The 54,768-nt window shown below is 71.4% G+C and carries 57 protein-coding genes (1 of these 57 only partly in view); 22 read left to right on the top strand and 35 right to left on the bottom strand.

The window, feature by feature from the left end; translation table 11 throughout:
• The 6 genes from ACWDX9_RS18315 to pqqA form a co-directional block, all read right to left on the bottom strand.
• Nucleotides 1-246 carry the 5' portion of a hypothetical protein gene (locus ACWDX9_RS18315; RefSeq protein ID WP_449955089.1) on the bottom strand. It extends 141 nt beyond the left edge of the window, so 246 of the gene's 387 nt are visible here — the first part of the coding sequence; it begins with the start codon at nt 244-246; its stop codon lies off the left edge, out of view.
• Nucleotides 247-341: 95 nt separating this feature from the next.
• Complete coding sequence (pqqE, locus tag ACWDX9_RS18310) at nt 342-1,391, bottom strand: pyrroloquinoline quinone biosynthesis protein PqqE (RefSeq protein ID WP_449955086.1); 1,050 nt, start codon at nt 1,389-1,391, stop codon at nt 342-344.
• Complete coding sequence (gene pqqD / locus ACWDX9_RS18305) at nt 1,388-1,627, bottom strand: pyrroloquinoline quinone biosynthesis peptide chaperone PqqD (RefSeq protein WP_364244944.1); 240 nt, start codon at nt 1,625-1,627, stop codon at nt 1,388-1,390. The genes pqqE and pqqD overlap by 4 nt, the downstream gene beginning before the upstream one ends.
• Nucleotides 1,624-2,295, bottom strand: coding sequence for a pyrroloquinoline-quinone synthase PqqC (pqqC, locus tag ACWDX9_RS18300; protein WP_449955083.1), 672 nt, complete (start codon nt 2,293-2,295; stop codon nt 1,624-1,626). The genes pqqD and pqqC overlap by 4 nt, the downstream gene beginning before the upstream one ends.
• A complete protein-coding gene (pqqB, locus tag ACWDX9_RS18295; RefSeq protein WP_449955081.1) occupies nt 2,292-3,101 on the bottom strand; it encodes a pyrroloquinoline quinone biosynthesis protein PqqB in 810 nt (269 codons plus the stop codon). Before pqqB ends, pqqC begins: the two co-directional genes overlap by 4 nt.
• Nucleotides 3,102-3,113: 12 nt before the next feature.
• Complete coding sequence (pqqA, locus tag ACWDX9_RS18290) at nt 3,114-3,269, bottom strand: pyrroloquinoline quinone precursor peptide PqqA (protein ID WP_225963807.1); 156 nt, start codon at nt 3,267-3,269, stop codon at nt 3,114-3,116.
• Between the two features lie 305 nt (nt 3,270-3,574).
• Between pqqA and ACWDX9_RS18285 the strand changes: the two genes are divergently transcribed.
• Nucleotides 3,575-4,630, top strand: coding sequence for a Glu/Leu/Phe/Val dehydrogenase dimerization domain-containing protein (locus ACWDX9_RS18285; RefSeq protein WP_449955078.1), 1,056 nt, complete (start codon nt 3,575-3,577; stop codon nt 4,628-4,630).
• A 40-nt stretch (nt 4,631-4,670) separates the two neighbouring features.
• On the opposite strand, the gene ACWDX9_RS18280 is transcribed toward ACWDX9_RS18285, so the two are convergent.
• Genes ACWDX9_RS18280 through ACWDX9_RS18270 form a run of 3 tightly spaced genes read right to left on the bottom strand, consistent with a single transcriptional unit; the run spans nt 4,671 to nt 8,396 of the window.
• Nucleotides 4,671-5,654 carry an aldo/keto reductase gene (locus ACWDX9_RS18280; RefSeq protein ID WP_449955074.1) on the bottom strand — a complete coding sequence of 328 codons (984 nt, stop codon included), beginning with the start codon at nt 5,652-5,654 and terminating at the stop codon, nt 4,671-4,673.
• A 49-nt stretch (nt 5,655-5,703) separates the two neighbouring features.
• Complete coding sequence (locus ACWDX9_RS18275; RefSeq protein WP_350723338.1) at nt 5,704-6,363, bottom strand: response regulator transcription factor; 660 nt, start codon at nt 6,361-6,363, stop codon at nt 5,704-5,706.
• Entirely contained in the window at nt 6,360-8,396 is a 2,037-nt protein-coding gene (locus tag ACWDX9_RS18270; protein WP_449955071.1) for a sensor histidine kinase, read from the bottom strand. Before ACWDX9_RS18270 ends, ACWDX9_RS18275 begins: the two co-directional genes overlap by 4 nt.
• Before the next feature lie 168 nt (nt 8,397-8,564).
• Between ACWDX9_RS18270 and ACWDX9_RS18265 the strand changes: the two genes are divergently transcribed.
• Nucleotides 8,565-8,951, top strand: a complete 387-nt coding sequence (locus ACWDX9_RS18265; protein WP_449955068.1) for a hypothetical protein — start codon at nt 8,565-8,567, stop codon at nt 8,949-8,951.
• Between the two features lie 66 nt (nt 8,952-9,017).
• On the opposite strand, the gene ACWDX9_RS18260 is transcribed toward ACWDX9_RS18265, so the two are convergent.
• Nucleotides 9,018-9,683, bottom strand: coding sequence for a sensor domain-containing protein (locus tag ACWDX9_RS18260; RefSeq protein ID WP_449955066.1), 666 nt, complete (start codon nt 9,681-9,683; stop codon nt 9,018-9,020).
• Between the two features lie 133 nt (nt 9,684-9,816).
• Between ACWDX9_RS18260 and ACWDX9_RS18255 the strand changes: the two genes are divergently transcribed.
• The 4 genes from ACWDX9_RS18255 (at nt 9,817) to ACWDX9_RS18240 (ending at nt 16,309) form a co-directional block, all read left to right on the top strand.
• Complete coding sequence (locus tag ACWDX9_RS18255; protein WP_350723331.1) at nt 9,817-11,238, top strand: PI-PLC domain-containing protein; 1,422 nt, start codon at nt 9,817-9,819, stop codon at nt 11,236-11,238.
• A 164-nt stretch (nt 11,239-11,402) separates the two neighbouring features.
• Nucleotides 11,403-13,178, top strand: coding sequence for an ABC transporter ATP-binding protein (locus ACWDX9_RS18250; protein WP_449955063.1), 1,776 nt, complete (start codon nt 11,403-11,405; stop codon nt 13,176-13,178).
• A gap of 71 nt (nt 13,179-13,249) precedes the next feature.
• Nucleotides 13,250-15,094, top strand: a complete 1,845-nt coding sequence (locus ACWDX9_RS18245; RefSeq protein ID WP_449955060.1) for a hypothetical protein — start codon at nt 13,250-13,252, stop codon at nt 15,092-15,094.
• A 75-nt stretch (nt 15,095-15,169) separates the two neighbouring features.
• A complete protein-coding gene (locus tag ACWDX9_RS18240; RefSeq protein ID WP_449955057.1) occupies nt 15,170-16,309 on the top strand; it encodes an alpha/beta hydrolase family protein in 1,140 nt (379 codons plus the stop codon).
• 57 nt (nt 16,310-16,366) lie between these two features.
• Here ACWDX9_RS18240 and ACWDX9_RS18235 read toward each other — a convergent pair whose 3' ends face one another.
• Both ACWDX9_RS18235 and ACWDX9_RS18230 read right to left on the bottom strand, forming a co-directional pair.
• The gene (locus ACWDX9_RS18235) at nt 16,367-16,573 is read right to left on the bottom strand and encodes a cold-shock protein (RefSeq protein ID WP_192788611.1); all 207 of its coding nucleotides are present in this window, start codon (nt 16,571-16,573) and stop codon (nt 16,367-16,369) included.
• Between the two features lie 170 nt (nt 16,574-16,743).
• Complete coding sequence (locus ACWDX9_RS18230; RefSeq protein WP_449955054.1) at nt 16,744-17,361, bottom strand: TetR/AcrR family transcriptional regulator; 618 nt, start codon at nt 17,359-17,361, stop codon at nt 16,744-16,746.
• 59 nt (nt 17,362-17,420) lie between these two features.
• Between ACWDX9_RS18230 and ACWDX9_RS18225 the strand changes: the two genes are divergently transcribed.
• From ACWDX9_RS18225 to ACWDX9_RS18195, 7 genes are all read left to right on the top strand, one after another.
• Nucleotides 17,421-18,575 carry an FAD-dependent oxidoreductase gene (locus ACWDX9_RS18225; protein ID WP_449955052.1) on the top strand — a complete coding sequence of 385 codons (1,155 nt, stop codon included), beginning with the start codon at nt 17,421-17,423 and terminating at the stop codon, nt 18,573-18,575.
• A gap of 217 nt (nt 18,576-18,792) precedes the next feature.
• Nucleotides 18,793-20,022 (top strand): ABC transporter substrate-binding protein, encoded by a 1,230-nt coding sequence (locus ACWDX9_RS18220; RefSeq protein WP_449955049.1) that lies wholly within the window; start codon nt 18,793-18,795, stop codon nt 20,020-20,022.
• A 1-nt stretch (nt 20,023) separates the two neighbouring features.
• The gene (locus ACWDX9_RS18215; RefSeq protein ID WP_449955045.1) at nt 20,024-20,956 is read left to right on the top strand and encodes a carbohydrate ABC transporter permease; all 933 of its coding nucleotides are present in this window, start codon (nt 20,024-20,026) and stop codon (nt 20,954-20,956) included.
• Nucleotides 20,953-21,762, top strand: coding sequence for a carbohydrate ABC transporter permease (locus ACWDX9_RS18210; RefSeq protein WP_350723315.1), 810 nt, complete (start codon nt 20,953-20,955; stop codon nt 21,760-21,762). The genes ACWDX9_RS18215 and ACWDX9_RS18210 overlap by 4 nt, the downstream gene beginning before the upstream one ends.
• A gap of 37 nt (nt 21,763-21,799) precedes the next feature.
• Nucleotides 21,800-22,816: a LacI family DNA-binding transcriptional regulator gene (locus ACWDX9_RS18205; RefSeq protein WP_449955042.1), complete on the top strand. Its 1,017-nt coding sequence runs from the start codon at nt 21,800-21,802 to the stop codon at nt 22,814-22,816.
• A 235-nt stretch (nt 22,817-23,051) separates the two neighbouring features.
• Complete coding sequence (locus ACWDX9_RS18200; RefSeq protein ID WP_449955040.1) at nt 23,052-23,162, top strand: hypothetical protein; 111 nt, start codon at nt 23,052-23,054, stop codon at nt 23,160-23,162.
• 138 nt (nt 23,163-23,300) lie between these two features.
• The gene (locus ACWDX9_RS18195; RefSeq protein ID WP_449955037.1) at nt 23,301-24,677 is read left to right on the top strand and encodes a serine hydrolase domain-containing protein; all 1,377 of its coding nucleotides are present in this window, start codon (nt 23,301-23,303) and stop codon (nt 24,675-24,677) included.
• Between the two features lie 21 nt (nt 24,678-24,698).
• Here ACWDX9_RS18195 and ACWDX9_RS18190 read toward each other — a convergent pair whose 3' ends face one another.
• From ACWDX9_RS18190 to ACWDX9_RS18170, 5 genes are all read right to left on the bottom strand, one after another.
• On the bottom strand, nt 24,699-25,955 hold the full coding sequence (locus ACWDX9_RS18190) for an RNA polymerase sigma factor (protein WP_449955034.1): 1,257 nt from the start codon (nt 25,953-25,955) through the stop codon (nt 24,699-24,701).
• A gap of 57 nt (nt 25,956-26,012) precedes the next feature.
• On the bottom strand, nt 26,013-26,387 hold the full coding sequence (locus ACWDX9_RS18185) for a YciI family protein (RefSeq protein ID WP_357754384.1): 375 nt from the start codon (nt 26,385-26,387) through the stop codon (nt 26,013-26,015).
• A 28-nt stretch (nt 26,388-26,415) separates the two neighbouring features.
• Nucleotides 26,416-27,075, bottom strand: a complete 660-nt coding sequence (locus ACWDX9_RS18180) for a DUF998 domain-containing protein (RefSeq protein WP_449955031.1) — start codon at nt 27,073-27,075, stop codon at nt 26,416-26,418.
• Between the two features lie 103 nt (nt 27,076-27,178).
• The gene (locus ACWDX9_RS18175) at nt 27,179-28,495 is read right to left on the bottom strand and encodes an FAD-binding protein (protein WP_449955028.1); all 1,317 of its coding nucleotides are present in this window, start codon (nt 28,493-28,495) and stop codon (nt 27,179-27,181) included.
• A 33-nt stretch (nt 28,496-28,528) separates the two neighbouring features.
• Nucleotides 28,529-30,016, bottom strand: a complete 1,488-nt coding sequence (locus ACWDX9_RS18170; RefSeq protein ID WP_449955026.1) for an aromatic amino acid ammonia-lyase — start codon at nt 30,014-30,016, stop codon at nt 28,529-28,531.
• Between the two features lie 62 nt (nt 30,017-30,078).
• Between ACWDX9_RS18170 and ACWDX9_RS18165 the strand changes: the two genes are divergently transcribed.
• Together ACWDX9_RS18165 and ACWDX9_RS18160 are read left to right on the top strand one after the other, a co-directional pair.
• On the top strand, nt 30,079-31,632 hold the full coding sequence (locus ACWDX9_RS18165; protein ID WP_449955024.1) for an NAD(P)-binding domain-containing protein: 1,554 nt from the start codon (nt 30,079-30,081) through the stop codon (nt 31,630-31,632).
• On the top strand, nt 31,616-33,091 hold the full coding sequence (locus ACWDX9_RS18160) for a class I adenylate-forming enzyme family protein (protein ID WP_449955021.1): 1,476 nt from the start codon (nt 31,616-31,618) through the stop codon (nt 33,089-33,091). The genes ACWDX9_RS18165 and ACWDX9_RS18160 overlap by 17 nt, the downstream gene beginning before the upstream one ends.
• A 21-nt stretch (nt 33,092-33,112) precedes the next feature.
• Here the strand turns inward: ACWDX9_RS18160 and ACWDX9_RS18155 are convergent, their stop codons facing one another.
• From ACWDX9_RS18155 to ACWDX9_RS18135, 5 genes are read right to left on the bottom strand one after another with little or no spacing between them, the layout of a single operon-like run.
• Nucleotides 33,113-33,781, bottom strand: coding sequence for a nucleoside/nucleotide kinase family protein (locus ACWDX9_RS18155; RefSeq protein ID WP_449955018.1), 669 nt, complete (start codon nt 33,779-33,781; stop codon nt 33,113-33,115).
• Nucleotides 33,778-34,647: a sugar phosphate isomerase/epimerase family protein gene (locus tag ACWDX9_RS18150; protein WP_449955015.1), complete on the bottom strand. Its 870-nt coding sequence runs from the start codon at nt 34,645-34,647 to the stop codon at nt 33,778-33,780. Before ACWDX9_RS18150 ends, ACWDX9_RS18155 begins: the two co-directional genes overlap by 4 nt.
• 25 nt (nt 34,648-34,672) lie before the next feature.
• Nucleotides 34,673-35,428: an ATP-binding cassette domain-containing protein gene (locus tag ACWDX9_RS18145; RefSeq protein ID WP_350723294.1), complete on the bottom strand. Its 756-nt coding sequence runs from the start codon at nt 35,426-35,428 to the stop codon at nt 34,673-34,675.
• Nucleotides 35,425-36,399, bottom strand: a complete 975-nt coding sequence (locus ACWDX9_RS18140; protein WP_350723292.1) for an ABC transporter permease — start codon at nt 36,397-36,399, stop codon at nt 35,425-35,427. Before ACWDX9_RS18140 ends, ACWDX9_RS18145 begins: the two co-directional genes overlap by 4 nt.
• A 54-nt stretch (nt 36,400-36,453) precedes the next feature.
• On the bottom strand, nt 36,454-37,506 hold the full coding sequence (locus ACWDX9_RS18135) for a sugar ABC transporter substrate-binding protein (protein ID WP_449955010.1): 1,053 nt from the start codon (nt 37,504-37,506) through the stop codon (nt 36,454-36,456).
• 132 nt (nt 37,507-37,638) lie between these two features.
• On the opposite strand from ACWDX9_RS18135, the gene ACWDX9_RS18130 reads away from it, so the two are divergent.
• On the top strand, nt 37,639-38,847 hold the full coding sequence (locus ACWDX9_RS18130) for an ROK family protein (RefSeq protein WP_449955006.1): 1,209 nt from the start codon (nt 37,639-37,641) through the stop codon (nt 38,845-38,847).
• A gap of 119 nt (nt 38,848-38,966) precedes the next feature.
• Nucleotides 38,967-40,301, top strand: a complete 1,335-nt coding sequence (locus tag ACWDX9_RS18125) for a cellulose binding domain-containing protein (protein ID WP_449955004.1) — start codon at nt 38,967-38,969, stop codon at nt 40,299-40,301.
• 42 nt (nt 40,302-40,343) lie between these two features.
• Here the strand turns inward: ACWDX9_RS18125 and ACWDX9_RS18120 are convergent, their stop codons facing one another.
• Nucleotides 40,344-41,333 (bottom strand): LacI family DNA-binding transcriptional regulator, encoded by a 990-nt coding sequence (locus ACWDX9_RS18120; RefSeq protein ID WP_449955002.1) that lies wholly within the window; start codon nt 41,331-41,333, stop codon nt 40,344-40,346.
• A gap of 265 nt (nt 41,334-41,598) precedes the next feature.
• A complete protein-coding gene (locus ACWDX9_RS18115; RefSeq protein ID WP_449954998.1) occupies nt 41,599-41,943 on the bottom strand; it encodes a DUF6223 family protein in 345 nt (114 codons plus the stop codon).
• Nucleotides 41,944-42,154: 211 nt separating this feature from the next.
• On the opposite strand from ACWDX9_RS18115, the gene ACWDX9_RS18110 reads away from it, so the two are divergent.
• Together ACWDX9_RS18110 and ACWDX9_RS18105 are read left to right on the top strand one after the other, a co-directional pair.
• Nucleotides 42,155-43,282 (top strand): sensor histidine kinase, encoded by a 1,128-nt coding sequence (locus tag ACWDX9_RS18110; RefSeq protein WP_449954995.1) that lies wholly within the window; start codon nt 42,155-42,157, stop codon nt 43,280-43,282.
• The gene (locus ACWDX9_RS18105) at nt 43,279-43,941 is read left to right on the top strand and encodes a response regulator transcription factor (RefSeq protein WP_350723278.1); all 663 of its coding nucleotides are present in this window, start codon (nt 43,279-43,281) and stop codon (nt 43,939-43,941) included. Before ACWDX9_RS18110 ends, ACWDX9_RS18105 begins: the two co-directional genes overlap by 4 nt.
• On the opposite strand, the gene ACWDX9_RS18100 is transcribed toward ACWDX9_RS18105, so the two are convergent.
• The 8 genes from ACWDX9_RS18100 to rplK all read right to left on the bottom strand — a co-directional run bounded on the left by ACWDX9_RS18100 (nt 43,905) and on the right by rplK (nt 48,471).
• Nucleotides 43,905-44,360, bottom strand: a complete 456-nt coding sequence (locus ACWDX9_RS18100; RefSeq protein WP_449954992.1) for a lasso peptide biosynthesis B2 protein — start codon at nt 44,358-44,360, stop codon at nt 43,905-43,907. The two genes, ACWDX9_RS18105 and ACWDX9_RS18100, sit on opposite strands and share 37 nt — an antisense overlap.
• A complete protein-coding gene (locus tag ACWDX9_RS18095) occupies nt 44,357-44,614 on the bottom strand; it encodes a lasso peptide biosynthesis PqqD family chaperone (RefSeq protein WP_449954990.1) in 258 nt (85 codons plus the stop codon). Before ACWDX9_RS18095 ends, ACWDX9_RS18100 begins: the two co-directional genes overlap by 4 nt.
• Entirely contained in the window at nt 44,611-46,461 is a 1,851-nt protein-coding gene (locus tag ACWDX9_RS18090) for a lasso peptide isopeptide bond-forming cyclase (RefSeq protein ID WP_449954988.1), read from the bottom strand. Before ACWDX9_RS18090 ends, ACWDX9_RS18095 begins: the two co-directional genes overlap by 4 nt.
• A gap of 13 nt (nt 46,462-46,474) precedes the next feature.
• A complete protein-coding gene (locus tag ACWDX9_RS18085) occupies nt 46,475-46,582 on the bottom strand; it encodes a keywimysin-related RiPP (RefSeq protein ID WP_350723271.1) in 108 nt (35 codons plus the stop codon).
• A gap of 28 nt (nt 46,583-46,610) precedes the next feature.
• On the bottom strand, nt 46,611-46,820 hold the full coding sequence (locus ACWDX9_RS18080) for a hypothetical protein (protein WP_449954986.1): 210 nt from the start codon (nt 46,818-46,820) through the stop codon (nt 46,611-46,613).
• 16 nt (nt 46,821-46,836) lie between these two features.
• Nucleotides 46,837-47,244, bottom strand: a complete 408-nt coding sequence (locus ACWDX9_RS18075; protein ID WP_449954983.1) for a hypothetical protein — start codon at nt 47,242-47,244, stop codon at nt 46,837-46,839.
• A 351-nt stretch (nt 47,245-47,595) separates the two neighbouring features.
• Nucleotides 47,596-48,012 carry an HIT family protein gene (locus ACWDX9_RS18070; protein ID WP_449954981.1) on the bottom strand — a complete coding sequence of 139 codons (417 nt, stop codon included), beginning with the start codon at nt 48,010-48,012 and terminating at the stop codon, nt 47,596-47,598.
• 33 nt (nt 48,013-48,045) lie between these two features.
• On the bottom strand, nt 48,046-48,471 hold the full coding sequence (gene rplK, locus ACWDX9_RS18065) for a 50S ribosomal protein L11 (protein WP_449954978.1): 426 nt from the start codon (nt 48,469-48,471) through the stop codon (nt 48,046-48,048).
• A 45-nt stretch (nt 48,472-48,516) separates the two neighbouring features.
• Between rplK and ACWDX9_RS18060 the strand changes: the two genes are divergently transcribed.
• The 3 genes from ACWDX9_RS18060 to ACWDX9_RS18050 all read left to right on the top strand — a co-directional run bounded on the left by ACWDX9_RS18060 (nt 48,517) and on the right by ACWDX9_RS18050 (nt 50,951).
• Entirely contained in the window at nt 48,517-49,410 is an 894-nt protein-coding gene (locus ACWDX9_RS18060; RefSeq protein ID WP_449954976.1) for a MerR family transcriptional regulator, read from the top strand.
• Nucleotides 49,411-49,630: 220 nt separating this feature from the next.
• Nucleotides 49,631-50,125: a hypothetical protein gene (locus ACWDX9_RS18055; RefSeq protein ID WP_449954974.1), complete on the top strand. Its 495-nt coding sequence runs from the start codon at nt 49,631-49,633 to the stop codon at nt 50,123-50,125.
• A 145-nt stretch (nt 50,126-50,270) separates the two neighbouring features.
• On the top strand, nt 50,271-50,951 hold the full coding sequence (locus tag ACWDX9_RS18050; RefSeq protein ID WP_449954971.1) for a hypothetical protein: 681 nt from the start codon (nt 50,271-50,273) through the stop codon (nt 50,949-50,951).
• Here the strand turns inward: ACWDX9_RS18050 and ACWDX9_RS18045 are convergent.
• From ACWDX9_RS18045 to ACWDX9_RS18035, 3 genes are all read right to left on the bottom strand, one after another.
• Nucleotides 50,863-52,815, bottom strand: a complete 1,953-nt coding sequence (locus ACWDX9_RS18045) for an NACHT domain-containing protein (protein ID WP_449954968.1) — start codon at nt 52,813-52,815, stop codon at nt 50,863-50,865. The two genes, ACWDX9_RS18050 and ACWDX9_RS18045, sit on opposite strands and share 89 nt — an antisense overlap.
• Nucleotides 52,816-53,760 (bottom strand): class 1 isoprenoid biosynthesis enzyme, encoded by a 945-nt coding sequence (locus ACWDX9_RS18040; protein ID WP_449954965.1) that lies wholly within the window; start codon nt 53,758-53,760, stop codon nt 52,816-52,818.
• A gap of 291 nt (nt 53,761-54,051) precedes the next feature.
• A partial coding sequence (locus tag ACWDX9_RS18035) for an N-acetylmuramoyl-L-alanine amidase (protein WP_449954962.1) occupies nt 54,052-54,768 on the bottom strand: 717 nt, incomplete at its 5' end.

Here is a 54,768-nt window from a genome sequence, read left to right as displayed (position 1 = left end):
CGCGAGCTCGCCTTCGGCCTTCCCCGCGAGTTCCTTGACCTTGGCGCCGATGTCGGCGTTCAGCTTGTTCATGCTCGCGGCGTCGCCGGCCGCGGATTGCGCCTGCGTCGTGTAGTCCTCATAGAGCTTGAACGTCTCGGTGCACACTTCGGCGTTCCCGCCGCCACCGCAGGCGCTCGCGGCCCCGGAGAGGGCGATGCAGGCCGCGGCGGCGGCGAGACCTCGGCGGAGAGGGGTGCGGAACATGGGTGCCTTCCTCGGTCGGCGGCAAAGGTGAATGACGCCGACCGTAGGGCGCGGTCGTCCACGGCGGATTGACGCCGCGCATACGCGGAGGGCTCCTAGCGCGCCGGCCGCCTGTAGGTGAACGTGCCCTCCGCCGTCAGCTCCGTGACGAGGTGGTGGTCGGGGGAGAGCCCGCAGGCCGGATCGGTACGGCTCGCGTCGCCGGTCAGCGCGTACGCCTGGCAGCGGCAGCCGCCGAAGTCGAGCGTCTTGCGCGGGCAGCTCGCGCACGGCTCGCGCATCCAGCCGGTGCCCCGGTAGGCGTTGAAGGCGGGCGAGTGCTCCCAGATCCAGTCGAGCGAGTGATCGCGGGCGTTGGGGAGGTCCAGCGGCAGGTCGTACGCCGCCGGGCAGGGCAGCACGCGGCCGTCGGGCGCGACGGTGATCGAGATCGCGCCCCAGCCGCCCATGCAGGGTTTGGGCACGCCGTCGAAATAGTCAGGGATCACCCAGATCAGCTCAACACCTGTTTTTTCCCGATATTTCTGGACTACTGCCTCGGCGCGGGCGAGCTGCTCCCTGGTCGGCAGCAGCGCGGACCTGTTGAGCAGCCCCCACCCGTAGAACTGGGTGTTGGCCAGCTCGATGCGCTCCACGCCCCACGCCAGCCCGAGCTCGATGATCTCGCCGACGGCGTCCAGGTTGGCCCGGTGCAGGACCACGTTGAGCCCGAGCGGCAGCCCGCTCGCGACCACCGCCGCGGCGGCCCGCTCCTTCTTCGCGAACGACGCGACCCCGGCGATCCGGTCCGACTCCGGCGCCGTGGCCGACTGGACCGACAGCTGCACGCTGCGCAACCCCGCCGCCGCGAGCTCGCCCGTCCTGCGCCCGCTCAGCCCGACGCCGCTGGTGACCAGCTGCGTGTAGACGCCCGCGCGGTCGGCCGCCGCCACGATCTCCGCCAGGTCGGGTCTGAGCAGCGGCTCGCCGCCGGACAGATGCGCGTGCACGACGCCCAGCGCCGCCGCCTCGCCGAATATCCGCCGCCACTCGCCGGTGTCCAGCTCGCTCGACCTGGTCGCCAGCTCGGTCGGGTTCGAGCAGTACGGGCAGCGCAGCGGGCACGCGTGCGTGAGCTCGGCCAGCATGGCCCAGGGGGCGCTCACCGGAGCCAGCCCTCGGCCCGGACCCGTTCGAGGAACTCCACGACGTCGGGCTCCGCGCCCTCGGGCAGTTCGGCGACGATGTCCGCCACGGTCCGCGCGCCGTCGCACAGGGCGACGATGGCCGCGGCCTCCGCGTTGAGCACGACGATCCGCTCGGGCACGATCAGCAGGTCCGCCCCGCGTACGGGGTCGTGGCGGAGCATGGCCGCGCGGGACAGCACCGGACGCCAGGTCATCGGTACGCCCCGTCCACGGCGTCGAGCAAGGACCACAGGAGGTCGCACTTGTAGGCGAGCGCCGCGACGGCCTTCTCCTGATCGGCGCGCGTCCGCGCCCAGTCGAGCACCAGGGCCAGGGCCTCGCCGCTGTCCTGGCGGCCCTGGGAGACGCGTACCTGGAAATATCGCAGTCCGTCCGGATCTATCCACTGGTAGTGCCGTTCGAAGGCGGCGATCCTCGTACGCATGAGGTCCGGGGCGAACAGCTCGGTCAGCGACGCCGCGACGGCCTCCAGCGCAGAGCCGTTGCGGCACAGGTTCACGTAGCCGTCGACGGCCAGCCGCACGCCGGGCAGCACGCCCTCGCCCGACAGCAGCAGCGACCGCTCCAGCCCGGCCGCCTCGCCCAGGCGCAGCCACCGCTCGATGCCGCCCTCGCCGGGCGCGGCGCCGTCGTGGTCCTGGATCCTGCGCAACCACATCCTGCGCAGCTCGGGCGTGGTCAGCTTGGCGAGCACGAACGCGTCCTTGACCGGGATGTGCCGCTGGTAGTGGAAGCGGTTGAGTATCCAGCCCCGCAGCTCGTCCCGGCTCAGCTCACCCGCGTGCATGCGCTGGTTGAACGGGTGCAGGTGGTGGTAACGCTTCTCCGGTACGGCGCGCAGCTCGGCCTCGAAGCCGTTCAAAGGTCGATCACCATCCCGTCGGCGGCCACCTCGATCCCCAGCTCGCCGAGCACCTCGTGCTGCTCGGCCGCCGGGTCCACGAGGGGGTTGGTGTTGTTGAGGTGGGTGTACAGGCGGCGGCCGGGCAGCTTGGAGAGCCGTTCCATGGTCGCCTCGATCGGCAGGTGGCCCATCTGGGTGGCGGTCCTGGCGGAGATCCCGGTACGGCGGGGCTCCTCGTCGTCCCAGAACGTGCCGTCCACGATCACGCACGCGGCCTGCCGGAACGCCTCGTCCAGCTCGTCCGGCCACACTCCCATGGCGGGGGCGTACACCAGCGGCCCGAGGCGCAGCGCCGACACCCAGCCCGTGGCCTCGGGGGAGCCCGCGGCGTACCGGGGGCGCTTGCCCGACACCGGGATGGTGGCGGCGTCGGCCCAGGTCAGCTGGAGGTAGGGGCGCAGGAGCTCGGCGAAGGGCCGCAGCGCGTCCCGTACGACCGGGGTGGAGCGCACCTCCAGCGTGTCGGCCTCCCTGAGCCTGAGCAGGCCGATCGTGTGGTCGAGCTCGGCGTCGGTGAGGATCACGCCCTTCAGTGGCGACTCGCGGGGGCCCGGCCCCGGGCGCAGCCACGCGCACGACTCGATCTGCTCGGCGATGTCGGGCGTGGCGTTGACCACGTAAGCGCCGTCGTCGAGCTGGACGGCCAGGCTGGCGTGACGTCGGCGGCGGCCCGGATGGGCGCGCGCCCCGGAGCAGCCGGGGCACGCGCAGTTCCACTGGGGCACGCCGCCACCGGCCGCGGTGCCGAGCACCTGCAGTCGCATGGCGGCGCCCGGTTACCGGGTGGCCAGGAAGTACGCGGTCATCTCCATCGATGCCTCGACGACCTGGTAGTCGGGCTTGTGCCAGGTCGTCTCCTCGCCGCGGGTCCTGACCTTCTTCTCGTGGATCCTGCGAGGCTGCTTCTTGCCCTGCTCTTTCGGCTGGGACATATGCGTACCTGCCTTCCGTAGGGTGTTACAACCGATATGACCCTGTGAGATGGCGGACGTCAATGCCTTAGATCGGAGCTATATCGCCGATTTCCGGAAACTTTCCGGGCATGGGCGTGTCCGACGGGATCGTTCATCCGATGTCTCGCCATTCGGTCGGTGAAGCCGCCCGATCGCCAAACGAAGTTCGTCTCGTTCGCGCGGTCGCGCCGATTTCCGGCCGTTCGTTCGGGCCGAGGGGCATGCGCCCCGGCGGATGGCGGACGCTTGAGCCCTGATGCCGCTCGACCGGAGGGACCGGAGCCGTGCCCGAACTCGACCACGAACACGTCACCATCCGCACCGGCCCGCGCTCCGGACTGCCGGTGATCGTCGCCGTCCACTCGACGGCGCTCGGCCAGGCGGTCGGCGGATGCCGCGTCTGGCGCTACGCCGACTGGCGCGACGGGCTCGCCGACGCGCTGCGCCTGTCGGCCGGCATGACCGCCAAGTGCGCCGTGGCCGGGCTGGCCAACGGCGGCGGCAAGACCGTCGTCGCCGTGCCCGAGGGCACCGAGCTGGATCCGGTGCTGCGCCGCAAGGTGCTGGAGGACGTGGCGGACGCCGTCGCGTCCCTGGACGGCACGTACGCGACCGGCCCCGACGTCGGGACGAGCCCCGAGGACATGGCGGTCATCGGCGAACGTACCGCCCATGTCTTCTGCCGGCCGGTGGAGCGGGGCGGCAGCGGCGACTCCTCGCCGGCCACCGCGCTCGGCACGCTGGCGGCCCTGCGCGCCGTGCGCCACCGCCTCCACGGCACCTCAGCCCTCAAGGGCGCGCGCGTGTCGCTGGTGGGACTCGGCAGCGTGGGCCTCCGCGTGGCCGGCCTGCTCGCCGAGGAGGGAACCGAACTCCTGGTCAGCGACATCGACCCCGCCAAGCGGGCCCCGGCCCGCGAGCTCGGCGCGACCTGGACCTCGCCCGGGGAGGCCCTCACCGCCGAGGTCGACATCCTCGTCCCGGCCGCGCTCGGCGGCATCCTCACCGGGGACGTCGTACCGGAGCTGCGCTGCGCCGCCATCGCCGGGCCCGCCAACAACCAGCTCGCCGCCGAGCCCGTCGCCGACCTGCTACACGAGCGCGGCATCGTCTGGGTGCCGGACTACGTCGTCAGCGCGGGCGGCGCCGTCAACGCGCTCGCCGTGGAACTGCGTCACGAGAGCCCCGAGGAGGCCCGCGTACGCGTCGAGGCCATCGAGCACACCGTCACCGAGCTGCTCCACGAGGCCGAACACCGGAACGTCACCCCCGCCCGGGCCGCGACGGACCTGGCCCGCCGCCGCCTCGACGCCGCGCGGGCGGGACGGCCTGCCGGATGAGCCGAGGGCCGGCGAGCCCTGAGCGACCGGCCGCGTGGGGTCACTGCCAGGTCAGCGAGCCCCGGGTCGCCCAGTAGGTCTCGGGTTTCTCGGCCAGGGCAGCGAGCCGTTCGTCCAGGTCCGGGTCCCAGGCGACGTGGACCGCGGCGAGATTGCTGTGGAGCTGCTCCACCGACGCGGCCCCGCTCAGCACCACGCCGGCCCACGGCCTGGCCAGGATCGCGGCCAGGGCCAGAGCGTCCGGGGTGAGGCCGCGCTCCCGGGCGGCGCGGGCGAGCGCGTCCGGGGCGGCGTGGGAGGTCAGGCGGCCGTTGGCCACGCCCTCCTTGACGATCACCCCCAGACCGGCGCGATGGGCCCGGTCCAGGGCCGGGCCGGCGGACGGTTCGAGCAGGTTCCAGGTCGCCTGGACCGTGTCGAACACGCCGAGCCCGACCGCCCGGTCGATGGTGTCCGCCTGACGCGGCCCGGTCGTGGACAGGCCGACCGACACGCCGGAGGCGCGCAGCTCGCGCAACCCGGCGAGGACGTCCCGGTCGTCGAGCACGCCGCTCTCCAGGGTGGCCGAGTGGATCTGGTACAGCGACAGGTGCTCGCCCAGCAGCTCCCGCGTCTCGTCGAGCTGCCGTCGCAGCTGCCCGGCGGACAGCTCTTTCACCTCGTGCCGGTCGGCCTGCATCCGCCAGTCGCCGACGTAGGCGTACCCCCACTTCGACCCCACGGTCACCGCCCCGGGTGCGATGGCGCGCTCGCGCAGCCAGCCGCCGAGGAACTCCTCCGCCCGGCCGTAGGAGCGGGCCACGTCGAAGTACCGCACCCCGGCCGCCAGCGCAGCGTCCAGGACCGCCCAGCTCCGGGCCCGCATCGCGCCGACGCTGCGATCATCGCCGAGGTCCTCCTCCCGGCCGAGCGTGATGTACGCCGGCCGGCCCAGCGCGGCCAGCCCGATCCCCACGGGTGTCACCCGCAGCCCCGTGTGGCCCAGCTCACGCACACCCATCCCGTCCCAGCTCTCCGCAGTCATGCCGCCAGTTGACCACACGCCCGGGATCGGCTGCCGACGGGCGGGGTGATCAGCCGCCCGTGCCCAGGCCCGCGTCCCTGGCCCGGGCGACGGCTTCGGCGCGGTCGGCGACCTGCAGCTTGGTGAAGACGTTGGACACGTGGTTGCGGACCGTCTTGTCCGACAGGAACAGCCGCTTGGCGATGGCGGCGTTCGTCAGCCCGCGGGCCACGAGATCGAGCACCTCGCGCTCGCGTTCGGTCAGCTCGGGGAAGGGCATGGTCGCGGCCCGGCCGCCGGAGGCGAACCACGACAGCACCCGCCCCGCGATCGCCGCGCTGAAGACCACCTCGCCGCTGCCGACGGCCCGCAGCGCCCGCGCGATCTCCTGCCGGTCGGCGCCCTTGACGAGATAGCCGCGCGCGCCCGCCCGCATCGCCGCGAACACCGAGTCGTCGCCGTCCAGCATCGTCAGGACCAGCACCGCGATCTCCGGGCGGTGCCGGACGATCTCACGGGTGGCGTCGATGCCGTTGAGCGCCGGGCCGCCGTCGCGCGCGGGCAGGTTGAGGTCCATCACCACGATGTCCGGCGTCAGCTCGGCGGCGAGCCGGACGGCTTCGTGCCCGTCGGGCGCCTCCCCGACCACCTCGACGTCCGGCAGCGCCTCCAGGGCGGTGATGAGTCCCTCCCGGTAGAGCGGATGGTCATCGACGACGAGCACCCTCACGCGGGCACCTCCTCGGTCAGCTCGATCTCGCCGCGCGTATGCAGCGGCAGGCGGGCCTCGACGCGGGTTCCGGCGCCGCCGGTCCCGGCGCCGATGGTCAGGTCACCGCCGAGTTCGCGCGCCCTGGCCCGCATGGACGCCACCCCCATGCCCGGCACGGGCGCCGGCGGCATGCCGCGGCCGTCGTCCTCGACCACGACCCGCAGGTCGTCCGCCTCGCGCCGCAGCTCGACCCGGGCCGTGGCCGCGCCCGCGTGGCGGGTGGTGTTGGTCAGGGCCTCGGCCACCATGCGGTACGCGGCGACCTCGACGGCGGCCGGCGCCGGCTCCAGGGGTTCGGCGATCTCGACGTCGATCCGCAGGCGCGCGCCGGCGAACCGGCCGGCCAGCTCGCGCACGGCCGACGGCAGGCCGAGATCGTCGAGGGCGGGCGGGCGCAGGCCGTGCACGATCCCGCGGACGTCGTCCACCGCCCCGCGCAGCCGCGGCACCACCTTGTCCAGCAGCCGCGTCGCCGCCGCCCGGTCCTCGCCGATCAGGTCGCGGGCGGTCTCGGCCTGCAGCGCCGCCGCGGCCAGCAGGGGGCCGAAGCCGTCGTGCAGCTCCCGGTAGAGCCGCCGCCGCTCCTCCTCCCGCGCGGTGACGAGCTGCTTGCGCGAGCGCACCAGGTCCCGCGTCAGGGCGACCGTGTGCACGGCCACCCCGGCGGACGCGGCGAGGGAGGCCAGCAGCCTGCGCTCGGCCCGGCTCAGCCCGTCGGCGCGGTGGCCGACCAGCATGGTGCCGACGTCGGCACCGCCGTAACGCAGGGGGAGGCGTTCGGTCTCCGCCACGGGGCTCCCGTGCGCGACGCGCTCGCCGTCCGCCAGCTCGATCGCCACGTACGGCAGGCGCATCGTCGAGGCCACCGTGCGGGTCATCTCGGGCAGCAGCTCGGCGCCGACCACGTCCGCGTCGCGGGCGGCGTCCAGGCGCCGGGCGATGCCGGCCAGCACCGCGTACGGGTCCTCGCTCCGGCCGTGCACCAGCCGGTTGACCCGGCCCCGCAGCAGCCCCTCCAGCGGGCGGCCGGCCAGCGCCACCACCGCCACGGCGACCAGCGGCGCGCCGGTCGAGCGCCCGAGCAGGCCGCTCAGGACGTCCACCAGCGCGGTGTAACCGACCAGGGCGCACAGCAGGAGCAGGGTGTAGCGCAGCGACCGGCTGACGACCACGTCGACGTCCCACAGCCCGTACCGCATGGCCGCCACCAGGCACCCGAGCGGCAGCGGCAGCATCGCCGCCGCGGTCACCACCGGGCCGAGCGGGAACCCCAGCCCGAACAGCACCACCGTGGCCGCGAACCCGAGCCCGATCCACTTGAGCTGCTGCCGCTGCGACAGGCCGCCCTCGCTCCACCTGAGCCACAGGCACACGAGCGCGAACGCCAGCGCGGCCGCCGGAACCGCGTTCACCGCCAGCCCCAGCCACGGCGGCAGCCGGTCCACGCCGACGGGGTTGCGCAGGTAGGTGCCGATCAGGCTGGGCGCGTCCACGGTGTAGCCGGTTCTCGCCGCGTCCACGCTCGCCGCCAGCACGCCGGCCGCCGCCAGCCACATCGCCGGGCGCCAGCCACGTCCCAGAAGGCGCCCGTCGGGCAGCAGCAGCGGCAGCACCAGGGCGATGAGGGCGAACCCGGTGCGCCACGTCCAGTTTCCGACCCACAGCGCGGCCTCGGCGCCCGGCAGCGGGTGCCCGATCGCCAGCGCGTGCACGGCGTACTGGGGGCCGGCGAAGCTGATCGCCTGGAGGAGGCCGATCGCCAGCAGCAGCCAGCCGATGACGAGCCGCGGGCGCGCGCCGGCGAGCCAGGCGCCCATCAGGCCGTACGAGCAGGCGGCCGTCGCGCTCATCGGCCACCACGCCATGAGATCCGGGTTGCCGGGCGTCTGCCCGTCGGCGACGTGCAGCACGATGCCGGCCGCGGTGAGGCCCAGCGTGAGGGCCGCGCCGGCGGCGGCGCCCGCTTTGGCCTGCCTGTCGCGTGGTGACACGGCGCCATTGTGCCCGCCGCGCGTGCGCAGGTCACGGGACAGAATGTCCCGACTGTCACGTCCCGCCCGGCCGGGACCGGAGGTCCCGTCGCGATCATGACCGTGGCCTCGTGAAACGCGGACGGCCGGGCGCCCATGGTTGCTCCATCGACACACGGAGGAACCACCATGAACCGCCCCGTCCCAGCCCTGGTCGCCCTGCTGCTCGTCATGGACGTCACGGGCGCCCTGATCTCCATCGGCACCGGCCTCAGCCCGACCCTGCTCGACGCGCTCGGCTCCGAGGCGCGCCTGTCCGCGCCGCTCCCCATGATGATCGTCCAGGCCGTCCTGGCCTTCGGGACCACTCGCAGCCACCGCGGCGTGGCCGCGGTCTCCGCCGGGTTGCTCACGGTCGCGGGCGTTCTCGCGTTCGTCTCCGGCTTCTACGACGGCGGCTACGACGACCCGCGGCTCACCGTGTCCCTACGGCTCTTCCAGGTCGCCCTCGTCGGGGCGCACCTGGCGATGGGGGTCTTCAGCGGCGTACGCGTGGTCCAGGTGCTGCGTGCCTGACCTGTCCTGAAAATGACGATGGCCGCCTCTGCCCGGCTCACGCGGGGCAGAGGCGGCCAAGCTGGGTCATCGGGCGATCACCCAGGTGGGCTCGCGGGTCGCGGCGGGCTCCGGGTGGACGGCGCGGGTGAGCATGGTCTGCGCCACGCCCGCCTTGAGCAGGGCGGCCATCCGGACCACCGGCACCAGCGTCAGCGCGAACAGGGCGCCCACCGCCGTGGTGACGAGCACGAACGTGGTGGGGGTGGGGGCGAGTCCCAGCCACTCGGGCAGGCTGTTCTCGAGGGCGCCGGGGATCCGGGCGATGGTCCAGCCGTAGATGGGGAAGGTGAGGCCGGCGATGGCCCCGGCCCACCAGACGGCGCTGAGGACGAAGGCGGCCAGCGCGAACGGCAGCGCGATGATCCCGTGCAGCAGGTCCATCATCGCCTGTCCGCTGGTCAGCGGGTTCATCACACGGCGGAACCAGCCCGCGCCCTCGGGGACGGGGGTGTACGCCGGGCGGCCGACGGGGTGGCCGAGCACGTCGGGGAGCGCGACGCGTTCGAGGTCGGCGAGGTGCTTGGCCGCGGCGGCCGTCGCGGCCAGCACCGGCAGGCCGACGAAGGCGACCGCGCTGCCCAGGCCCGCCGAGACACCGATGACGGTGGTGGCGAAGGAGGCGACGGAGAGCGGGAGGCCGAGCAGGGTGTAGCGGGTGTCGGTGGCAAGGCGGCGCTGGAGGGTTCTCATGGGAAAGACGCTACGAGCCGGGACCATGACGCATCGACCCTGCGCACGGGCGTGTCCATGGTAGGGACAGCCCTACCTGAACGGCCTCGGCAGCAGTATTGTCGGGAAAGATCTCCGACGTGATGATCAGAGCATGCTCCGATCACGAACCGTCCTGTCCGCGCTCGCGCTCGCCGCGTCCGCGCTGCTGATCAGCGGACCCGCCGAGGCGCAGGCGGACCCGCCGTTACCCTCGGCGATCTTCCGCGCCACGCACAACAGCTACTCGGGCAACGTCGCCGGCGCCAAGAACTCGATCGCCTACCAGCTCGACCACGGCATCCGCTTCATCGAACTCGACATACACGACAACGGCTACGCCACCTCGAACGACTACTCCATCGGCCACGACTCCCCGGGCAACCAGGTCGACCACACCGGCAACCCCGCCTCCAACCTCCTGCGCGACTGGCTCAAGGTGATCAACACCTGGTCCGCGCAGCATCCCACCGCCGCCCCGATCGTCGTCGCCCTCGACATCAAGGACGACCTGACCGACAACACCTCGTACGCGGCCGGCAACCTGGCGGCGCTCAACCAGGAGTTCGTCTCCGTCTTCGGCTCGCGGCTGCTCTGGGCCAAGGACTACCCGGCGACCCCGCCGACGGTGGACGCGCTGCGCGGCCGGGTGCTGCCCCTGATCTCCGGCAACGGGACGACCCGCACCCAGTACAAGCGCGACGTCGGCTCCAACCCGGCCGTCGCGATCAACGGCCGCGGCCAGGTCGTGGAGGTGCACGACTCGGGTGCGGGCGCGCTCTGGTACTGGTCCGGCACGTACGGCGCCGACGGCCGCGTGACCTGGCTGCGCCACGGCAAGTACGACAACGGCGTGACGCCGGCCGTCGCCCTCAACGACAACGGCGACCTGGTCGAGGTCCACCAGTCCCAGACCGCGACCACGCTGTGGTACCGCGTGGGCCGCCTCGGCGCCGACGGCGAGATCACCTGGTCGGCCAGCCACAAGTACGACGACGGCGTCCTGCCGACGATCAGGTTCACCGATCCGGCGGGCACGCGGCTGCGCGAGATCCACCGCAGCCAGAGCAGCAGCCAGAACTGGGACTGGGACGGCGTGCTCGACGCCGGCGCGATGACGGTCTCGTGGAGCGGCAACGCCAAGACCTCCGACGCCCGCTACGACAAGACCACCTCGGCCAGCGGCACCTCACGCGTGCGCGTGTGGACCGGCGCCGACGGCCCGACCCCGTCGCAGACCCTGCGCATCGACACCGACAGGTACACCGGCGACCGCATCCGCTACCAGCAGGTCGCCTTCGACGAGTTCCAGCAGGGCGACAGCGCGGAGCTCCAGCAGGGCGCGCTGTTCTACGCCGCGCCCGCCACGCAGTCCTCGTTCATCACCGCGGCGCGGCAGGCGGGACGGCTCGTACGGGGCTGGGACTTCGACTCGACCGGCGACGCGACCAGCCCGCTCGCCAACTACCCGGCGACCAACCACCCGTACGACACCTGGTATCAGGACCTTCTCTCCCAATCCGGCGCAATCCAGTAGGCCCGCGTCGTACGAGGGGGTGGCAGCCGGAAAATCGTTCGCTCCCTCGTACCCCCGGACGGCAGCATTTAGCGGGGCGGTGTCTGCGTTCGGGAGGGCGGATGGCTGTGCTCGGAACACTTCAGGATTCCCCAGGCAATCCATCTGCGCGGAGGTCGGCGATCATGCTGGCACTGCGCTACTACTGCGGTGAGCTGATCCGCCAGCGGTGGGTCGCGCTGCCCGCGCTCACCATGCCGGCACTGGGCAACATCTGCCTGTCCTACCTGGCGCCGCTGGCGGTGGCCGGGCTGGTGGGGCAGCTGGCCGGGGGCGGGGACGGCAGCGTCGCCACGCTCCTGCCGTACGTGCTCGCCTTCGGCGCGCTGCTGCTGGCGGGCGAGGTGCTGTGGCGGATCGGGCTGCACTTCCTCAACCGCACGGACGCCCGGGGCATCGAACGGCTCGGCGTGGTGGGCATGGAGGAGCTGCTGACCAAGGACGCCGCGTTCTTCCACAACAACTTCGCCGGCTCGCTGACCAAGCGGGTGCTGGGATTCTCCTCCCGGTTCGAGGACTTCGCCGACACGCTCACCTTCTCGATCATGGCCAAGCTGATGCCGCTGGCCTTCGCCTCGGTGGTGCTGTGGCAGTATCACCCGCTGCTGGTCCTCGTTCTCATCGGTCTCATCGTCGTCACCGGCGTGCTCGTCGCCCCGTTGATCCGCCGTCGCCAGGCGCTGGTCGACGAGCGCGAGGCCGCCAAGGTGCTGGTGTCGGGCCACGTCGCCGACGTGCTGGCCAACATGGAGACGGTCCGCGCGTTCGCCGCCGAAGACCGCGAAGCCACCGAGCACCGGGCCAGGATCGCCGAGCAGCAGCGGCTGGCGCTGCGGTCCTGGGACTACGGCAACCTGCGGGTGGACACGGTCGTCGCCCCGATCTCGGTCCTCACCAGTGCCGTCGGACTGCTCCTCGCCGTGGTGCTGCGGGGCGGTCTCGGCGTGGAGGCCATCGTGGTGACGTTCTCCTACTACACGAGCGCGATCAGCATCATGTTCGAGTTCAACCAGATCTACCGGCGGATCGAGAGCGTGCTCACCGAGGCCGCCCAGTTCACCGAACTCCTCCTCGTGCCGCCGACCGTGCTGGACTCCGCCGACCCGCAGTCGCTGCGCCCGGCCGACTCGAGCGTCCGCTTCGAGCGGGTGAGGTTCGCGCACGAGGGTGCCACGCCCCTGTTCGAGGGCCTGGACCTGGACGTTCCCAGCGGCACCAAGATCGGGCTGGTCGGCCAGTCCGGCGGCGGCAAGACCACCCTCACCCGGCTGCTGCTGCGCCTCATGGACGTCGACGCGGGCCGGATCCTGATAGGCGGCCAGGACATCTCCCGGCTGCGCCAGGCCGACCTGCGCAGCCTCATCGCGTACGTCCCCCAGGAACCCGCCATGTTCCACCGGTCGGTGCGTGACAACATCGCGTTCGCCCGGCCGGGCGCCACCGACGCCGAGATCCTCGCGGCGGCGCGGGCGGCGCACGTCACGGAGTTCGCCGAGTCCCTGCCGAACGGCTTCGACACCCTGGTCGGCGAGCGCGGCGTCAAGCTCTCCGGCGGCCAGCGGCAGCGCCTCGCGCTCGCGCGCGCCATCCTGCGCGACGCCCCGATCCTGCTGCTGGACGAGGCCACCAGCGCTCTCGACTCCGAGAGCGAGATCCTCGTCCAGGAAGCCCTGTGGCACCTGATGCGCGACCGCACCGCGCTCGTGGTCGCGCACCGCCTGAGCACCGTCGTCCGGATGGACCGGCTGGTCGTGCTCAACCGGGGCTGCATCGTGGAGCAGGGCTCCCACGCCGAGCTGCTGCAGACCGAAGGCCCGTACGCCCGGCTCTGGCGGCACCAGTCCGGCGGCTTCCTGATGGACGACGACAGCTCCATCGTCGCCGAGGCGGTGGTTGAGTAGGGGATACTCATGCGATCCCGGCCTGTCGTGCCCCATCGTTGGAACGGTGCAATCGACATCGAGGAGATCCCATGATCAGGGACGGACGCTACGAGGGGCAGAGCGGCGGCATCTCGGTCACGCTGCGGGTGGACGCGGACGGCTCGGGGGTGATCAGCGCGGACGTGTTCCAGGTCGCGGCGGACGGCCGGAAGGCGTACCTGGCGTCGGCGCGCACCGCGCCCGGCACCAAGGTCGTGCTCGACGACGGCAAGTGGCCGGCGATCTGGCAGGCCGGTCCCACCAATAAGACGACGGGGTCGCTGGCCCTGACCCTGGCGCAGGGCGACGGCGTGTCGGTCACGTTCGTCCTCGACGCCCCGCTGAACGGGTTGCCGACCCAGACCGAGGTGGTCGTCCCCGTCGAGCACAAGGACGACGCGCTGCGCGAGCTGGGCCTGGAGATCGAGCTGGAGCAGAACGTCCCGGCGCCGAGCCCGGTGATCTTCCAGGAGCGCACGATCAACGGCTGCCTGCGTGGCGCCGGGTTCGCGGTCAAGGACGTCGGGCGGCAGAGCGCCATCCCCGCCGGGATCGCCGGAGCCTGGGACGACTCGCTGCTCTACACCATGCTGAGCGATCTCATGCTCATCACGGGCGACGCGTCGCTGCGCGCCAGGGCCTGGGAGCTGCATCTGCTCCTGCTGTCCCGGGCGGCCATCCCCGGGCTGGCCGGCGTGATGTTCGACGCCGAAGGGCTGCTCCAGCGGCAGGGCGCGGCGGTCTTCACCGCCGGGTTCCAGGGGGCGACCAGGGATCAGAAGATCATCAGGACCATCGTGCACGAGCTCGGCCACGCGCTCAACCTCGCGCACCGCTTCGAGCGCGTGGTCGGCCGGGCCGACTCGACCTCCTTCATGAACTACGACTGGCGATACCTGGGCGGCGGGCACGAGCAGGACTACTGGCGGGAGTTCGCGTTCACGTTCGACGCCGACGAGCTGACATTTCTTCGGCACGGGCCGTTGACGGCGCTGATCCCCGGGGGTGAGCCCTTCCACTCCGTTCGCTACTGGGCCGACGGGGCCGGCGGGCACTCGCCGTACGCGCCGGAGATCCCGTTCGACGGCTACCGGCTGACGCTCGCCGCGCCCGAGTCCGGGCCGGTCTTCGCCTTCGGCCAGCCGGTGTTCCTCAAGGTCACCCTGGAGAACCGCACGGCGGCGGATCTGGAGGTGGAGCGCTGGGTGCTCGACCCGAAGGCCGGGCCGCTGGAGATCCTGGTACGCCGCCGCAGCGATCCGCCGGCGGACGTGACCGCGTTCACCCCGATCGCCCAGCGGTGCATGGCCGCCATGGACTCCACCGCCAAGCTCACCATCCCGCCCAGCGGGGCGATCAGCAACAACGTGAACCTCACCTTCGGCTCGGCCGGCTTCACCTTCGCCGAACCCGGCGAATACGACATCACGCCGGTCCTCGGCCTCCCCGCCCGCGACCCGGCGGGGGAGCCCGTGCAGTGGGTGGTCACCGGCGAGCCGCTGCGCGTCCGCATCACACCCCCGCAGGGCGTGGCGGAGGAGCGCGACGCCGAGGTGCTGCACGCGGCGGAGACGGGCGCGTGGTTCGCCCTCGGCGGCAGCGACGCTCTCGCCTCGGCGGGTGAGGCGCTGGCCGGGGTACGCGAGCGCCGCCAGGCCGAGACCGGGAGCCATGACCCGGTCGTGGCGGCGATCGTCCGGACCGCCGCGCTCGACGCCGCCCGCCCGTCGATCCGGTTCCAGGACAACGAGTACGTCCGGCGCGACGGCGACCCCGAGCAGGCCGCCCGGCTGCTGGCCGACTTGGATGCCCGGGCGCTGCGCACCTTCGACCCGTACACCGCGCAGCAGACCATCGCCCTCGCCGCCCAGTACCGGAGCGCTACCGGCGACTAGGTTGACGAAAGTAAGGGAGCGAACGGGCCTTTCGGGAGTGTCCGGGGCAGGGGCGTCATTCTTACGCTCCTGCCCATGATGAGATCCCGTCTTGCGATCGCACTCGTCGCCCTGCTGGGCGCCGTGTTTCCGGCTTCCGCGGCCGCCGCCTCCGCGGAAGCCCTCTCCATTCCCCGTCCCACCGGGCAGTACGCGGTCGGGCGCGACACCCTGCACCTCGTCGACAGGAAGCGTCCCGACCTGTGGGTGCCCACCGCGGACGGGCGGGAGCTGATGGTGTCGATGTACTACCCCGCCTCCACCGGCGGCAGCCCCGCCCCGTACATGACCGTCGACGAGGCCCGGCTCCTGCTCAAGGGGCTGAAGCTCGACGCCAGGTTCAAGGCCGAGCAACTCGCCGGCGTGCGCGTGAACGCCCGCGCCGGCGCCCGCCCGATCGGCGGCCGGCATCCCTTGGTGCTGCTCTCGCCGGGCTTCACGCTCAACCGCGCCACCCTGACGACGCTCGCCGAGGAGCTGGCGTCCAAGGGGTACGTCGTCGCGCTCGTGGACCACGCCTACGAGTCGTACGGGACCGCCTTCCCCGGCGGCCGTACCCTGACCTGCGTCGCCTGCGAGACGATCGAGCGGGCCCCCTCCGACGAGGCGGAGAAGAAGCTGTTGGCCAAGGCCGCCGAAGGCCGAGGCGCCGACCTCTCCTTCGTGGTCGGCGAGCTGACCCGCTGGAAGCGCTGGAAGATGATCGACCCGGGGCGGATCGGCGCCGCCGGGCACTCCCTGGGCGGCAACGCCGCCGCCGCCGTCATGGCCGCCGACCGCCGCGTCCGCGCGGGGGTGGACATGGACGGCTCGTTCTTCGCGCCGGTCCCGCAGTCCGGCCTCGGTAAGCGGCCTTTCCTCATGCTCGGCACCAAGGCCCAGCACTCGCCCGACACCGTCGACACGAGCTGGCCGCTGGCCTGGCAGCGGCTGGACGGCTGGAAGCGCTGGCTGACGGTCGCCGACTCCGGGCACTTCACCTTCATCGACCTGCCGATCATCGGCGGGCAGGCGGGAGTCGTCGACCCCTCCGCCCCGCTCCCGGGCGAACGATCGGGCGAGATCACCACGGCCTACGTGGGCGCCTTCTTCGACCAGCACCTACGCGGCAAGCACCAGCCGCTGCTGGACGGCCCGTCCGCCGCGAATCCCGAGGTGGCCTTCCAGAATCCCTGACGAGAACGGGCCCGCACCCATGAGGGTGCGGGCCCGTTCCCGACGTGCGCTGTTGCGTCAGGCCGAGACGATGTTCTCCGCCTGCGGGCCCTTCTGGCCCTGGACGATGTCGAAGGACACCTTCTGGCCCTCGGTCAGCTCGCGGTAGCCGCCGTTGGACACGATGTTCGAGTAGTGCGCGAAGACGTCGGCGCCGCCGCCGTCCTGCGCGATGAAGCCGAAGCCCTTTTCAGAGTTGAACCACTTCACGGTTCCGGTAGCCATGTAGATCTCCTTTAGATAAGTGCAGAAAACATGAGCCCATCCGGAATTGCCCGGCAAACAAAACGCGCCCGAAGGTTGTATTCCGTCGGGCGCGCACTAAGTCGATGGGTACCGCAACTGCAACTCCCCCAGCCTATCACACGCTTCCGGTGCAGCTGGATGAGACTTTCCTATTCACCGTCGCGTCCGAAAAGTTTTGCCGTGGATTGACCTTTTCCTGCCTGGATGTCCTCGGTGCAGCCGAACACGATGACCTGCACCACATTCTGGACGGCGTCCCTGCTGACGCTCCCCGGCGGCGCGCTGACCAGCGTGAACAGCGTACCTCCATAGAGCGCGATCAAGGCCGGGATCTTCTCGCGCGGGATGGTGAGGCCGAGCTGGTCGTGGTGTCCGGCGGTGACCAGCACCGCCGTGTCCTGCAGGCTCGCGAGCGCCGAGGCGAGCACCGGCCGGCGCGCGGCCTCCAGCTGCAGTTCGAAGATCGCCAGATAGCGGTCGCGCAGGGTGGTCGCCGCTGTGAGCAGCGATTCCGTCAGCAGGTCGACCAGGGTCGCCGGGTGCTCGACGGCCCGGTCGGTGTCGGCGTGGTGCAGCTCGACGATGCGCTCCGCGGCGGCCACCAGCAGGGCTTCCCGGCTGCGGAAGTAGTTGGAGGCCGTCCCCGGCGGGAGGCCGGCCGCCTTCTCCACCGCGCGGTGGGTCAGCCCGTGCGCGCCCGACGACGCCAGCAGCTCGATGGCCGCATCGGTCAGGGCTTGGCGACGGGCTGGATTCGTGGGCGGCATGCGGCCATGATACCAATGCCCGTACTAGTACGATCGTAGTGAATGGATGAGGAGGCCTCATGAGGGTCGTGGTGGTCGGCGCCGGGCTCGGAGGAGTGGCGGCCGCGGTGGGGCTGCACCGCCTGGGTCATGAGGTGACCCTCTTCGAACGGGGCGCCGAGCTCCGGGAGGCCGGCACCGGGATCGTGGTCATGCCCAACGGGCTTCGCGCGCTGGACGCGGTGGGGCTGGCCGACGACGTTCGCGGGCACGTCATGCACGCGACCCTCGGGGGATTGCGGGACTGGCGCGGACGGCCGCTGTTGATCACTGACCTGGCCCGGGCGCAGCAGGAGGTCGGGACGCCCGCCATCATCGACCGGGCGGAACTGCACCGGGCGCTGCGCGCCCCGCTGCCTCCCGGTCTGGTGCGTATCGCGACCCCCGTCGAGCGCCTGGAGCCCGATCCCGCCGGGGTGAGCGTGATCAGCGACGGGAAGCCCGTCGCGAGGGCGGACGCCGTGATCGCGGCCGACGGCATCGGCAGCAAGCTGCGCGCGCAACTCTTCCCCGGTCATCCCGGGTTGCGGCGCACCGGCCGGATCGACCTGCGCGGCATGCTGCCCCGCCCTGCCGGCCTGGCCACGGACCTGCTCGCCAGCCAGCTGGTCGACCGCCGCAGCGGGGCGATGTTCGGCCTGTTCCCCGTCGGCGAGGACCGCCTCTACTGGTTCACCGACTCCGTCCTGCACGGCACGCCGCCGGACGCGTACGAGGCACGCCGGCAGATGCTCTCCCTCATGGCCGACTGGCACCCCCTCGTCACCGCGCTGATCGAGGCCACCCCGCCCGACGACATCTACGTCGACCCGATCGCCCGCCTGGCCGAACCCCTGCCCTCGTACGCGGCCGGCCGGATCGCCTTCCTCGGCGACGCCGCGCACGCCATGCCACCGGACCTCGGCCAGGGTGCCAGCCAGGCCTTCGAGGACGCGGCCGCGCTGACCCGCCACCTGACCGGCGCCGAGCCGGCCGACGTCGCCGAGCGGCTCCTGCGCTACGACGCCGAGCGCAGGCCCAGCGCCAACCGCATCATGCGGGCGGCGTCCCGGCAGTCGCGGCTGACCTCCCAGACCGGCCTGGCCGCGTGGCTGCGCGACACGCTGCTCCGCGCCGTCCCGTCCCGCCTGGCCACCCGGCAGCTCGCCGCTCTCTGGCACGCCTGGAAGGCTTGAGGTTCGTAACGTTACATGTCCGCATCGAGCCTGGCCAGACCCTCACTTGGACGGGCCTGGCCTGTTGCGCGATCGGTAACGCACTCTTGACAGGCTGCGATTTGTGTCGATACATGTTTTATCGATACAACCCCCAAGCGGGCGCAGCTGTCGAGGCGCCCGCGGACGACGATCCGACGTGCCCGACCCCCCGGTATGAGTGCCAAAGAGGTGCGCGATGTCCCTGCTCAGAAGATCAACTGCGATCCTGGCGGCTGCCGTTCTGGCCCTGACCGGATGCGGCTCGGGAGGCGGAGGCGGCGGGAAGACCAAGCTGACGTTCTTCTCCTGGGACAACGAGCAGTCGATGAAACCGATCATCGAGGCCTTCGAGAAGCAGAATCCCACCATCGACGTCGAGTTCTCCACGGCCCCGCCGGTGGCCGAGTACATCTCCACGCTGCAGACCCGGCTCGTCTCGGGCACCGGCGCCGACGTGTTCGCGATCGCGGCCGAGAACAAGACCAACCTCATCCAGGGCGGCTTCGTCAAAGACCTGACCGGCAAGCCGTACATGGCGAACATGTCCAAGTTCAACACCGCCACCTACTCCCGGGACGGCAAGGCGTACGGCATGTCGATCTCGTCGTGGTCCGCCGGCATCCTCTCCAACAAGGACCTCCTCGCCAAGGCGGGCGTCACCGAGTTCCCGACCAAGTGGGCCGACTTCGTCGCGCTGTGCCAGAAGCTCAAGGCCGCGGGCACGACGCCGTACTACGACTCGGTGACGGGCATGCCGCTCACCCTCGCGGCCCTGGTCGGCCATGAGAACGCGCGCCAGGGCGGCGACGTGGACGCGCAGATCTTCGCGGGCCAGAAGAAGTTCGGGGACCTGTGGCTCGGGCCGCTGACGAACTTCAACCAGCTGTTCACCAGCGGGGTCATGAGCAAGGACGTCGTGGGCCTGAGCGGCGAGCAGATCGTGGACGAGTTCGCCAACGGCCGCGTCGCGATGATCTCCGCGGGCCCGTGGAACGTGTCCACGCTGCGGGAGAAGGCGCCGAAGATGAACATGGCCTTCGTCGGCGTGCCGACGCCCGACGGCAAGCCGTTCTGGTCCGGCGCGGCCTCTCCCGGTTACGCCATCAACGCCAAGACCGAGCACGAGAAGGAGGCCGAGGCGTTCCTGACGTACCTCGGCAGCAAGGAAGGCGTGACGCTGTTCAACAAGCAGACGGCGGCCATGACCACCACGTCGGACGTCACCCCCGAGATCGACAAGGTGCTGGAGCCCAACCTCCAGGCGCTCAGGGACGGCACCTTCTACCTGCCGCAGATCGCCTGGCCACGGGCGCAGGACGCGCTCAACACCGAGGCGGTCGCGCAGCTCCAGCTGATGGTGCAGGGCCAGGAGCAGCCGGCCGACGTGGCCGCCGCGCTCGACAACCGGCTCAAGGGCCAGAGCTGACATGACGGCGTTCGGCACGAGGGCGCCTGCCGCGACGGGCGCCCTGTCCTGGCTGATCTCGCCGAAACGGCTGGAGGGGCTGCGGCTGCAGGCGTTCCTGGTGCCGATCGGGATCGTGTTCGCGGTGCTGTTCGCGATCCCGCTGGCGCAGTCGCTCTACTTCAGCGTGACCGACTTCAACGGCTACTCGACGGAGGTCAACTTCGTCGGGCTGGAGAACTACCGGAAGATCTTCTCAGACCCGGCCATGCTGGCCGGGCTGGGGTTCACGCTGCTGTACGCGATCGGCACCACGCTGATCATCACCCTGCTGGCGATCCCGCTGGCCGTGCTGCTCAACCGGCGCTTCTTCGGCCGGAGCGTGGTGCGGGCCGTCTTCTTCTTCCCCGCCATCCCCAGCATCGCGATCCTCGGCCTGGTGTGGGGGTTCATCCTGTCGCCGCTCGGGTCGGGCGCCATCAACAGCCTGCTCGGAGAGCTGGGCCCGGTGCCCTGGCTGTCCGACAGCACGCTCGCCCAGCTGTCGGTCATCATGGTCGCCGTCTGGTCGTCCACCGGCTGGCACGCCATCCTCTACCTGGCGTACCTGCAGTCGATCCCCGACGACTACTACGAGGCCGCACGGGTGGACGGCGCCTCGCCGCGCCAGTCGTTCCTCTCCATCACGCTGCCGCTGCTCGCCCCGGCCGTCACCATCAGCTCGCTGCTGCTGATGACCGGCGGCCTGAAGGTCTACGACCTGCCCTACACCCTCACCAAGGGCGGCCCCGGCTACGCCACGTTCACCATCACCCAGTCGATCATCCAGAGCGGCATCGCGCAGGCCAAGTTCGGCCAGGCCTCGGCGCTGGCGGTGGTCTTCATGCTGGTCGTCGGCGCGGTCGTGGCCGTCCAGCTGGTCCTGTCGAGCCGGCTCGAAGGGCGCCTGTCATGAGAAGGCCGCTGCTCAGCTTCGCGATGATCCTGGCCGCCGCCGTGGTCGGCGTGCCCTTCTACTACATCGTCGTCAACACCTTCAAGACACAGGCGGAGACGTCGGCCTCACCACTGGGCCTGCCGTCGGGCCTGTACCTCGACAACTACGCGCGGGTCTTCGAGAGCACGCCGATCCTGCAGTCCTTCCTCAACACGCTGTACGTCACCGCCGTCTCCATCGTGATCATGCTGATCATCGGGTCGATGGCGGCGTACGCGATGCTGCTGCGCAAGACGCTGCTCAACCGGGTGGCCGGCGCGCTGCTCGTGATCGCGTTCCTGGTGCCGGGGCAGGCCACGCTGATCCCGGTCTACCGGATCCTCGTGCAGCTGCGGCTGGTCGACAGCCTCGAAGGGCTCATCTTCCTGTACGCCGCCGGCTCGGTCTTCTGCTACTTCCTCATCCAGGGCTACCTGCGGTCACTGCCGATCTCGATCTTCGAGGCGGCACGCATCGACGGCGCGGGGCCATGGCAGATCTACTGGCGGATCGTGCTGCCGCTCATCCGGCCCATCCTCATCACGGTCGGCGTGTTCCAGACCATGTGGATCTGGAACGACTTCATCACGCCGAACGTGTTCATCAGCTCGCCCGACAAGCAGACCCTGGTGCTACAGGTCTACAAAGCGGTCGGGCAGTACTCGGTGGACTGGCCGGCGTTCATGACGCTCAGCGTGATCGTGCTGACCCCCGTCGTGATCTTCTTCATCGCGATGCAGCGGCACATCGTCAACGGGCTGCTGCGGGGGAGCGTCAAGGGTTGACGCGTGAGAGGATGCGGGCCGTGCGGGTGATCCAGAAATGGTGACGATCCAGGACGTGGCCAGGGCCGCGGGGGTGTCCGCCATGACGGTGTCCCACGTGCTCAACGACCACCCCCATGTCAGGGCCGAGACGCGCGAGCGCGTGCTGCAGGCCATCAACCAGCTCGACTACCGGGTCAACGTGGCGGCGCGCAACCTTCGTACCGGGCGGACCGGCACGATCGGGCTCGCCGTACCCGAGGTGGACCGGCCGTACTTCGGGCAGCTCGCGGCCGAGATCATCACGGCGGCGGCCCGGCACAACCTCAAGGTGGCCATCGAGCAGACCGGCGCCTCGCGCGAGGGCGAGCTGGACGCGCTCGCCCTGTCCCGCAACCGCCTCTACGACGGGCTCATCCTCAGCACCGTCGGGCTCGGGCCGACCGACACCGACCTGCTCAAGGTCGACTACCCCATCGTCATCCTGGGGGAGCGCATCTTCGACGGGCCCGTGGACCACGTCGCCATGCCCAACGTCGAAGGCGCCCGTGCCGCCACCGCCCACCTGATCGAGCGGGGCTGCCGCCGCATCGCGCTCGTCGACGGCGGCGCCCAGGGCGAGGAGGTCAACGTCTCCAGCCTGCGCTTCACCGGCTACTGCGAGGCGCTCGACGAGGCCGGTGTCGCCTTCGACGCGCGGCTCGTGGCCCCGACCTCGCGGTTCACGATGGAGGGCGGAGCCGCTGCGGCCAGGCGCCTGGTGGACGACGGGGTGGAGTTCGACGGCGTGTTCTGCGTGACCGACACGGTGGCGATCGGCGTGCTGCGCGGGCTGGCCGACCGGGGCGTACGCGTGCCCGACGAGGTGAAGGTCATCGGCTTCGACAACATCGCCGAAGGCGGCTACATCGTGCCCTCCCTGTCGTCGATCGACCCCGACCACACGCTGATGGCCGACACGGCCGTCCGGTTCCTCGCCAAGCGGATCACGGAGAAGGGCAAGAAGCGGGAGGTGGCGCGCGAGTTCGTCAGCCGCTTCACGGTCGTGGCCCGCGAGTCCACCGGCGGGGCGTGAGGCCGGCCGCCATTGACATGAATGCGCACCCTCCGTGCCCCCCGGCCGAAGCCGTCACCCAGAGCCCCGGCCCGCGGACCATCGTCACCGCCGACCCCGATCCCCGCAGCCTGTTCTCCAAGATCCGCGTGGGCAACGTCGAGTTCGAAGGGACCCCGGGAACCTCATCAAGGACGTTCTCCCCGGTGGGACCGCGTCCGCCGCGAGGTGTCCCGAAAGGCGATCATCACCCACCGTGCCGGCGGACGCGCGGCCGGGGAGCACCATCCACGTCATCGTCGAGGTGAAGGACGACGGCAGCCCGGCGCTGACCGCCTACCAGCGCATCATCGTGACCGTGAGATGACCCGGCGCAGGTGAAGCCCGTACCTGACCAGTCGCAGCGCTGAGAGCGCGTGGCAGCGCGCTGTCAGACCCGTATCAGCGGCCGCGGCCATCGTCGTACGTGCACGCCAGAGCGTACGAGAAGCCGAGAGGGAATCACATGTCGCAGGAGAAGCTGGCCGAGTTCGTCGAGGCGGCGGCCAAGGAGTTCGGGATCCCCGGTGTCGCCGTCGGGGTGCTGGCCTGGGGCCGGGAGTTCGTCGCCGCTCATGGCGTGACGAGCCTCGACAACCCGTTGCCGGTCGACGACCGGACCCTGTTCCATCTGGGCTCGGTGACCAAGACCTTCACCGCGACCGCGCTGATGCGCCTGGTCGCGGAGGGCAAGGTGGAGCTGGACGCGCCGGTGCGCCGCTACGTGCCCGAGCTCACGCTCGCCGACGAGGCCGCCGCCGCGCGGATCACCGTGCTGAACCTGCTCAACCACACCGCCGGCCTGGACTGGAACCTGATCGACGTGGAGGAGGAGGACGGCTCCCTGGCCGCGTTCGTGGCGCAGCTGGCCGGCCTGCCGCTGATCGCGCCGCCCGGTGCCCGGGCCTCCTACAGCCAGGCGGGCTACAACCTGGCCGGCCGGATCATCGAGAACGTCACCGGCCTGAGCTACGAGAAGGCCGTGTCCGCGCTGGTCCTGGAGCCGGCCGGGCTGTCGAACACCTTCTTCGAGCTGGACGACGTCATGGTCCGCCGCTTCGCCGTCGGCTACAACCGCGGCGAGGACGGCATGCTGCGGTTCGCGCGGCCGTGGAAGTCGAGGCGGGCCGGCATGCGCGGCAACAACCCCGGCGGCGGCCTCGCCTCCTCCGTCAGCGACCTGCTGGCCTGGGCCCGCTTCCACCTGGGCGCCGCAGAGGGGGTGCTGCCCGCCGAGACGCTGCGGAGCATGCGGGAGCCGACGGTCGAGCTGCGGGCCAGCACGCTCGGCGACGCCTTCGGCATCTGCTGGTTCCTGCGCGAGGTGGACGGGGTGCGTACCATCGGGCACGGCGGATCCGGCAACGGCCAGTTCGCCGAGCTGCTCATCGTGCCCGAACACGACTTCGCCGTCGTCTCGCTGGCCAACGCCGGTCCGGACGGCTACCGCTTCAACGAGAGCGTCGCGCGCTGGGCGCTGGAGCACTACCTCGGCGTGGTCGAGCGGGACCCCGAGCCGATCCCGTACGACCCGGCGCGGGCGGAGGAGGTCGCCGGCCGCTACGAGATCGACGCCATGAACCTCGACCTCGCCACCGACGGCACCCGGCTCACCCTCGAGGTCGGGATCAAGCCGGAGATCCGCCAGGCGTCGGAGACCGAGATGCCCCCGGACTACCCGCCGGCCGCCGTGGGCTTCCTGCCCAATGACGGCGACGAGTACATCATCACCGAGGGCGGCCTGAAGGGGCAGCGCGGCTTCTTCACCCGCGACGACAGCGGCACGGTCGTGGGCGTCGACCTCGCCGGCCGGCTGTTCGACCGGACCACGGCCACCTCCTGATCAATGCGCGCCTGAGCCGGCCTATGACAGCGCGGCGGCGCGCTCCAGGAACAGGTCGCGCTCGCGGACGTTCCGGGTCAGCCCGGCCGCGCGCCGGAACTCGGCGGCCGCCTCCTCGGCCCGGCCGAGCTTGGCCAGCAGGTCACCGCGGACGGCGGGCAGATGCGCGTACTCCCGCAGGGCGCGCTCGTCCCGGAGGCCGTCGGCGATCTCCAGCCCGCGCTCGGGCCCGTACGCCATGCCGACCGCGACCGCCCGGTTCAGCTCGACGATCGGCGAGGGCGTGAGGTGGGCCAGCAGCCGGTAGAGGGCCGCCATGCGTTCCCAGTCGGTGGCCTCCGGGGTGAGCGCGCGGGCGTGGCACGCGGCGATGGCCGCCTGCAGCCCGTACGGCCCGAGCGTGCCCAGCTCCTCGGCGCGGCGCAGCGCGGCCAGGCCGCGGCGGACCAGGAGCCGGTCCCAGCGGCTGCGGTCCTGGTCGAGCAGCAGGATGGGCGAGCCGTCGCGGGCGGTCCTGGCCGGGATGCGCGAGGCCTGGATCTCCATGAGCGCGAGCAGGCCGTGCACCTCGGGCTCCGCGGGCATGAGCCCGGCCAGCACGCGGCCGAGGCGCAAGGCCTCCTGGCACAGCGACGGGCGGATCCAGTCGTCGCCGGAGGTCGCCGCGTACCCCTCGTTGAAGATCAGGTAGATGACCTCCAGGAGGGAGGCCAGCCGCGCGGGCAGCTCGGCGGGCGGCGGCAGCTCGATCGGGATCCTCTTGTCGGCGAGGGTGCGCTTGGCCCGCGAGATGCGTTGCCCGACGGTGGGCTCCGGGACGAGGAAGGCGCGGGCGATCTCGGCCGTGGACAGGCCGCCGAGCAGGCGAAGGGTGAGCGCGAGGCGCCCCTCGGCGGGCAGCTCGGGATGGCAGGCGGTGAAGATCAGGCGGAGCAGGTCGTCGCCGATGTGGTCGTCGAGGGCCTCGTCGAGCTCGGCCTCCGCCGACTCCTGGCGCAGCTCCATGTCCCGGCCGATCTGCTGCAGCTTGCGCTGGTAGGTGTCGCGGCGGCGGAACTGGTCGAGGGCCTGGTGCTTGGCCGCGAGCGTCAGCCAGGCGCCCGGATTGTCGGGTACGCCCTTACGCGGCCACTCTTCGAGCGCGGCCACCAGCGCGTCCTGCGCCAGCTCCTCGGCCAGCCCGATGTCGTTGACCATGCGGGCCAGGGCGGCGATGACCCGGGCGGACTCGATCCGCCACACCGCCTCCACCGCCCGGTGCGAATCGGCTACCGTCATGCGTCCTGCATACAGCATCCGGCCGCGGACGTGGTCCGCGGCCGGATGGGCACGGGGTCAGGCCGGCGGGGCGAAGTCCTCGGGCCCGAACAGCCGCAGCACGTCCGATTCGCCCTCCCAACCCGGCCACAGGTCACGGTGGAGCTTGACGAAGCGGGTGGTCCACTCCACGGCTTCCTCCTTGCTCCTGACCTCGTACAGTGCGTAGCTGATCAGCTCCTTGGCCTCGGCGAACGGGCCGTCGCTGACGGTCAGCCGGCCCCCGCTCACCTCGACCCGCGCCCCCTCGGAGCTGGGGGCCAGGCCGCTGTTGTCGAGCAGGGCCCCGGCCTCGGTGGCCTCCTGGCCGAGCTTGAAGATGGCCTCCATGAGGTCGGCCGGCGGCGGCCCGTCGGGCTGGGCGTTGACTTTGAGGGTGACCAGGTAGCGCATGGTGACATTTCCTTTCTCTATGGGGTGGTCAGGCGCGGGAGAGGTTCAGGGACAGTAGCGACAGCCAGCTCCAGATCGCCACGATGCCGGCGACGAACAGCAGGTTGGTCCAGGCGACGCCGCCGCCGCTCGCGATGCCGACGAACGAGCCGAGGAACAGCGTGCCGGTGACGCGGGAGTACAGGGCCCAGCCTGTGCGGCCCTCACGCGACTGCCGGGAGGCGATGACGTAGCAGGCCGCGGCCATGCACAGGAACCCGACGCCGCCGACGGCCAGGTGCAGGGTACCCGACAGGGTGATGACGCCCGGGCCTTCCGGGGTCCCGGCGGGGAAACCCATCGCGGGGTCGGCGGGGAAGATCGCGGCGCCGATCATGCTGGCGCCGAACACGCCGACCAGGATCGGCGCCCACCGGGCTCCCCGGCCGGGCGCCAGGGCGCGGCGCAGGCCGGCGGCGGCGGCGATGGTGGCCAGGGCGGTGAGGACGAAGTTGGCGGTCTGGATCCAGCCGAGTTCGCCGTTGGCCAGGAAGCTCCACGGGTGGCGGGCCAGGTCGAAGCCCTGCCGGGTGAACGCCTGGGCGAGGGCGACGATCACGTAGAACGGACCGGCGACGACGCCGCAGCCGAGGAGCAGGCGCTGGGTGGAGGTGGGTCGGGCGGGGGAGTGGGCAAGCTGCCGGGTCATGGTCGTCAACCTCGCGTCGGCGGGGCCGGCCCATCCGGCCCTCTGGACACGCTGCGAACGAGGGGAGGCGTTTTCGACACGCGCCCGGAAGTTTTTTCAAGATTTATTCGGCGAACATCCCCTGCCCGGGAGTCAGCAGGTGGCGGGGGTCGAATCGGGCCTTCGCGTGCTCGACGGCGGCCCACAACGGGCCGTAGTGGTCCTTCCAACCGGCCCGCGTGAGCGCGACGGCGCTGACGGGATAGAGGTGGCCGCCGATGGCGCGGATGCGGTCGTACGCCGCGCGGTTGGTCTTGACCAGCCTGTCCACCAGCAGGGGATCGTCGGCGGGGAAGCACACGAGGCTGCAGAGGAACGCGACCTCCCCCTCCGGCAGGCGCACCAGCGGCGTGCGCACGCGGCCGGGGCGGATGGGGTAGAGCAGGATGCGCCCGAACTCTCCCAAATCCTCCTGGGTCACGTCGGCGAGGAGCTCCGCGGCCAACCCGTCGGCGGCCGCGTCCGGGACGAAGGAGTGCAGCCAGGGATGGGGATGGTGCCAGGTGCCCGCCGCCCGCAGGTGGCTCTCGAGCTTGCTCAGCCGCAGGAACAGCTCCCGGTACGGCAGATCGACGCGCTCGGCCCGGTCGCGGAGGTCGGACAGGCCGGCCAGCGTCTCCTCGTCATCGGGCGGCGAGCCGGCCGAGTGACCGACCCCTACCTCGACCACGCACTGCCGGCCCGGCCGGATCGTGCCTTGCAGGAAGTCGACCCGGTCCGTGGACAACAGGCGGCGCTGGTCGGCCGTCATCGCCCGGTGGTCCGGGTAGGACAGGGTGTGCAGGCGGACCCGTTCGGGAGCGCGGACGAGCCGGAGGACGGCCCGGGTGATGATCCCGTACTGGCTGAGCCCGCCGCGTACGGCGTCGAAGAGCTCGGGACGCGCGCTCGCCGAGCACGTGACGACCTCGCCCTCGCCCGTCACCACCTCCAGCTCGATGACGTTGCAGCTCTGGAAACCGTGCCGGAACGTCATGCCGCCCAGACCGCCCGCGGAAACGGTCCCGCCGACCGAAAGGTCGAGATAGTCGGTGAGCACCGGCGGGGTGAGGCCGTGCGGCAGGGTGGCGTCGAGCACCGACCGCCAGGTCGCGCCGCCGCCCACGGTCACGCGATCGGCCTCCACCGCGTGCACGGCGTTCAGGTCGCTCATGTCGATCACGAGACCGTCCTCGGCCTGCGCCCGGCCGTAGACGGAATGGCCCTGCCCGCGGGCGGCCACGGGCATCCCCTGCTCGGCCGCCCGGCCTACCGCGGCGGCCACGTCCGGGGCCGATCCCGGCCGGCACACGGCCGCGGGCCGCCGCCTGATCAGGTGCCCGAAATCGTCACTCGCGGCATCCAGGCATTCCGGCGCGTACAGCCACGCTTCCTTGCTCATCCCGGCCCCCGAACTCGCCATGGTCACTCAGGGTCACCATAAGTCAACCATGAGCTCGGCGGCCTTGCGGACATCGGCGTCCAGCGGGCGGTCGGGGTCGACCGGAGGGATCGCCTCGATCAGGGCGTCGAGGAGCGCCGCGCAGCCCGGAGCCGTGGGGCGGCGGGCGCCGACGTGCGCGGCCTGCCGCAGCCCCACCGCGAGCGAGCCGCAGAGCAACCGCAGCAGGGCGGCCGTGTCGTAGGCGCGAAGGGCGGCCTGGGTGCCGAACGGCACCACGTCCTGGTTGTGCAGGTTGGTCGGCAGGCTCTGCATGCTGACCGGTACGGCGGCGTGGCGGATCTCGGCGACGAACGCGGTGGTGGCGAGCTGCACCCCCTGCATCCCGTGTTGACGGCCGGGCCCGGCGGCGAGCATCGGGGGCAGACCGCCGTTGCGGGCCGGGTCGACGAGGAGGTCCAGCTGCCGCTCGGCGAGGTTGCCGAGCTGAGCGGTGACCATCGCGAGGACATCGGAGGCGAAGGCGGCCGGCTGCCCGAAGAAGTTGCCGCCGTGCACCACCAGGTCGTCGTCGGGGAAGAACAGCGGGTTGTCGCTGACGCCGGACAGGTCGGCCGCGACGACGCCGTCCACGTACCGCAGGGCATCCTCGGCGGCGCCCAGCAGCTGGGGAGAGCAGCGGATGCTGTACGGCTCCTGCAGCGCGCGCGTGCCGGCCGGGACGATCCCGGAAAGGTGCTTGCGCATGCCGTCGGCGACGTCGGCCGCGCCCGGATGGCCGTACGCCGCGATCAGGCGCGGGTCGAGGAAGCCCGGATCGCAGCCCAGCAGATCGACCAGCAGACAGGTGAGCGCCTGCATCGCGCGGTGGGCGGAGCGGACGCCGTCCAGGGCCAGGGCGGTCGCGGCGGTGGTGAGGGACGTGCCGTTGACCAGCGCGAGGGCGTCCCGGCCGTCGAGCGTCAACGGGGTCAGCCCGGCATGGTGGAGCGCCTCGGCCGCGGGCATCCGCCGGCCGTCGACGTACGCCTCCCCCCGGCCGCGCAGCGCCTGGGCGGCACAGGCGAGCGGGATCAGGTCTCCGCTCGCGCCGACCGAGCCGTACCGGGGGATCGCCGGTACGAACGTCGTCGCGAACATCGCGGCGAGCCCGTCGATCACGTGCGCCGAAACCCCGGACACCCCCTGCGCGAGCGACCACACCCGCACGAGAAGCGCGGCCCGGCTCACCTCATGGGCGAGATCCGGCCCCTGCCCGGCACCGAGGTGGGCCAGGGTGTTGTCACACTGGTCCGCCTCCTCCTCCCGGCCGGGGAACCCGACCAGGGCGCCGAAGCCGGTGGTCGCGCCGTAGACCGGACGTTCCTCCTCCCGCAGCACGTCGCGGAGGAAGTCACGGCCGCGCTCGACCCGGTCGCGGACGCCCGCGTCGACCACGACGGACACCGGTGTGGCGGCGCGGCGCAGGTCGGCCGAGCGGAGCGGGGCGCTGAGATCTATGGAAACTTCGGCGGCGGGCATGCCCGGACCATAGGCGGACAATTCTCAGAATCTTCTGAGAATTCGTCCGTAGCTTCCAGATCATGGCGCATGACTACCTGATCATCGGGGCCGGACCGGCCGGGCTGCAGCTCGCCGCATCGCTCGAACGTAGCGGTCATGACTATGTCGTCCTGGAACGCGGAGCCGGACCGGGCACCTTCTTCACCAGGTTCCCGCGGCACCGCCAGCTGATCTCCATCAACAAGGTGCACACCGGATACGCGGACCCGGAGCTGCGGCTGCGGATGGACTGGAACTCGTTGCTGAGCGACGATCCCGAGCTGCTGTTCACCCGGTACAGCGAGCGGTACTTCCCGCAGGCCGACGATCTCGTGCGCTACCTGACCGACTTCGCGGCGGCGACCGGCGTCCGGGTGAGCTACGACACCGACGTCGTCCGGATCAGCCGGGACGACGGCGGGTTCACCGCCACCGACCGCGGCGGACGCTCGTGGACGGGCCGGCGGCTGGTCATGGCCACCGGCGTGTCCCGGCCGTACGTCCCGTCGATCCCCGGCATCGAGACCGCCGAACGCTACGACACGTTCGAGACCGACCCGGCGTCCTTCGCCGACCAGCGGGTCCTGGTGATCGGCAAGGGCAACTCGGGGTTCGAGACCGCCGACGCGCTCATGGAGCAGGCCGCGGTCATCCACATCGCCGGGCCGCACTCCATCAGGATGGCCTGGCAGTCGCATTACGTCGGGCACCTGCGCGCGGTGAACAACAACTTCCTCGACAGCTACCAGCTGAAGTCCCAGAACACGGTCCTCGACGGCACGGTGGAGAGCATCGAACGCGGCGATGACGGCCGCTACCGGGTGATGTTCCGCTACGCCCGCACCGTGGAGGCGCTGCGCGAGCTGTTCTACGACCGGGTGATCGTGTGCACCGGGTTCCGCTTCGACGCCTCGGCGTTCGACGACGGCTGCCGGCCCGCGCTGGTCATCGACGACAGGTTCCCGGAGCAGACGCCGGCGTACGAGTCGGTCAACGTGCCCGATCTGTACTTCGCCGGCACGCTCACCCAGCAGCGCGACTTCAAGAAGGCCACCAGCGGGTTCATCCACGGCTTCCGCTACGGGGTGCGCGCGCTGCACCGGATCCTGGCCACCCGCTACCACGACGGGACCTGGCCGGCCGAGCAGGTGGATCCGGCCCCGGACGCGATAAGTGACGCGATCATCGCCAGGGTCAACCGCTCCTCCGCGCTCTGGCAGCAGTTCGGCGTACTCGGCGACCTGGTCACCGTGGACGGCGCCACCGCGCTCTACCAGGAGGAGGTGCCGGTCGCCTACGTCGCCGACGGCGGGCTCGGCCCGGCCCGGCACGCGTTCGTCGTCACCCTGGAGTACGGAAAGGATCACGACGCCGTCGACCCGTTCGACATCTCGGTCCCGAGGGTCGTCGAGAACGACGCCGTCAACGCCCACGACGCGAGCTACCTGCACCCGGTGGTGCGGCACTACCGCGACGGGGCGCCGGCCGGCGTCCACCACCTCGCCGAGAACCTGGAGAACCAGTGGGACCTGCCGGCGGTGCACCAGCAGCCGCTGGCCGTCTTCGTCAAGGAGTGCCTTGCCGACGCCGGCTGAACCGTACCCGGGTGTCGTCCTCGACCTCCTCGCCGCGGCCGGGGACCGGCCCGTCTTCGAGCACGGCGACCGTGCCGTCACCGGCGCGCAGCTGCTCGGCCTCGTCCGGCGGATGGCGGCCGGGCTGCGCGCCGCGGCCGTCGGGCCGGGGGACGGCCTGGCCATGCTGCTGGGCGTCACCCCCGAAGCGTTCGCCGCGATCATCGCCGGGTACGTCGTGGGAGCCCGGGTCGTCGGCGTGCGGCCAGGGCTGCCCGACGGCCAGCTGCGCCACCTGCTCCGCCAGGACGTCGCCGCCGTCGTGACCGACGCGCCGACCGGTCCGGAACACGCGCCGCGCACGCTGACCGTGCCGGAGCTGCTGGCCGCGCCCGACGACGGCGGCCCGCCGCGGCTGTCCGGCCGGCCGCACGATGTCGCCCGGCTCCTTCACACCAGCGGCAGCACCGGCACGCCGAAGGCGTGCGCGCAGACGTACGCCGCCATGAACGCGGCGTGGACGGCCCGGCCGCGGGCATGGCCGCCGGCGATCCGGGAGCTGGCGTCCCGGCTGCGGCGCTACCTCGTGTTCGGCTCGCTGAGCAGCCAGGTGATGATGGAGTACGGCGTGCTCACGCTCGCCGCGGGCGGCATCATGGTCGTCGCCGACCCGCAGGCGTTCCCCGACGCGATCGTCAGGCATCGGGCCTCCGCCACCGTCATCACCGTGCCCCGCCTGTACAGACTCGTCGCCGCGCAGCGTGACGACCCGGCGGACCTGAGCAGTCTCCGGGCGCTCATGGTGTCCGGGTCGCCACTGGCGGCGTCCCGGCTCCGAGAGGCGCTCGACGTGCTCGGCCCGGTCGTGTTCCAGGGCTACGGGCAGACCGAGACCGGCACGATCTCGATGGCCACGCCGTCGGACGTCCCTCCCTCGGTCGGGTTCCCGCCTGACGTCATCGACGTCGTGATCCGGGACGCGGACGGCAGGCCCGTCCCGCCCGGCGTCGACGGCGAGCTGTACGTCCGCACACCCGCGCAGGCCATCGGCTACTGGGCCGAACCGGCGGAGAGCGCGGAGGTGTTCGTCGACGGGTGGGTGCGCACCCGGGACCTGGGCCACTTCGACGAGGACGGGCGGCTGTACCTGGCAGGGCGGACGCGGGACGTCGTCATCGTCAACGCGAATCTCTACTACGCCGGCCCGATCGAGCGGGTTCTGGCCACGTCCCCCGACGTCGCGGAGGCGTACGTGGTCGGCGCCCCCGACGAGGACACCGGCGAGGCGGTGCACGCGTTCGTGGTGCCGGTGGCGGGCCGGGCCCCGGACCTCGGCGAGCTGCGGAGGCTGGTCCGTGAGCAACTGGGTGACGCGTGTGTGCCGGCGACCATCACCGTCATCGAAGAGGCGCCACCGGCGCCGAACGGCAAACCGGACAAGCGCCTCCTGATGACCGCGATACCCCGAGCGGAGGCTTAGCAGCAGGTCGGACGGTGCCGCTCACATGCCGCCGGGACGCTCGATCGACCGGATGACGGAGTCGGGGACGATCAGGTCCGCCTTCGGCTTGGTGGTGGCGATCAGATCGGCGTTGCGCTGGTCGACCTCCGCCACCCAGCTCACCGCGTGCTCCGGCGGCTTGCCGAAGCGGATGTGCCGGGTGACCAGCCGGTCCACGCGCTCGGCGTGGTCCAGATCGCAGTACCAGACCTCGTCCAGCCAGGGGCGTACGCGGCCCCAGTCGCCCTCGTCGAGCAGGAGGTAGTTGCCCTCGGTGATGATCAGGCGGGCGGCGCGGGGGACCGGGATGCTGCCGGCGATGGGCTGCTCCAGGTCGCGCTCGAAGGCGGGGGCGTAGACCACGTCCTCCTCGTCCTCGCGCAGGCGGCGGAGGAGGGCGGCGTAGCCGGCGGCGTCGAAGGTGTCGGGGGCGCCCTTGCGGTCGCGGCGGCCGAGCCGGTCGAGTTCGACGTCGGCCAGGTGGAAGCCGTCCATCGGGACGTGGGCCACCCAGTCGGCGGTGAGGCCGGGCGGCGGCTCCTGCCGGAGCAGGCGGGTGAGGGTCACCGCGAGCGTGGTCTTGCCCGCGCCGGGGCCGCCGGTGATGCCCAGCAGGGCCCGCCGGCCACCCCAGGCGCGGGCCCGGGCGAGGAGGTCGTCCAGGCTCATCGGGCCGGGCTGGTGTGGAGGTGGCCGGCGATGAAGGCGCGGGCGTGCCGGGCGAGGTCTTCGCCGTCGTCCCACAGGTTGCGCCAGATCGCCAGGTCGTTGGAGAGCCCTTCCATCACGACCGCCGAGGAGAACGACTCGAAGGTGATCGGCCCCCGGTATCCGATGTCGCCCAGGACGTGGAAGAACGCGGTGAAGTCCAGGTGGCCGGAGCCGAGGTAGCCACGGTGGTTCTCGCCGATGTGGACGTAGCCCAGCCGGTCGCCGACCTCGCGCACGGGGCGGACGAGGTCGTCCTCCTCGATGTTCATGTGGTACGTGTCGAGGTGGATCAGGACGTTGTCCTCGCCGATGTCGTCGGCGAGCCGCAGCGCGTCGCGGGCGGTGTTGATGACGTTGGTCTCGTACCGGTTGCAGATCTCCAGGCCGAGCGTCATGCCGTGGCCGCTCGCCTCCTGGGCCAGCCGGCGCAGCACCGCGACCACGTTGCGCCGCCCCGCCTCGGTGAGCGGCCGGCCGTACTTGCCGAGCGCGCTGTAGAGCGCGCCGGTGAAGTGGGTGCCGCCGAGCTCGCGGGTCGTGGCCAGGGAGTCGTGCAGCAGCTTCTCGCCGCGCTCGACCACGGCCGGGTCGTCGCTGGAGACGTCGGCGTCGAAGGCGAGGCCGCGGGAGCAGGCCACGCCCAGCCCGGCCGTACGCAGGGCCTCGCGCGCGGCGGCGACGTCGAGGTTCGCCGAGTCGTGCAGCGAGATCTCCAGCAGGTCGAAGCCGGTCGCCTTGGTCTTGTCGATCGCGTACGCCAGCGAGTCCGGGCCGGTGTCGCCGACCCAGACGAGAGCGTGGACGCCGATGGGATTGGTGGTCATCTGAGTGGATTGCCTTTCTGGGGCGTCAGTTGCTGAGCGCGCCGGTGATCAGGGCGACGATCTCCTCGCCGGTGGTCTCGGCCGTACGCCGCCCGCCCACGCAGCGCCCGGCCCGCATCACCCACACCTGCTGGCTGAGCCGCATGACCTGGGCGAAGTTGTGGCTGATGAGCAGGACCGCGTGCCCCTCGTCGCGAAGTCTGAGGATCAGCTCCTCGACCCGGGCGGTCTCCTGCACGCCGAGCGCGGCCGTGGGCTCGTCCATGATCACGAGCTTGGAGCTGAACCCGGCGGCGCGGCAGATGGCCACGGCCTGGCGCTGGCCGCCCGAGAGCCGGCGTACGCGGGACTTCACCGCGGGCACGTTGACGGCGAGCGTGGAGACCATCTCGCGGGCGCGGGCCTGCATGGCGCGCCGGTCGAGCAGGGCGACCGGGCCGAACCTGCGGACGATCTCGCGGTTGAGGAACAGGTTCTGCCACACCGTGAGGTCTTCCACCAGCGCGAGGTTCTGGTGCACGGTCTCGATCCCGGCCTCGCGGGCGTCCTCCGGGGAGCGGAAGTCGGTCTCGGCGCCGTCGAAGACGATGCGCCCGCTCTGCGGCCGGTGGATGCCGGAGATGCAGCGGACGAGGGTGGACTTGCCCGCGCCGTTGTCGCCGACCAGCGCGGTGATCTCGCCTCGGCGCAGGGTGAGGGAGACGTCGGCCAGCGCGCGTACGCTGCCGAAGGCCAGGGAGACCTCGTGGGCCTCGAGCAGGGGAGTTCCGTTCTCGGTCATCGCTGGAACCTTGTGAGCAGGGCGGCCAGCACCACGACGACGCCGACGGCCAGCGGTTGGTAGAACTGGGAGACCCCGAGCAGGGTCAGCCCGTTGACCAGCGCGACCAGCAGCAGCGCGCCGATGACCGGGCCGATGATGGTGCCCCGCCCGCCGAAGAGGCTCACCCCGCCGAGCACGACCGCGGCCACGGAGTTGAGCAGGAAGGAGGTGTTGGAGGCGGGTTCGGCCGCGCCGACGCGGGCGACCAGGAGCAGCGCCCCCAGCCCGGCCAGCGCGCCGCTGATGGCGTAGACGGCGATCTTGATCCGCCGGGTGCTGATGCCCATCGCGTTGGCCGACTCCGGCGAGCCGCCGGTGGCCAGCACGTGGGTGCCGAACCTGGTGTGGAACAGCACGACGTGCGCCACGATCGCGACCACGATCGCGATCAGGAACGAGTAGCCGAAGATCCCCACTCTCCCGGTGGACAGGGCGAGCAGCGCCGGGTCGATGATCGTGACCGGCTTGCCGTCGGAGAGGATCAGCGCCAGACCGGAGGCCGCCGAGAGCATGCCCAGCGTCACGATGAAGTCCGCGATCTTCCCCCAGGCGGTGATCATGCCGTTGACCAGGCCCGCCACCGCCGCGGCGAGCACGCCCGCCACGCAGGAGAGCGCCAGCCCCCACTGCGCCGTGTACGCCTGGCCGAAGACCACCGCGCCCAGCGTCATCGCCGAGGCGATCGACAGGTCGATGCCGGCGGTGGCGATCACGAACGTCTGGCCCACGGCCAGCACGATCAGGATCGCGGCGGCCAGCAGCATGGAGGTGATGTTGCCGGGGCTGAGGAAGGTCGGATTGAGCGCCTGGAACACGATCACCAGGACGACCAGTCCGACGAGGGCCGCCCACTCCGCCCAGAACCCGACGTCTTTCAGCTTCGCGGCCCAGTGCTCTCCGTCGCGGGCCGCGAGCGTTGCGTTTGCCATGTCTGTCACTCCTCGTCCCACCGGGCCGGACGGCCGGGCAGGACGGCGTAGGCGCTACTTGATGAGGGACGCGAACGGGTCGTCGTAGCTGCCGAACGGCTTGGGTGTGGCCGCCAGCGCCTTGTCCGCGTTCTCCTTGGTGACCAGCTCGACCGGGGCCTTGACGTTGGCGGGCAGCGTCTTGCCGGTCGCCGCCGCCTGGCACGCCTCCACGCCCATCAGCCCGATCGCGTACGGGTACTGGGCGACGGTGCCGTCCAGGGTGCCGGCCTTGACCGCGTCGAGCGCGTCCTTGATGCCGTCGACGCTGATGACCTTGACCTTGCCGGCCTTGCCCGCGTTGGCGACGGCGCGCGCCACGCCCAGCCCCATGTCGTCGTTGGCGACGAAGAATCCGGCCAGGTCGGGGTGCGCCTGCAGCACGTCGGTGGCGGCGGTGAGCGCGGTCTGCCGCTCCCAGTTGGCCGCGACGGTCTGCACCATCTTGACCTTGGGCCCGAGGCCCTGCTTGAAGCCCTCGACCCGGGCGCCGCTGGTCACGTCGCCCGCGATGCCGCCGATGGCCGCGACGTCGCCGCCGTCGGCCAGCAGCTCGGTCATGCGCTGCCCGGCCGTCTTGCCGGCCTCGACGTTGTCGGTCCCGATGTACGTCGCGAGCTTGACGTTCGCGCTCTTGGCCGCCGCCGCGTCGATCGGGCTGTCGATGTTGACCACGGTCTTGTTCTGGGCGGAGAGCTGGGCCAGGCCCTGGACCAGGTTGGTGCCGGAGATCGGGTTGACCACGTAACAGGAGAAGTCCTGCCCGGCCAGGCCGTTGAGCTTGTCCGCCTGGCCGGTCGTGTCCGTGATGGCGTTGGCCGCCTGGACCGTGACCGGCACCTTGGCCGTGGCGGCCTGGTCGTCCATGCCCTGCTTCATCGTCTGGAAGAACGGGTTGTCCAGACCCTTGATCACGGCGGCGATCTTGGGTGTCGCGGTGCCCGCCTCCCCGGCCACGGGGGTGGTCCCGGTGGTCTCGCTGGAGCCGCAGGCAGCCAGCGCGAGCGCGCCCGCAGCGAGAACCGCGCTGAGGGCCGCGGTGCGGCGACCTCGGGTGTTGGCCATCATCGGATGCCCCTTTCAGCGTCGATGGCATGACCGTAACCAGTGTTTCCGTTAGATTGCAACACTGCTTTCGACTTTTTATGTCGAAACATGGCTAACTTCCGTCTAGTGGGAGACATAGCTAGAGTGACCCGTATGGATGCACCGAGCCTGCCCGGCGTGTGGCGGGGAGCCAGCTCAGGCGAGATCCTCAGCCTGTTCCGCGACGCCCCCGACGGCCTGACGAAGGCCGACGTGATGCGCCACACCGGCCTGTCGCGCACCACCGTCAACCAGCGGCTCGACGGCCTGCTCGCGGCCGGTCTGCTGATGCCCGCCGAGGAGGAGGCGCGCACCCGTGGCCGTCCGGCGGGCCAGTTCGTGGTCAACCGTGACCGCGGGGTGCTGCTGGTGGCCGACATCGGCGCGACCGGCCTGCGGGCCGCCGTGTGCGACCTGGCCGGCGAGGTGCGGGCCGAGCGCGAGGTCCGCGCCGAGGTGACGGCGGGCCCGCAGGCCATCCTCACCATCGTGGACGAGCTGTTCACCGAGGTCCTCACCGCGGCCAGGCGCAAGCCCGGCGAGGTGCTCGGCATCGGGCTCGACGTGCCGGGCCCGGTGGACTTCGAGACCGGACGGGTCGTCAGCCCGCCGATCATGACCGGCTGGGACCGCTACGACATCCCCGGCTGGTTCCGCTCCCGCTTCGACTGCCCCGTCCTGGTGGACAAGGACGTCAACGCCATGGCGTACGGCGAGCAGCGGCTGCGCTACCCGGACGTGCCCCACCTGCTCATGCTCAAGATCGGCACCGGCGTCGGCACCGGCCTCATCGCCAGCGGCAAGGTGCACCGCGGCGCCGACGGCGCGGCCGGCGACGTCGGCCACATCCAGGTCACGGTGGACGACGTGGCCGAGCCGCCCATCTGCCGGTGCGGCAACGCGGGCTGCGTCGAGGCGTACGCCGGGGGCTGGGCCATCGTGCGCGACCTGCGCGAGGCGGGCCGCGACGTGACCACCGTGGACGACGCCGTACGCCTGATCCGCAGCGGCGACCTCGTCGCGGTGCGGCTCGCCCGGCGCGCGGCCCGCATCCTCGGCGGCGCGATCGCCGACACGGTCAACCTGTTCAACCCGCGCGTCATCGTCATCGGCGGGCAGCTCGCCCACACCGACGAGCAGCTCTTCGCCGGCATCCGCGAGATCGTCTACCGGCGCTCGCTCCCGCTGGCCACCCGCAACCTGCAGATCGTGCGCAGCGACCTCGACCCGCACGCGGGCGTGCTCGGCCTGGCGCAGCTGCTGGTCGACGGCATCTACACCCCCGCGCGGGTCCAGCAGCTCGTGGACGGCGCCGTGGCATAGCGAGCCGGTGAAAGTTACAGGCTTTCCGGCGCGTTCGCCCAGGTCGCGATCGCCTGTCCTTGACCGGGCCGTAGCTCCGCGGAAAGAGTCGATCCGAACCTTTCTGGGTTGGGAGTCCGATGAGTTACGTTCGTCGCCGGTTGCTTGCCATCCTGCTTCCCGGTTTCCTGGTCGTGCTCTGCGCCTTCGTGTCCTTGACGGAACAGTCCGCCGGTGCGGTCGCCGACCCGCCCGGCCCGGTGACCGGCAACGCCACCTACTTCGACGGACTCGGCTCGCCGTACGGCGGCTGCGGGATGCCCCAGGCGAGCCTCGACTCGCAGGACTTCGTCGCGCTCAACGTCTACAACACCCCCGGCGACTACGCCTTCTACCCCCGGCCCCTGACGGGAGCCAACCTCAGCAAGGCCGGGTTATGGAACAACGGCCTCAACTGCGGCCGCTACGTGCAGGTCGAGATCAGCGACTACTGCACGGGCACCAACGACGGCGCGCCGAACCAGGCGTTCTGCCGCAACGGCTCCTGGGTCTCCGACGCCTACAACGGCGCGAAGCTGACCATGCTCGTCGCCGACAGCTGCGGTGACTCCAACGGCTGGTGCCGCGACGATCCCTACCATCTGGACCTGTCCAAGGACTCGCTCAACCGGTTCGTGAAGAACGGTGGCGCTATCGGGGACATGTACCCCAACCACTGGAACAACCGGCACGTCACCTGGTCGTTCGTCCCCGCGCCCAACTACAGCGGCGACATCAACATCGGCTTCCTGCAAGGTGCCCAGGTCTGGTGGCCGGCCATCTCCGTCTCGCACCTGGCCAACGGCATCCACGGCGTCGAGTACTACGCCAACGGCGCCTGGCAGACGGCCCAGATGAACAGCGACATGGGCCAGTCCTACGTCATCGGCGGGACCACGTCGGGTGGCGGCCAGTTCCAGATCCGGGTGCGGGACGCCACGGACACGCTGATCAACGGCGGGCGCGTGTACAGCTTCTCGCTGCCGTCGGCCTGCGCCCCGCAGTGCGGCTCGCCGTACACCAAGGTCACCTACACCACCTCACAGGGCCCGACCTCCACGCCTACGCCGACCCCGACGGTGACTCCCACGGTGACCCCCACGGTGACCCCGACCGTGACGCCCACGGGCGGCACCGGCGTCTCCTGCAGCGTGAACCACCAGGTCGCCAGCGCCTGGCAGGGCGGCTTCACGGCCAACGTGACGGTGAAGAACACGGGCACCACGACCTGGAACAACTGGACGATCACGTGGACCCCGCCGTCCGGCGTGACCCTGGTCAACGGCTGGGGCTCCACCGTCACGTCGTCGGGCACCACGTGGACGATCAAGGCGCCGAGCTGGGCCACGAGCCTCGCGGCGGGCGCGACGGCCACCTTCGGCTACCAGGCCAACGGCCCGTCCACGGCCGCCCCGACCGACATCACCTGCTCATAGGCCAACGGCCCGTCCACGGCCGCGCCGACCGGCATCGCCTGCTCATAGGCCGGGCGGCGCGGTGGAGCGGCGCACGACCAGGCTCGGCGTGACGGAGAAGTGCACGGCGGTGGTGCGGCCTTCGACGCGTTCGAGCAGCAGCCGCCCCGCCGTACGGCCCATGACGGCGCCGTCCTGGTTGACGGTGGTCAGCGCGATGTTGGGATGGGCGGCCAGCCGGGTGTTGTCGTAGCCGGCGACGGAGACGTCGTCCGGGACGGAGAGACCGGCTTCGTGCAGCGCGGTCAGGACGCCGAGCGCCGACTCGTCGGAGCCCGCGAAGATCGCGGTCGGGCGCGGGGACCGGCTCAGCAGCTCGTGGGCGCCGCGATAACCGCCGTCCTCGGAGTACGAGGTCGCGACGACGGCGATCTCGTCGGCGAACCCGTGGTCACGCATCACGCGCTCGTAGGTCTCGGCCCTGATATGCGGCTTGTGGTCGGCGGGTTGTCCCTGCTCCTCGTGGAAGGTGATGTGCCCGATGCGACGGTGACCGAGCGCGATCAGGTGCTCCATGACGAGCTCGGAGCCCGTACGGTCGTCGTCGACGATCGAGTCGTACGCCGGTGAGCGATCGTGCCGGCCGAGCACCAGGGTGGGGATCTCGCGTGCCACCCGCTCCAGCTGCGTGCGGCCGGCGAGTGGGGCGATCATGAGTATGCCGTCCACCTGCCGGTCCATCAGGGCGTCGATGGCTCGTTCCTCGGTCTTGTTGCGGGTGCCGCCCTGGATCATGATCGCTTGGTAGTCGGACTCCGCGAGCTGCTCCACCAGGCCGCTCATGATCTCGGCGTAGAACGGGATCCCGATGTGCTGCATGAGGACGCCGATGGTGAACGACCGTCCGCGCAGCGCGCGGGCGGCGGCCCGGGGACGGTAGCCCAGCTCGTCGATGGCCCGCTTGACGCGGTCCCGCATGGCCTCGCTGACCCCGTAGTCGTTCCGGATGACCTTCGAGACCGCCGCCTTGGAGACCCCGGCGAGTTTCGCCACGTCGGATATGGTCACTCTTCGTCGTCGCTCAGGCGTGACCATGGGCATCCCTTCTCGAAGCCGAGTCCTGCCGATTGTACGCCCGCGTAGACCGGTCTACGTTTTTCCTTGACCGCTGGTGGCGTAACGGCTTGCCCACGCCTCGGCCCGTCTCGACACCCCGTACGGCCTCGCGTCCGTCTCGTGGGAGCGGGATGGCGGGACGCCGCCGAGGTGGACACGCCCGGGAGCGTCCCGCACGAGGTGGGCGCCGGGACCCGCACCTTCACCGTGACAAGGAGGAGCGGCGTGAGCGAGTGAGGGCCAGCCCGCTGAGGGCCACGCCGACCAGCCCCACCAGCAGGGCGATGAAACCCCCGACTATTCCGTAGCCGGTGCCCGGACCGCCCTGGGCGGCGGCCACGACCAGCCCGCCGACGACCGCGCCGGCCAGCCCCGCCGCCAGGGCCACGACGGCCCTGGTACGACCGGTGGAGCGGGCCAGGGCCAGCCCGCCGAGGACCACGCCGGCCAGCCCCAGCGCTATGGCCACCAAGGACCAGAGACGCCCGGGGGTCAGGTCATAGGCGCTGACGTCCGGGGCTGTGGCGAGCAGATGACGAATGATCATGAGGTGCTCCTTCTCCTACGACCGGATGTCGAGCATGTCTGCCGGAGCCGTCGCCGGTCGTCCGCCTGACGTGGGCAGTTCGCGGTGCCGCCGATGCCGCAGCCGGCTACCGCGAATGCCGCACAAGCCGCGCGAGTACCGCAGGTGCGGTAGCCGGCCACTCATCCGTGCGGTGGAGTCGCCCACGGCGGTATCCGGCTAAGGTGCGCGCATGAGCACAGGACGGTTCGGCGTCCCGGCGGCTGTCACGGACTGGGCGATCGCCGGGGGCGTGGCCGCGGCGCTGCTGGTCACCGGGCTGTCCGGGCAGCACTCCGCCACCTACCCCGACCTGCTCGGCTACGCGCTGCTGGCGGCCGGCGGCCTGGCGCTGGCCGCGCGCCGCCGGGCCCCGGTTCCCGTCCTGGCCGTCACCGGGCTGTGCGCGGCGGGTTACCAGGCGGCCGGGTTCGACGTGCCCGCCGTCGCGTACCTGTTCGCGGTGTACGCGGCCGTGCGGTCGGGACACCGTACCGTCACGCTGGCGGTGAGCGTGGCCATGCTGGCAGTCCTGCCTCTCGCGGCCCTGGCCTCGGGCCTGCACGACACGGGCGAGGCGTTCGCGCAGGCCAGAGGCGCTCTGGAGCTGGCCTGGCTGGTCGCGGCCGGCGCCGCGGGCGAGGCGCTGCGGCAGGCCGAGCGGCGGGCGGACGAAGCCGAGCGCACCCGGGAGGAGACCGCGCGGCGCCGCGCCGACGAGGAGCGGCTGCACATCGCGCGGGAGCTGCACGACTCGCTCACCCACCAGATCTCGATCATCAAGGTGCAGGCCGAGGTCGCCGTCCACGTGGCCCGCAAAAGGGGCGAACCGGTGCCCGAGGCCCTGCTGGCGATCCAGGAAGCCGGACGCGAGGCGACCCGGGAGCTGCGCGCGACCCTGGAGGCGCTGCGCGACGACGACACGAGCCCGCCGCGTGGGCTCGACGACGTCGCGGAGCTGGTCGAACGGGCCCGGACGACCGGCCTGGACGCGACGCTGACGATCGGGGGACAGCGCCACGACGTGCCGGCCGCGGTGGACCGGACCGTCTACCGGATCGTTCAGGAGTCCCTGACCAACGTCGCCCGTCACGCCGCCGCCGCGACCGCGTCGGTCCGGATCGACTACCGTCCCGACGCCCTCGCGGTCCGCATCGACGACGACGGCAGGGCCACCCCGGACACCGCCCCGCCGCCCGGCGTCGGCCTGCTCGGGATGCGCGAACGGGTCACCGCCCTCGGCGGTCGCCTGCGCGCGGCACCGCGCGAGGAGGGCGGCTTCACCGTCCAGGCCGAACTTCCCGTGGACCGTACGTCATGATCCGTGTCCTGCTGGTCGACGACCAGCCGCTCCTCCGCAGCGGATTCCGCGCGCTGCTCGACCTGGAGGACGACATCGAGGTGGTGGCCGAGGCCGCCGACGGCAAGGAGGGCCTGGACCTGGTCAGGCAGCACCTGCCCGACGTCGCGCTCATCGACGTCCGGATGCCGGTCGTCGACGGCATCGAGGCGACCCGCCGCATCGCCGCCGACCCGGCCCTGGCCGGGGTGCACGTCGTCATCCTGACCAACTACGGCCTGGACGAGTACGTCTTCAACGCGCTGCGCGCCGGCGCGGCCGGATTCCTCGTCAAGGACATCGTGCCGGAGGACTTCCTGCACGCCGTACGCGTCGCCGCGCGCGGCGACGCCCTGCTCGCACCGTCGATCACCCGCAAGCTGATCAACCGGTACGTCACCCAGCCGCTCCACGCCGCCACCGGCACAGGGCTGAAAGAGCTGACCGGCCGCGAACGCGAGGCCGTCGCCCTGGTCGCGCAGGGCCTGTCCAACGACCAGGTCGCCGACCGCATGGCGATCAGCTCGCTGACCGCGAAAACCCACATCAACCGGGCCATGGCCAAGCTCAATGCCCGCGACCGCGCCCAGCTCGTGGTCTTCGCCTACGAATCCGGCCTGGTGGTCCCCCGCAACTCCTGACCTCTCGGCGCCACAGTGATCAAGGGGGCGAGATAGCCCTCCGGTGTGGGCTCGTCCACCGCCCTGCCCTCCGCCTCGACCCAGGCGTGCGCCCCGAACGGGGGCCGCACCCGGACACCCGTACACCATGTCGGCCACGAGCCCCGCATCCGGCACAGCAGGGTGGTGGCCAGTGACCGGGGAAGGCAGCCGTGCACGCCCAGGCAGGTGAGGCTCACCGCGAGCACCGCGTCCTTGGCGTCCTTGGCCTCGGCGTACGTGGCGGGCCTGGCCCGCCGGCTGAGCAGGGTGAGCACGGTACGCAGGCGCCGCGGCGGCAGCACGGCCAGCGAGAAGGCCGCTCCCACCGCCACTCGTGCCGCCAGCCTGGCCCGCCACGGAACCCCCTGCGGCCGCTCCAGCGCGCTCGGAACGGTCACGGCGCCACCAACCCGGCCGCCCGCAGCTGCTCCAGCAGCGCCAGCACGTCCTTCAGGGCCTCCCCGTGCCCGACCTCGAACTCCGCCGCCAGGGCCGCGGCCGCCTGCTCCGTGGTGTCGCCGTCCAGCAGCCGGCGCACGGCCAGCGCGCCGCTCGGGTTGAGCTGCCAGAAGTCGCCGTTGCGCTGGTTGAGAAGCACGATGCCGTAGTCGGTGTCGGCGGTGGACACATCGGCGCTCAGCCGCAGGCTCATCGGCCGTCCTCCTTGTCGAACGGCTCCAGGGTCCGCAGCCAGACCTCGCAGCCGATGGTCGAGTACAGGATCGCCTCCCGCAGTCCCGGCGTGTCGGGGTGCGCGGTGAGGTCCTTGAGCAGGGCGGTGTCCACCAGCCCGAGCCGGGCCAGCCGGGAGTCCGCCCAGAGCGCCTGCATGTCGGGGCCGTGGCGGCGCAGACCTTCGGCGGCGTCGAGCGAGGCCTCCGCCTTGCTGGTCCGCCGCAGGCACTCCTCGGGCACGACGCCGCGCATCGCGGTCGTCAGGAGGGGTTTGTAGCGCCACGGCGTCACCCGGTCCTGCGGGCGTACCGACAGGCACGCCTCGATCACCCGGTCGTCGAGGAAGGGGGAGGCCATCGGCAGCCCCGCGCGGACGCTCATCTGGTCCCACTGGCGGATGATCCGGCAGGTGTCGTGGATGGCGTGCAGGTCGGCGTGCTGCCCCCGGTCGGCTCCCAGCGGCTCGGCGTACGGGGCGGTCTCGGCGAGCACCTCGGCGGCCATGCGGCCCGCCTCCTGGGTGATCCACGGGAAGAGCCGGGGCGGCACCCCCCAGCCCAGCGCGCCGGACACCGGCGGAGGCAGCGGGGCGCGCAGGTCGGCGAGCGAGCCGGCCAGCCAGCGGCGGTAGGAGCGGCGGTCGGCCAGCGTCCGGAGCATCGGTCCGTACGGCCAGTGGAACAGCGCGCGGAAACCGCGCAGCCGCCCGATCGCCAGCATCGGCCGCCTGAGCAGCAGCCGGTGGTAGCTCGCCTCCGAGCACCAGGCCACGTGATCGCCGCCGATGCCGGTCACGTGCAGCCTGCTGCCCCTGGCGGCCAGCCGGGGCAGGTGCGCCAGCACCCTGGCGCGGTCCATGACGCCGATGGTCGGCTCGTCCAGCGTGTCGTCGACTCTCAGCAGGTCCTCGTAGACCAGCGGCGACTCCTCCGCCGGCCAGACCAGATGCTCCGCGTCGCGCAGGTGGGCCGCCGCGCGCCGGGCCCACGCCAGGTCGTCGTCGGCCGGGTCGCGGCCCGGCCAGGTGGAGGCGATGAGGTGCGCCTCCTGCCGGGCGGCGCCCAGGAAGCACAGCGACGTGGAGTCCAACCCTCCGGACAGGTCGAAACTCACCGTGCCGCCCGCCTTGGTGCGCGCGCCGACCGCGTCGTCGAGCGCCCGCCTGACGTCCTCGGCGGCGTCGGACAGCGTACGGACGGGCTCGGGATGCGTCCACCAGCGGCGATGCCCCGCGGTCACCCCGTCCGTTGCGACGGTCAGGTGGTGGCCGGGTTCGACGGCGGTGACCGACGGCCAGAGGGGGAGGTGCGGCAGGGGATGGGGGACGGGCCAGAGCAGCCGTACGGCCAGGCGCCGCACGTCGAGCTCGGCCCTCGTGGCGGCGGCCAGGACGTCGGCGCGGTCGGAGGCGACGGTGAGCCCGTTCACGCGCGCGTGGAAGACCAGCCGGAGTCCGGACGCGGTGCCCTGGACGCGTAACCGGCCGTCCAGCGCGGCGACGAGGTGGAAGCTGCCGGGCAGGGTCCGGGCCAGCCCGTCGAGGTGCGCCGGGTCACGTAGCCGGCTCGCCTCCGCGGCCAGCCGTTCGGCGTCGAAGGCGCAGCGGCCGATCACCGCCAGCCTGGTGGCGCCCGCCTCGGCCACCGTCATCTCCTCGTCGGACCAGTGCCCGACCAGCCAGGGCCGTCCGGAGGCGTAGGTGACGGTGCGAGCAGTCGCCGTACGCAGGATCGCCGCCACGGCGGGCGCGGCCTCGTGGTCGGGGAGGACCACGAAGTACGCCTCGCCGTGGTGCGGCCGGCTCAGCACGCCGCAGTCGGGCATGGACTGTCCGATTTCAGTTCTTGCTGAAGATCAGGCGGTCGTTGCCGTGCAGGGCCAGGAGGCCGGTGGCCTTGCGGAAGGATCCGGCTGCCATAAGACGGGGCTTCTCGTAACGCTTCATGCGTTTTCCTTTCGGCTCGCTCCATGCATTACATCGACGACTTTGCATGGCCTGCGGCCGTTTCGTCCAGGGTGACGCCATAGCGCGCTTTCTCCTCATAAATCGCCCAAAATTGTGCGGGCGATGAGGTGATAAAACCGCTCAATTGGACAACCATGTGTGCCGTACGGCTATAAAAATGTAGCAAAAAGCGAAGAATGCCGTGCCCGGCAAGCTTCCCGGGCACGGCATTCATCATCGGCGGATCAGGCGACTCACTTACGCGTGAGATCGATGAAGTCGGTGCAGTTCTCAGGCCACTCCGGCGTCCCCTTCGTGCCCGGGGTCGGGAAGACGGTGCACCTGCTCTGGGCCACCTTGCCGCGCTCGTTCAGCACGGTGATGTGCACGGTGTCGCCTTCGTCGGGCGCGGCCAGGGTGATGTCGACCAGGCGGCCGAAGTCGCGCGGCAGCAGCCCGGTCAGGTCATGCCACTGCGGCATCGTCCGCGGGTCCCTGATCGCGACCCTGTCGTCGCGGATGACCCCGACGAACTTGGTCGGCGGCTTCTTCGGGTCCTCCGGGTCGCCCTGGAAGGCCGAGTCGAGCGCCCGGGTCGGCTGCTCTTCCTTCTCCGACCTCGGATCGGTGGCGAGGTTGATCGCGGTTGCCGCCGTGTCCACCGTGCTGTGAACGCTGGTGCCGGCAGTGGCGCCCGCCGACGCCGTAAAGGTCAGAGTCGCGAATCCACTGGCCGCCGCCGCTGCCACGGCAAAGGCCAGCGCGCTTCTGATGCTTCGGTGCTTAATCATCTGTTTCTTCCCCTGTAGGTCGGATTCGGAAGAATCGGACTTAATGCCACATCCCCCTGATGGTGCGAGCTGGAGGTACCCGCTCGAAGGCGAGATAACGCGCGTCGGGGATCGACTTGGAGAAAAAGATGGAAATGATCAAAACAGGTGATTATGAGACCGTCTTTTCTTGGGCAGCTGGGTGCAGCGGAACAGGCGAGTGCAGGAACGCTTTCGCCGGAGTCACGCAAGGGCTTCCCGGATCAGCGCCGCATCCTGGTCGAGCAGTTCCCGCGACCGTTTCTTCCAGCCGGCGGTGACCACCACGCCGTCTCCCGGGAAGCGCGGCACCACGTGCAGGTGGAGATGGAAGACGTCCTGACCGGCGGCCTCCCCGTCGGCCAGGGACAACCGCACCCCGTCACAGCGCAGCCCCGATGCCCGCAACGCGCCCGACACCCGCCGCGCGGTGCGCCAGATCGCCGTACCGACCGCGTCATCGGCGTCCGCCAGCCCGGCCACGTGTACGCGCGGGATCACCAGCACATGGCCGACCGTGGCCGGCTTGTGGTCCATGATGGCCACCACGCTGTCGTCCTCATGAACGACGCCGGCCTCGACGCGCCCGGCGATGATCTCGCAGAAAACGCAGATTCCCATGCCCGTCATGATCTGGCGAGCAGCGTCCTGGTTCTAGTCGCGGACGGTGAGGCCCATGGAACGGGCCGTTCCCGCGACGATCTTCTCGGCCTGATCCAGGTCGGCGGTGTTGAGGTCGGGGAGCTTGGCCTGGGCGACCTCGCGGAGCTGGGCACGGGTGATCCAGCCGCCGCTCTGGTGGCCCGGGCGCGGGCTGCCGCCGTCGAGCCCGGCGACGCGCCGGATCAGCGAGGCGGTGGTCGGCTGCTTGGTGACGACCTCGAACGACCTGTCCTCGTACACGGTGATCACCGCGGGGATCACGAACCCGCGCCGGTCCTGCGTCTGCGCGTTGTACTGCCGGCAGAACTCCATGAGGTTGATGCCGAGCGGGCCGAGGTCCTTGCCGACGTTCGCCGGGCCCGCCTCGCCGGCCTGAATGTGCAGGGTGACGACCCTGGCTGTCTTCTGCTTCGCCATGTCGGCTACGCTAAAGTCTCCAGTTACTGGAGGCTCAAGGGAATTATGAGCTACACGATCGGCCGCCTGGCGAAGCTGACCGGCCTCCCCGTGAAGACGATCCGCTTCTACTCGGACGCGGGCGTGCTGCCCGAGCGCGAGCGCACCGCCTCCGGTTACCGGCTCTACGGCGATGAGGACCGGGCGCGGCTGGAGCTGATCCGCACGCTGAGGGAGATCGGGGTCGACCTGGCCACGATCCGCTCGCTCGGCGACCGCCGGCTGAGGGACGTACTCGATCTCCACCTCAAGGCGGTCGAGACGCAGCTCAGATCGCTCCAGCGGACCAGGGCGGTGCTCAGGGCGACGCTCGCCCGGGACGGCGATCCCGCCGAGGAGGATCTGAGCAGGCTCCACGCGCTCGGCCGGCTCGGCGCGGCCGAGATGGAGATCCTGCTGGACGAGTTCGTCGACGAGGTCGGCGGCGGCATCGAGGCGCGGCACGAGTGGCTGACCCAGATGCGCGACGCCATGCTCCCCGAACTGCCCGAGGAGCCGACCGTCGCGCAGCTCGACGCCTGGCTGGAGCTGGCCGACCTGCTCGCCGACGAGGACTACCGCGACAGCCTGCGCCGGCAGAACACGGAGTTCTGGGAGGAGGACCGGGATTTCGACGCCTGGCACGAGATGAACGCCCAGATCATGCGGGAGGCGCTGACCGCTTCGCGGACGGGCGTCGAGCCCGGCTCACCCGAATCCGAGCCGATCCTCGATCGGATCCTGGCGGTGATGGGGCAGAGCCGCGAGGAGCTGCTGCGCACGTTCGACGAGCACGACCCGCGGGCGGCCAGGCTGTGGAAGCTGGTGTCGATCATCGAGGGCCGGCCCTGGCCGCCGGAGCAGGTGATCGCGTACGGCTGGATCGAGGCCACGCTGCGCCACTTCCTGGAGGGGCCCTAGGAGGGTGCCTGGTACGGGGGGCTTCGGTGCGGGGCCGGTGGACGAAAGCGCGATGACGACCGGCACGGCCGGCGCGGTTATTTTTGCGCGGTCTTCCGGAACCGCGAGGGCTAGTTTTCCGGGGTGCACGCGAGCCGGTGACCGCCGCCTCGGCCGGCGACAGCGTGCGGCCGCTCGCGCGTTCGCGCGAGGGGGACGGCTCACACCAGGAGAAACTCACATGACCATGCCCACAACCGCCCCATCACGCCGCCGCCGCGGCCTGCGCCTGTACGCGCCGGCCGCCGTCGTGGCCGCGGGCGCGCTGCTGGCGGGGAACGTCAACGCGGCCGAGGCGGTGCCGCCGGACGTGATCAGCCGATGGGACAACGAGATCGTCCACTCCAACGCCCTCAGCCCCGGCTTCAGCGGGTTCCTGGGGACGGGCTCGTACACGATCACCGCGAAGCTGTACGCCGAGAACACCGGTGGCTCGGCGATCGACTACCTCTGCACGATCGGTACGGGTCCCAACTCGGACGGCGACATCACCGAGGTGACGCTGGCGCCGCACAGCAGGCACAGCGTCTTCCTCAACGTCGTGCACACCTACCCCGGCACGGGGCCGCTCAGCTTCGGCTGCTCCAAGCCGGCGGGCGCGTCCCAGGTGCTGATGAAGCAGGTGAAGATCACCGCAGTGAAGGTGAACACGCTGGACAACCAGCCGTTCGGGTGATCAGGAAGAAGGGCCGCGGCATCCGGAGGTCGCGGCCCTTCAGGCTGCCCCCGTCCCAGCCGTCGCCTGTGGCGCCGGGCCGGGCAGAACGAGACGAGCCGGCAGGCCAGTAACACCAGGCCGCGTCTCAGGTGATACTGGCAAGATGCCGGTCACCTACGGGCCCGAATACTCCCGCCCCGACCTGCCGGTCCCGCTCGTGCCGCTGCCCGGGTTGCCGGTGACGGTGCGCCGAGTTCTGGCCGGGCCGTCGTCGGAGCGCGCCCCCGCGGCGACGTTCGGCTGGGCGGTGCTCACCGCCGCGCTCGCGCTGGCGGCGACCTTCACGCCGCATCCGCTCTTCTCCGCCGCCACCTGGCTGACCGCGGCGTACGTGCTGGCCCGGGTCATGGCGCTGCGCCTGCTGGCGCGCGCCCAGCGCCGGTTCGAGCCGGACTGGCTGGCCGCGCAGACGGGGGTGCTGCGCGGGCACGGCTTCGACATCCTGCGCTGTACGGTCGGCGGCCGGGTCTGCGACCTGACCAGGCCCGGCGACGTGGAGGCGCTGACACGGGCCGCGCCTGACGAAGAGGTGGTGCTGGAGTTCGGCTACCGGCCCGCGACGGGCGGGCGCGTCGCGGTCGAACGGGTCCGCCGCAGGCGCGCGGAGCTGGAGATCCGGTACGCGCGCTTCGCCCCGGACAGCGGCCGGGCGCGCTTCCCCGAGGCGAGCTATGCCATCGGCGTGAACGGCCGGGTCACGGCTTGGTCGCTGGCGGGGCCGGTGGTGCTGACACCGGCGGTGTCGGCCCAGCTGCGGCCTGGTCCTGCAGGAGTTCGTGCCTGAACTGGTAGTAGGGCCCCGTACGGCGGAGCACCCCGCGCTCGTAGGCGTCGTGCAGGAAGGTCATCAGCCGCAGCGGCAGCACCCGCCGCGCCGCGAACCACACCCGGACGTCGACGAACCGCCCCCACGCGCTCGGCGCCATCATCGTGACGCCGAACCCGGCCGCACCGAGCACCGCGCCGTTGGCGGCGCTGATGAGCGTCTGCTGCCAGTGGCCGAGGGCGAGCAGCCACACGTGGTCCCTGACCCGCAGCCCGGTCTCCATCCACCAGCCGAGGTAGGCGCCCATGGCGAGCCCGATCAGGCCGCCCGCGGCGAAGGCCAGCAGCACGGCGGCCCGGTCGTTGCGCAGGAAGCCGTCGGGCGTGCCCGCCTTGTCCACATTGGCGGGGGCCAGGGCAAGGGAGGCGGCCAGGAAACCGACCAGGAACACCGCGCCGTCGGTGAGCGCGTAGGTCACCCCGTCGTACAGCACCAGGACGATCACCATGCCGGGCACCACGCACACCAGGCCCTGGCCGAGGCGGCGCAGCAGGTAGCGCCGGGTCAGCGTCTTGCGCAGCTTCGGCCGCGCCTCACGCGGGTAGTGCTGCCTGGCCAGCGACACCGCGAACCCGCTGGCCAGCCCGATGGCCAGGCCGAACCACCAGCCGACCGCCCCCAGCCCGAACAGCGCGGTCACGGCGGCGCAGAGCGGCCCGAAGAGGGCCATCCCGAGCACGGCCTGGAAGGCGGGGATCACCGCGCGGGGCAGCGCGTGGTGCAACTCCCACCAGGCCAGGTCGTGGGTCCCCCTGCGGCGCAGGAAGTCGGCCAGGAACCGAAGGTAGCGGGCCGCCTCCTCGGGGCTCCACCGCTGATCGGCCTCCGGTTCCGGCCGGTAGACGGCCGGTACGAACCCGGCGACCAGGCCCTGCCTGATGTGCGGGGCGGTGCCGTCGATGCGCGGGGTGTGGCCGCTCTCGCAGGTGCGCGCCGCCAGGAAGATCATCAACGGGGTGTCGAGCGCCTCGGCCAGCGGACCGCCCGGCTCCGCGCGCAGCCGGGCGACCAGCGCGGCGGCCTCGGGCACGTCGCCCCAGCGCGACTCCAGGTATCCGGCGGCGCCCGCGGCGTCCACCGGCAGCAGCCGCGCCACCGGCGTCCCGGCGAGCCTGCGGGCGACGGGGCCGGTGAACGCCTCGACGCGGCTGGTCAGCACGTACGCGCGGGACCAGCCCTCGTCGATGGCCCTGACCACTTCGATACGGCGCGCCGGCGGCACCTCGTCCAGACCGTCGAACACGGCCAGCAGGCTGCCGTTCGCGATCAGCCGTTCCAGCGCGCGGGGAGCGGCCCGCAGGAACGGGTACTCGGCGGCCAGCCGCAGCGCCACCCACTCGCGCAGGGCCAGCCGCGGTTCCCACGACGACAGCGGCAGCGTGACCGGGATCGGCCGCTGCTGCGCCGAGGACATCCGCAGCGGGAGGAGCAGGCCGAGCGTGGTCTTGCCCGAGCCCCGCTCTCCTGTCACCACCACGGGCCCCTTCATGGTGAGGAGGTGGTCGGCCAGTTCCTCGATCGTTCCGGGGAGGGCGCCGCCGGACTCGCAGCGGATCGGGATGCCGCGGCTGTCCGGGACGTCGCGGTTGCCCGCTTCCCGCCTGGCCGTCTGCATGACCTGGTCGGCCAGCCTGTCGGCCAGGTCGGAGGCCTCGTCCGGCGGGCGCTCGCCGCGCAGGGTGCCGATGTAGGCCACGACGAGGGCGGCCGCGGCGATGACCGCCTCGACGTTGGACCAGCCGCCCACCGCCAGCCGTACGACCGCCAGAAGGACGAACGCCAGCGGGAGGAGGACGAAGAACGCCGTCTTCAGCTTGCGCATCTATGAGGCTCTCTTCGGGGGGATGGCGTGTTTGCCGCCGGCCAGCAGCAGCCCCAGCGGGGTGTCTCTCGTTCTCCTGGCACGTCCCTGCTGGTGGCGTTTGAGCACGTTGACCGCCAGGAGGAGGAAGAGCGTCGCGGCGAAGGGCCGGGCGGCGGCGCTCCCGTAGCAGGCGGCCAGCCGGGGCCGCAGGGCCAGCAGCCGGGCGCCCACCTCGGCCAGGCTCACCTCGCCCCGATTGACCAAAGTGCCGATGCCGGCACGCAGGTCGGCGTCCTGGTCGAGGTAGTCGTCCAGGAGCTGCAGCGCCTCGCCCGCCTCCATCACCGCGTCGCGCTGCACCACGCTCATGTCCGGATGCACCAGGCCGAACAGTACGAGGCCCGCCAGCCCGCCCTTCCCCCGAGTGATCTTGCCGAGCTGTGCCGCCGGGGTCGCGGGATCGCGCTGCTTGCGGGAGAGCACCTGGTAGTCGTGCAGTTCGAGCAGCGCGGTGTGCCAGAGCTCGCCGGGGGCACGGCGGCGGATCTCCGCGTAGAGCGCGGCCAGCAGACGCTGGTGATGATCACGTGAGGCGGCATGCTCGTCGGCTTCGAAGAGGGACGCCACCCACGAGTCGATCGCCGGGTCGCCGCCGTTGTCGATCATGTCGTCGTAGAGTCGGGCGACCGATCCGGCCAGCATGACCAGCTCGCCGTCACAGGACCGGCCCGCCATCCTGGCGTAGGCATGGATGCCGACGTTGAAGCTCAGCGCGGTGCCGCGCAGGGAGTCGATCATCGCCTCGCGCTCGGGCTCGGAGAACACGTCGCGGACGATCGGTTCCACGGCGCGCTCGAAGTCGCGTACGGCGTCGGGAGCGCAGGCGACGGCGTCCTTGAGCGCGACGGGAAGGGCGATCGCCAGCCGGGCACAGCGCAGAACGGTCAGTAGGTCGCGAATCACTACGCTCCCATCGACAGACGGTGAGCGCATGATGACACGGCACCGGGCTACGGTAAATACGGCTTTCCCCGGTTGGCGGCCCTCGCCCGACACGGACGTCAGACGCCTTTATCGTCCGCGTGTCGTCAGCCGCACCCCCTTGGACGAACGCGCGTACATAGGGGCAAGGCGGCTGGATGACCGAGTGAGGTCTGGGGGGTGTTCTGCGAGCTTGTGCGGCAGGTGGCACGGCAGAGCTGTGGCCGGATCGCGAGCCCGCGCGATCCGGCCACAGGTCACAGGGTCAGCGGATCAGCCGCCGCAGTGTTCGAAGGGGCTCTCGTACGTGCTCGTCCCGGCCTTGCCGCCCCACTTGACGCACTTGTCGGCGGCGGTGGCCCGGATGGGTCCGGCGTAGTAGTCGAAGTTGCCGGTGTCGGTGGCCCGAGCCTTGCCCTTGACCTCCAGGAAGGCGGCGGTGGCGGTGGCCTTGCCGAGCGAGGTCTTCTTGATCGTGGCCACGCAGTTGTTGCCGTTGGCGGAGTTGAAGGTCAGGTAGACCGTGCCGCTGGTGCCGAGGGCGGCGGAGTCGATCACCTTGTAGCCGGTGCCGCACACGGACTCGGCGGTGTGCGGGTTGGTGCCCCCGCCGCCGCTGCTGCCGGTGACGTACTGCATGTACTTGGACCAGTTCCAGTACCGGCCGGGGTCGGTGTGGTCGGCGCCCGGGACCTCGTTGTGGCCCACGATGTGGCTACGGTCCTTGGGGATGTTGTACCGGTCTGCGATGTTGCGGGTCAGCGCAGCCGACGCGCGGTACATGGTGTCGGTGAACCACGTGGCGTTGTCGACGAAGCCCTCGTGCTCGATGCCGACCGAACGCCGGTTGTAGTTGCCGGCGTGGAAGGCCCGGTTCTTCTCCCTGACCGTCTGGGTGATGGCGCCGTCGGAGGAGCGGACGACGTAGTGGGCCGAGGTCGGGTTCGGCCGGGGCCCGGTCTGGAACCAGGAGATCGTGCCGGCGTAGCT

The sequence above is a fragment of the Nonomuraea sp. NPDC003201 genome, from assembly GCF_053590415.1.
This window is presented reverse-complemented; position numbering and strand designations above follow the sequence as displayed.

Excerpts from the sequence above, each read along its gene's own strand:
- pqqD (WP_364244944.1), bottom strand. The coding sequence starts at position 1,627 with ATGACCTGGCGTCCGGTGCTGTCCCGCGCGGCCATGCTCCGCCACGAC.
- pqqB (WP_449955081.1), bottom strand. The coding sequence starts at position 3,101 with ATGCGACTGCAGGTGCTCGGCACCGCGGCCGGTGGCGGCGTGCCCCAG.
- pqqA (WP_225963807.1), bottom strand. The coding sequence starts at position 3,269 with ATGTCCCAGCCGAAAGAGCAGGGCAAGAAGCAGCCTCGCAGGATCCAC.
- ACWDX9_RS18280 (WP_449955074.1), bottom strand. The coding sequence starts at position 5,654 with ATGACTGCGGAGAGCTGGGACGGGATGGGTGTGCGTGAGCTGGGCCAC.
- ACWDX9_RS18265 (WP_449955068.1), top strand. The coding sequence starts at position 8,565 with ATGAACCGCCCCGTCCCAGCCCTGGTCGCCCTGCTGCTCGTCATGGAC.
- ACWDX9_RS18260 (WP_449955066.1), bottom strand. The coding sequence starts at position 9,683 with ATGAGAACCCTCCAGCGCCGCCTTGCCACCGACACCCGCTACACCCTG.
- ACWDX9_RS18255 (WP_350723331.1), top strand. The coding sequence starts at position 9,817 with ATGCTCCGATCACGAACCGTCCTGTCCGCGCTCGCGCTCGCCGCGTCC.
- ACWDX9_RS18250 (WP_449955063.1), top strand. The coding sequence starts at position 11,403 with ATGCTGGCACTGCGCTACTACTGCGGTGAGCTGATCCGCCAGCGGTGG.
- ACWDX9_RS18245 (WP_449955060.1), top strand. The coding sequence starts at position 13,250 with ATGATCAGGGACGGACGCTACGAGGGGCAGAGCGGCGGCATCTCGGTC.
- ACWDX9_RS18240 (WP_449955057.1), top strand. The coding sequence starts at position 15,170 with ATGATGAGATCCCGTCTTGCGATCGCACTCGTCGCCCTGCTGGGCGCC.
- ACWDX9_RS18235 (WP_192788611.1), bottom strand. The coding sequence starts at position 16,573 with ATGGCTACCGGAACCGTGAAGTGGTTCAACTCTGAAAAGGGCTTCGGC.
- ACWDX9_RS18230 (WP_449955054.1), bottom strand. The coding sequence starts at position 17,361 with ATGCCGCCCACGAATCCAGCCCGTCGCCAAGCCCTGACCGATGCGGCC.
- ACWDX9_RS18225 (WP_449955052.1), top strand. The coding sequence starts at position 17,421 with ATGAGGGTCGTGGTGGTCGGCGCCGGGCTCGGAGGAGTGGCGGCCGCG.
- ACWDX9_RS18220 (WP_449955049.1), top strand. The coding sequence starts at position 18,793 with ATGTCCCTGCTCAGAAGATCAACTGCGATCCTGGCGGCTGCCGTTCTG.
- ACWDX9_RS18215 (WP_449955045.1), top strand. The coding sequence starts at position 20,024 with ATGACGGCGTTCGGCACGAGGGCGCCTGCCGCGACGGGCGCCCTGTCC.
- ACWDX9_RS18210 (WP_350723315.1), top strand. The coding sequence starts at position 20,953 with ATGAGAAGGCCGCTGCTCAGCTTCGCGATGATCCTGGCCGCCGCCGTG.
- ACWDX9_RS18205 (WP_449955042.1), top strand. The coding sequence starts at position 21,800 with ATGGTGACGATCCAGGACGTGGCCAGGGCCGCGGGGGTGTCCGCCATG.
- ACWDX9_RS18195 (WP_449955037.1), top strand. The coding sequence starts at position 23,301 with ATGTCGCAGGAGAAGCTGGCCGAGTTCGTCGAGGCGGCGGCCAAGGAG.
- ACWDX9_RS18190 (WP_449955034.1), bottom strand. The coding sequence starts at position 25,955 with ATGACGGTAGCCGATTCGCACCGGGCGGTGGAGGCGGTGTGGCGGATC.
- ACWDX9_RS18185 (WP_357754384.1), bottom strand. The coding sequence starts at position 26,387 with ATGCGCTACCTGGTCACCCTCAAAGTCAACGCCCAGCCCGACGGGCCG.
- ACWDX9_RS18180 (WP_449955031.1), bottom strand. The coding sequence starts at position 27,075 with ATGACCCGGCAGCTTGCCCACTCCCCCGCCCGACCCACCTCCACCCAG.
- ACWDX9_RS18175 (WP_449955028.1), bottom strand. The coding sequence starts at position 28,495 with ATGAGCAAGGAAGCGTGGCTGTACGCGCCGGAATGCCTGGATGCCGCG.
- ACWDX9_RS18170 (WP_449955026.1), bottom strand. The coding sequence starts at position 30,016 with ATGCCCGCCGCCGAAGTTTCCATAGATCTCAGCGCCCCGCTCCGCTCG.
- ACWDX9_RS18165 (WP_449955024.1), top strand. The coding sequence starts at position 30,079 with ATGGCGCATGACTACCTGATCATCGGGGCCGGACCGGCCGGGCTGCAG.
- ACWDX9_RS18155 (WP_449955018.1), bottom strand. The coding sequence starts at position 33,781 with ATGAGCCTGGACGACCTCCTCGCCCGGGCCCGCGCCTGGGGTGGCCGG.
- ACWDX9_RS18150 (WP_449955015.1), bottom strand. The coding sequence starts at position 34,647 with ATGACCACCAATCCCATCGGCGTCCACGCTCTCGTCTGGGTCGGCGAC.
- ACWDX9_RS18145 (WP_350723294.1), bottom strand. The coding sequence starts at position 35,428 with ATGACCGAGAACGGAACTCCCCTGCTCGAGGCCCACGAGGTCTCCCTG.
- ACWDX9_RS18140 (WP_350723292.1), bottom strand. The coding sequence starts at position 36,399 with ATGGCAAACGCAACGCTCGCGGCCCGCGACGGAGAGCACTGGGCCGCG.
- ACWDX9_RS18135 (WP_449955010.1), bottom strand. The coding sequence starts at position 37,506 with ATGATGGCCAACACCCGAGGTCGCCGCACCGCGGCCCTCAGCGCGGTT.
- ACWDX9_RS18130 (WP_449955006.1), top strand. The coding sequence starts at position 37,639 with ATGGATGCACCGAGCCTGCCCGGCGTGTGGCGGGGAGCCAGCTCAGGC.
- ACWDX9_RS18125 (WP_449955004.1), top strand. The coding sequence starts at position 38,967 with ATGAGTTACGTTCGTCGCCGGTTGCTTGCCATCCTGCTTCCCGGTTTC.
- ACWDX9_RS18115 (WP_449954998.1), bottom strand. The coding sequence starts at position 41,943 with ATGATCATTCGTCATCTGCTCGCCACAGCCCCGGACGTCAGCGCCTAT.
- ACWDX9_RS18110 (WP_449954995.1), top strand. The coding sequence starts at position 42,155 with ATGAGCACAGGACGGTTCGGCGTCCCGGCGGCTGTCACGGACTGGGCG.
- ACWDX9_RS18105 (WP_350723278.1), top strand. The coding sequence starts at position 43,279 with ATGATCCGTGTCCTGCTGGTCGACGACCAGCCGCTCCTCCGCAGCGGA.
- ACWDX9_RS18095 (WP_449954990.1), bottom strand. The coding sequence starts at position 44,614 with ATGAGCCTGCGGCTGAGCGCCGATGTGTCCACCGCCGACACCGACTAC.
- ACWDX9_RS18090 (WP_449954988.1), bottom strand. The coding sequence starts at position 46,461 with ATGCCCGACTGCGGCGTGCTGAGCCGGCCGCACCACGGCGAGGCGTAC.
- ACWDX9_RS18085 (WP_350723271.1), bottom strand. The coding sequence starts at position 46,582 with ATGAAGCGTTACGAGAAGCCCCGTCTTATGGCAGCCGGATCCTTCCGC.
- ACWDX9_RS18080 (WP_449954986.1), bottom strand. The coding sequence starts at position 46,820 with ATGATGAATGCCGTGCCCGGGAAGCTTGCCGGGCACGGCATTCTTCGC.
- ACWDX9_RS18070 (WP_449954981.1), bottom strand. The coding sequence starts at position 48,012 with ATGGGAATCTGCGTTTTCTGCGAGATCATCGCCGGGCGCGTCGAGGCC.
- rplK (WP_449954978.1), bottom strand. The coding sequence starts at position 48,471 with ATGGCGAAGCAGAAGACAGCCAGGGTCGTCACCCTGCACATTCAGGCC.
- ACWDX9_RS18060 (WP_449954976.1), top strand. The coding sequence starts at position 48,517 with ATGAGCTACACGATCGGCCGCCTGGCGAAGCTGACCGGCCTCCCCGTG.
- ACWDX9_RS18055 (WP_449954974.1), top strand. The coding sequence starts at position 49,631 with ATGACCATGCCCACAACCGCCCCATCACGCCGCCGCCGCGGCCTGCGC.
- ACWDX9_RS18050 (WP_449954971.1), top strand. The coding sequence starts at position 50,271 with ATGCCGGTCACCTACGGGCCCGAATACTCCCGCCCCGACCTGCCGGTC.
- ACWDX9_RS18045 (WP_449954968.1), bottom strand. The coding sequence starts at position 52,815 with ATGCGCAAGCTGAAGACGGCGTTCTTCGTCCTCCTCCCGCTGGCGTTC.